The organism is Sphingomonas sp. EU05-FHT14C10, from assembly GCF_058790595.1.
Genome location: NZ_JBYTEN010000011.1, coordinates 1 through 53,706 on the forward strand (window position 1 = coordinate 1; position 53,706 = coordinate 53,706).

Below are 53,706 nucleotides of genomic sequence, written 5' to 3' on the forward strand. Positions count from 1 at the left end.
TTTGGGCAGTGCTGGAGGCAGCCGATGGTTTTCTTCCTCGAACCCCGGATTGGGGCTGGACTGTCAGGATATGTCGCCGAGATCGGCAGCGGTCTCATCTGCGCACAGCTCGGATTGCCCAATGAGCTCCACGACAATCACGCGAGCTATGTCGCCCACTGGCTCGGAATCCTGCGCGCGGACAAGACCGCGATCATCCACGCCGCGGCCAAGGCCGAACAGGCTTTCAACTATCTCCTCGCCTTCTGCAGCGATCATCGGGACGAGGGCGCGCCAGTGTCCGCTCCCGGCGATCCGCTGGCTGAGGCCGCCTGATCCCTCCCGCTTGCGAAAGGACCCCCTCATGGGTTGGCTCACCATGCCCTTCACGTCGATGGGCGGTCACGCCTCGGCAAAGGCCTATCTCGACGACCAGTTCACCTACAGCCGCGAGGTCGATGGGGGCACCTCGGGTCTCAGGGTGCTCGCCTCGTCCTGCCCACAGAACCGCACCTACTATGCCGCGGCGCAGGTGATGACCAACGGTGCCGGCGGCGAGGTGTTCGCGATCATCTGCAAGGTTCTCTGGAACCCAGGCAGCAAGACCCGTGAGCAGTTCGGCTACAAGGACATGACCGAGTCGATGGGGCCTTGCGAGGACGGATGCCCCCAGCACATCCTCGACCTGCTGACGCCGACCGACAAGGAGCACGCGCTCGACTGGCGTCGTCGCTGCGCCGAGAACCTGAAACGCCGCTCGCGCAAGGTCTCGGACGGCGATCGGATCCGGCTGGAGCAGCCGGTCACCTTTTCCGACGGCCATGTCGGCCAGGAATTCATTGTCGAGAAGCAGGGGCGCCGAGTGACCCTTCGCGACCCGGAGACCCGCGGCCGCTACCGGATCAGCCGCCTAATGGAGCGGCAATGGCGGATCGTGCCGACCACGAAGGTCCACAAGACGATCTTCGCCTGAGCCCCGCCGGTATCATGCTTTCCGAAAAGGATCTGACATGCTTGACCTGAGCACCGGCCTGTCCCCCAAGCGTCTGCTCCTGTGCAGTCGCGAAAACGCCCACCGTGTCGCATCCCGGCTGTTCGACGAGCGGCCGGGTCGCGTCAGCATCGTGCGCACCACCAACCCGATCCAGCCTTTCCGGGTCTGCACCTGGCCGACGTTTGGCGAGCGTGTCGAAGTCGAGATGGTGCTTTGAGGCCCAGCGTTCAAAGCGAGGAGGGCGGCGCCATCGTCGGCCCGCGGCAGGTGCCCTTTCTAGGCCCAAGGTATGACTACCGACCTCCGTTCAGACGGACAGGGTCGGATCGGCCCACCATGACGGGCCCTGCTCGAAGGCGGCGTCCAGCTTCACGATCGGACCGTCCGGCGCATCGGCGACATAGGGATTGGCGAGCGGCATCCGCGTCGCCTTCAGGCGACCCTGCTCTCCCGCGACCCGGCCGCGGCGTTCGAGCAGATCCTCGAGCCATTCCAGATCGTCGAGCATCGCCACCACGCCTCGCCCGGCCAGGCAGAAATAGACGCAACGCTGGAAGTCGTCGGCACCGTCGTTGGCGAGAATCTCGGACAGCTTCCCCTTGCCGGCGGGGATGCCCTCATGAACCCAGTTCACAGCCTCGCGCAGTTCACGAACCGAATAATAGGCGTCCTCGACGTGCATCCCGATCGATGCGTTCGCGATCATGCGGCGCGTCGGCCGGTTCTCGGAATCCAGCGCCGCATCGCGCAGCGTGATGTCGAGGTCGAAGCGCTCGCGGAACGGTGTCGTCGTCATGGCAAATCTCCTGCGCCACAGAACGTATCGTGAACGCGCCGGGCCGTCAATATCACCAAGCCCAAGGAGCCCGCTATGCCGATTGAGATCATCGTCGGGCTGCCGCACCTAAGCGAGGGACCGATCCTCGCCCAAGCTCGCGCATTGCAGCAGCCCGCGCTCATTTCCGCGAATGGTTTGTCTCGCTGGACAGAACGGCGGGGGTGGCGGGAATGGGACGGGTGGCGGCTTTCCCAGCTTAGGAATGCCAAGGGACTGACGGCGCTCTGCCTGGACTCTGCCGGATTCGTCGCGGCGGCTCGATACGGCGGCTTCCCTTGGTCGCTCGCCGATTATGTCGCGCTCGCGGCCGCCTTTCCCTTTCGGTGGTGGGCGAGCGCCGATTATTGCGTCGAGGCAGAAATCGCTCGCGACCGCGAAGAGGTCATCGACCGCCTCTCGCGCACGATCCGCGCCAATCTCGACTGTCGCCGTCTCGCCCAGGATCACGGCATCGCCGACACCCTGATGCCGGTCATCCAGGGCCGCCGACCGGAAGACTATGAGCGCTGCATAGAGGCGCTGTGGGGATCGCTGAAGCCCGGGTCGCTGATCGGCGTAGGCAGCATGTGCCGGCGAGACGTCCATGGTCCGGAGGGGGTCATCGCCGTCATCGACCATCTGGATCAGATATTGCCCAGGGGGGTCCGGCTGCACGCATTTGGCGTGAAGGGTTCGGCGCTGCCATACCTGCTTCCGTTCGAGCACCGGGTCGCATCGATCGACAGCCAGGCATACGGCATCAGCGCCCGACAGGCCGCCCGCCAGGCCCGTGTGTCCAAGAGCGACCGCTTCGTGGCCGACCATATGGCGCGGTGGGTGGGCGCACAGCTCGGACGCCTTGCCAGCCACCCTTTGCGCCTGCCGCACCATCGGCCTGCGGAACCCGATTCCGTCCCGACGGCCCCTTGGGAAACGGCGATCGCGCAGGCCCGAGCCGAGATCCGCGAGCTCATCGAGAGCGGGGATCTCGATCACGACGAGGTGACGGCTCCGTGGATCGAGCAATGGGCGACTGACATCTACCGCGAGCGGCTCGCCGGCTGATGAGAGGGGAGGGGGGCAGGAACGGGGTGAGCATGAGGCTCGCCAGAGTGAGGCACCCATCCCCGACGGAGGTGCCCCGCTACCCTGCAAGGAGATCGGCCGTGACCGCACCCCAGCCCACCGGGACCACCATCGTCCCACTCGCCCGGATAGCCATCGGCTACAACCCGCGCCGCTACTTCGACAGCAAGAAGCACGACGAACTTGTCGCGTCGCTCAGGCTGCGCGGCATGCTTCAGCCGATTCTGGTGCGTCCGGCGGACGATGGCGAAGATCGCTACATCATCGTCGCCGGCGGGCGGCGGTATCGCGCCGCGCTCGAAGCGTTCGGTGCGGACGGCGAAGCGCCGGTCATCATCCGGGAGATGACCGACCAGGAAGCGCTCGAGGCGGCCATCGACGAAAACGATATCCGCGATGACGCCTCCGAAACCGAGCAGGCCGATGCCGCGGTCCGGGTCCTCGCCGCCTGCCAGAACGACCGCGGCGAGGCCGGCCGGCGTCTTGGCTGGTCTCGCGCCAAGCTCGACCGCCGCCTCGCGCTGGCCAACCTTTCGGACGCGGTGAAGCTCGCGCTCGACGAGCGCCGCATCAAGGTCGGCCACGCCGAACTGCTCGCCGCCGTGCCGGCGGACAAGCAGGACAAGGCGATCGATACCATCCTGGGAGCCGGCCTCGACATCGGGAAGACCCGCGACCTCCTCATGCGCGTAACCCAGAATCTTGCCGACGCCTGTTTCGACAAGTCCGAATGCACGACCTGTCCGTTCAACTCCGGGACCCAACGCGCGCTCTTCGAGACCCACGTCGACGATGGCCATTGCACCAACGCGGCATGCTTCCAGCTCAAGACGGACGCGGTAGAGCAGGCCCGTCAGGAGGAGCAGGACCGTTCCGCCTCAGCCGACGACGCCGCCGACGAACACGATCTCGACGAGGCTGACGAGGCCGAGGATCAGGAAGATGAGCGAGCGGACGGGGTCGAGGCGACCGCTCGGCGAGCCGCGCTCGCGCCGGGTAGTCCGTCAGGTCGCGCGACCGTGCGATCGAACGCGAACGCCAATGGCCCCAGCGTCACCGCGAAGTCGATCGCGGGCCGCACAAGCGATCTGCGGGAGGCAACCTGGCGCACCGCGCTGGCGCGCGGGCTCGCAGATAACGCTTCTGATGCTCGAACCGCCATCCTCGTCGCCGCGCTGACCGGCACGCTCTCCCAGATCAAGTCGAGCACGCTGACGGCGCGAGCCGGCCTCCTCGTCAACCCGTCGTTCCCTGATCTGGGCTTCGGGGGCAAAATCGATGAGGTTCGCGAGCTTACTGAGGCCCAGGCGGCAACGGCGCTCTCAGCGATCGGCGCCGCCTACGCCCGCGACGTGCAATCGTTCAGCCATGTCGCCGATCTCGCAAGGGCGTTCGACGTCGACATCCGCCAGGTCTGGCAGGTCGATCGCGCCTTTCTCGAGCGATATACCAAGGACGAGCTGAAATTCGTCGCCCGGGAGTGCGGGCTGATTTCGTACATGGGCGAGAAGGCCTTCGCCAAGCTTCTCGGCTCCAAGAAGGCCGATCTGATCACCGGCATGCTGAACGCCGCCGGCTTCGATTGGGCGGGCCGGCTGCCGAGCGCGATGACCCTCGACGGGCAATATGGCGCGGCGCCCGGCGCCGCCCCGGTGTCCAGCCGCCGCGTCGATGCGCTCGCCGCCTGATCCACTTTCCTCGCATCCGAACAAGGACGAACAACCATGCTTATCGCAAACCTGCTCCCGCTGCTCCACCGCTATTCGTTAGGGTTCGACCTTGTCGCCGGGCCGGACGACACCGTGACCCTGACCGTCATCCCTCGGAAGGTCGAGGGCACGACGGCCGCCCTCGAGGTCGGCGAGACACGGCCCATCTCCATCACCGCAAGCGCAGCGGAAATCGACGCGGAACTCGCGCGCGGCGCCGACGGCGCGCTCGGTCAGCTGATCGCGACGCGCAGGACGCTCGCCGATCAGATCGCCGACCAACGTGAAGCCGCTGAAGCCGCCAAGGCCGCGTCCGCCGAGGCCGCCAAGTCAAGGGCGACACCGGCGCCGGCAAGGACGGCGACCACTTCCGCGTCGCCGGCACCAGCTCCGAACGCGCTCCCGGCCGAGGCCAAATCGGACGAGCCGGCAAGCCTCTGGTGACGGCCCCCGCTTCGGCCCGTGTTCAAATTCTCAGGAGAAGCCCCATGCAGATCAATCACCTCGCACGCGCTTATCGATATGATGGAATCGACCTCCCGGTCCCGCCCCACCTTGCCGAAGACCCGCAGGGCCTGCGCGCCTACCATGCCACCCTCTATCCCGCGATTCTGAACGCCGAGCTGGTCGACGCCGGCGTCACCGCGGGTACCCATGTCACCGAGTACCGCCGCGCGGTCGGCACCAAGGGATAGCCGTGGCGCGCAAGGCCGACGCGGTCCTTCCCGCCGCACCCCGCAAGACACTCCTCGAATGGATCGAGTTCGACGATGGCGACGCTACCCGCTCTCCCGGACCACCCTGCGACCCGCAGGCCCAGGCCCTCCACCTCAAGATCCTCATCGACCCGGCATCGCAACACGGCGAACCGGCCGAGCCCCTCCAGTCTCCCAACGGCTTGCGACTGCCCCCGCTCGGCTGACCTGGCCGGGCGGTCGGTCGTCTTGTCCCGGGAGATCCCGGTCAGCTTCGATCAGCCGCTTGCACGTCATCACAAGCTGATTGGCGGTTGGGTTGCATCGCGCGACCAGACGGCACGGCGTTGCACGCGCGCTGAGGCCCGGCGCCGCATCGAGCGCGTTTTCGATAAGGCGGTTCTGGATATTCTCAGGCCGCTCGAACTGGCCGAACTGCGCGTCGCCGTCCTCAACAGCGAGGACATGGACGCGCCGGCCATCGCCATCGTCTGCGACAGTATGGGGCAGCTCGACCTCGGCTGGATCGAGACCAGCGACGCCCAGATCGGCTGGCGCGCCGCTGCCTACACCGCGCTCGCCCGGACTATGGGCTCAGCGCTTCCGATCTTCGGCTACGATGATCTCTTCGACGAAATCTCGATGTATTATTGGGACGGCGAAACCGACGACGAGAGCGCACGCAATGCGCTCGTCGCCTATCACGGCGCCGACCCGGACGATCTCGAAGACACCATCCTGCCCTCGGACATGAACGGCCGACGGCCGGAGTGGATGATCGCGGCAAACGCCGCACCACCACGGTCGCTGCCCAACGGCCTGCGCACCGCGCTTCGCAATCTGCGTTGCAGCCACCGGGCGCTTCGGGCCCTGCCGGATGAGCGAAACGCCTGGCATTTCGACGGCGCGACCATCCACGAATATTTGCCGGACCTGGAGCAGTGCTCGTCATTGCCTCCCCTGACGCTCGTGCCCGTCGAGCAGTTCGCGCGCGAGGTCGACGATGTCGCCCGCCACGGCATGGAATACGGCTTCATGGACATCGCCGGCCTCTGCCCGCTGCCGGACGCCACTCGCGTCACCGATTGGTTCGCATCGCTCGAGGCGGGCGCCCGGTTTCTGCTCGCCGCCCAAGAGCTGATCCAGCTCGATCCCGACACCCTTTGAGGCAGCCATGTCAAAGCATTCGACCCAATTCGAAGCCACCGCCGGCGGGCTGGTGCTGACCAACGCCATCCTGCTTTATCGAACCGAGGCCGCGAGAAGCGGCACGCGCTACAGCGCTCCCGGCCAGGATGGGCGGGCGTTCGCCAGCCTTCATCACATCGAGCATGATGACGACGCCGGGCCGAGGATCGCCGCCGGCACGCCCCTGACGCGGGCGCATCTGCGCCAATGGTCCGAGGCACTGGGTCGCGCCGCCGCGCCCGAGCTACTTCCGAATAACGTGCTCGTTGCGCACCAGGATCTCCTCGCGTGGTGGATCCCGGCGAAGGTTCGGCCGGCCTACTTCAATCTGAGCGCGCCACCCCCCGGCCTGAAGGCCCTTTCCACGAAAGCGGTGGCTTCGGTCCCTTACCCGGCCCACCTCCTCGTGGCCACGAGACGAGCGCTGGGAGTCTACGCGCTTCGAGAGGATGAGCGGCCGACTGCCGACTCCATCGTCTTCCATTCGCCGATCCTCAATGTCTACGCCGACGGCACGCTATGCTGGGGGAATATTCCGAAGCCCGGAACGCTGTCCGTCTCCGCCATCCCGGAGTTCGAACGGGCATTGTTCGAGTCCTGGTCGACCCATCCCAATCACGGGCAGGACCAGACGGTCTCGGGGAAGGGTGGGCTCATCTCCCTTTGGGACGACCTTGCGGCGCGGCGCGCCGCCCGCTTCCCGGTCAGGCGTCTCAAGGCTTTCGCCGTCAAACGTCGGTCAGTTGCGGCACCGTCCCGCAAGGCGATCGAGCCGCTGACGCTTGGCCAACTCATCGAAAGGACGAGACGATGACGGCGCTCGCCGATGACCCCACGGCGGCTGCCCTGCTAGCGGCCGTCCCATGCTTCCCTGCGCCGCCGAGCGGCAGCTCACCCGGCCTGGACGCGGTGCAGGCTTCGCGCGCGGGCCATTGCCTCGCGATCGGCCGAGACGGCGTCTTCCTGATTATCAGGCGCCCTTGGCTCGAGCTGGATGTGCCTGTCACGCCGCCGATTGCCGCCTACCTGCCCTATGGTAGCGTGGGCGAGCCTCGCGCCAACCTTCGATGCGGCCTGATACCACGGGCGTTCCTGGCCCAGATCATCGATCATTTCGGCGCGGCGCTGCCCAACGAGGCGGCGGCCTTCATCGTGTGGGACGAGGACGATCGGCGCTTCCTTCTCGATTTCCCGCAGATCGACGAGGCGACGCCGTCGCGCCTGGTCTATCGGACACCTGTCCTGCCCGGGAACCGCCACATCGTCTGCGACATCCACAGCCACGGCCATGGCCGGGCCTTCTTCAGCGCCACGGACGATACCGATGACGCTCACACCACCAAGATCGCGCTCGTCATCGGCCGGCTCGGTGGGCCCGGCGAGCCCGAGTTTGCCACGCGGCTTTGCGCCGGCGGGATGTTCCTTCCGCTTCCGCGCAGCCCCTTCGAAGGATCCGGCCATGCCGTCTGAGACCCGTGATCGCCACTTCCTGCCGGAAGGGCTCCACCACCGCGTAAGCAATGTCGTTCTGATCGGGTGCGGGGGAAACGGCGCCCAGATGCTGATGGGCCTCGCCTCGCTCGACACGGCGTTGCGCGCAATTTCGTCGCGATCGCTGCATGTGATCGTGGTCGACGATGACGTCGTAACCGAGGCCAACCTCGGCCGTCAGCCCTTCTACCGCTGCGATCTCGGCAACTCCAAAGCCCATACGCTGACGGAGCGGATCAACCTTGCGCACGGTCTTGCGTGGCGAGCTGTTCACGGCCGGGCGCCCGAGGCGATCGATGTATCGGGGGCAGACATTCTGATCAGCTGCGTCGATACCGCCTCAGCTCGCCGCGCCCTCGGCGCCGCGTTCGGTCGAGGGTCCAAGGTACCATTCTATTGGTTGGACCTCGGCAACCGCGCAGGCGATGGCCAATTCATCATCGGCTGCCCCGCCGCTGCCAATCAGCGGCACGAGCGCCGCTTGCCCACCGTCCTCGAATATTTCCCGGAACTCGCCGACGAGAGCCTGCCGGACGACGACGCGCCATCCTGCTCGGTCGCCGAGGCCCTGGAGCGACAATCGCTCTTCGTGAACCGCATCGTGGCAAGCCACGCGCTGTCACTCCTGTTCGACCTGCTCGGTCGCGGATCAATCGGTCACGCGGGTGCTTTCATCAACCTCGGCAGCGGACGCTGCGCACCGATACCTCTGCCGGCGGCTGCCTGATCGTCGACGCCTAGCGGCGTGAAGGAGAAGAGAGGGGAAGGGGCTGGTCGAGCGGATTTGCGCTTGAGACCGGAGTACCCCGTCAATGACCTACGATGTCGCGATGCGCCACCAGCAGGCGCTCGACCCCAGCGCCCTGACTACCATCGGCACGGGCTTGCACGCCATCCACGCCGCGATCACCGATTGCCGCAATGCCGGGAAGGACGCCGAGTGCGACGCTGCCGTCATACTGCTCGTGAGGCATCTCGTATCGGTGACCGAGCGCCGCCCGGACAGCATGGTTCTGCGCCGCACCTGCATGGACCAGATCGCCGAGATCCGCCGACATCCTGTGCTGCGCACGCTCGCCTATCGCGGCGTCGCCTATGACGAGGCCGCGAAGCGCACCTTCCATGCCGAAGGGCGAACCGCGATGCGCCGGCTCGCCGAGGCCCTGGGCCTCGAAGCCGAGAGCTACTCCGTCCGCTCCAACAAGGGCGGCCCTGCGGTCTCCGGCGAGATCACGCTTCACGGTGACCAAGTCTATGTCCAGCTCTCACTGGGCGGGCTCGGCCAGGATCGGGAGGTGCTCTACCGGCGCGTGAGCGGCCGCACGGATTATTGTGGCCAGCGCAACCATTTCGCGTCGATCACCTTGCTGCTTTCGCCCGATCGCTTCGCAGCGCAGCTTCGGCGTGACCTGCAGCTTTCGCTTCCGGTCGCGCAGGCGGTGCGACTCTTCGCCTGACGCTGCGGGCCAATATCATGCAGACAGACCGCAGCCAGCGATGGCGGGAGCGGCGCTCGTTATGGGCGCGCGATCTCGAGCTCATCGATCCAAGCGCCTACCATGTGGATGTCATCGAGCATGGCGAGGCACGCGCGTTCATCGCGCGCCATCACTACCTCCGGTCCTATCCGGCAGCTCAAGTCGCTGTTGGACTGTTCGGTGCCGCTGGCGTCCTCGAAGGCGTGGCGGTGTTCGCAGTCCCGACCACGGGGGCCGTTATCTCGCGTCATACCGGGTTCGACGACCCTGCGCGCGGCTGCGTCCTGGCCCGCTTCATTCTCACCGATGCGGTGCCCCAGAACGGTGAAAGCTATTTCCTGGCGCGCGCCTTGCGGCACCTCCGCCGGGAACGCCCAGTGATCGAGGCCGTCGTATCTTACAGCGATCCCGGCGCGGGTCACATCGGCCGCATCTATTGTGCGCTCTCGGCCGCGCACCGGGCGATCACGAGGCCGCGTTCAGTCCTGCGGGTCGGCGACATCACGGTTTCAGGTAGGACGCTCTCGAAAATCCGTCTCGGCGAGCAAGGCCATGCTGGCGCGATCGACCAGCTCGTTGCCCTCGGGGTCCCGAGGCCGGCCATCGGCGAAGAGCCGCGCCACTGGCTCTGGCGGTTACAACGCGAGCGGCACCTCGTTGCCCACCAACAAGCCGGGCTGTTCGCCTATTGCTTCGAGCTTACCCGCGAGGCCCGCCGCCGCGGCCGCGTACTCCCCCGGCTGCCCTATCCCAAAGCGCTTCCGGTCCAGCATCCGACGCTGCCGCTCTTTGCCGCCGAGGCCGAGAGCATCGGCGTGTGCCGGACAAATCGCGCCAGCCCTATGGAGACAGCATGACCGACCAGATTTCTCGCATTGCCGTTCTCAACGACCGTGTCCGCCAAGGTCTCGATCCAAGGGCGCGCATCGTTATCACCGCAGCGTGCGCGGCGGCGCTTGCCGATGGCGACGACCGCCACGAGACCGTTCGCAGCTACGGCGATTTGCTGATGGCGATCGATCGCTGCGACTTCGCGCCCGACGAGCGCGTCGAGCGCCGCCGCGGTGAGGTCACGTTCCAAGGCCGGCAGATCCGCTTCGCAATCGACTATTATGATGGCTCGATCGAGTGGGGCTCCGAGAACCCGGCCGACCCGGACGTCACGACGCGGGTCATGACGATCATGCTGCCGGAAGACGACTAGCCCTTAGCACGCCCCTGCATCCAAATCGGAGGTTTTATGCGTCGGATCACCCCGGCCACGCCCGAGCACTGCCAGGCCATCGCGATTGCGGTTGAGCGAATGCGCGAAGCCCGTAGTCTGCTCCGTCAGGCTGGCGCCCGTCAGGCCGCGTCGGCGGTGGGAAAGGCGATCAGCAGCGCCGAGGGTGCAGCACGCCACGTTCAGCACCGGCTTCAAAGGAGCAACGCATGAGCCGTCATGATCTTGAGCCGAAGCCGGACAGCATCGACGTGGTGCGGGCCGTGATTGGCTGGGATCGCCCGCTCCAGACATTCTTTGCGCAGGTCTTCTTTACCACGGAAGACGAGCCCGCCGAGGGCGAGCCCCTGATCTGGACCGGCATGGAGCCAGGGGAACTGCTCACCGCCGAGGCCGCGATTGCCATCGTCGCGCCGCATGCGATCGTGCCCGCCGGACTTGCCGAGCAGCTTACCGCCGAGATGCGCGCAACGAACGGCATCAAGGACGGACTTCACCAGGCCACATCCAAGCGCCGCCTGTTCGGATCGATTCACTAGCTGAACCACCTGCCCAGGCAGGTTTCCCAATAGCAGCAGCAACCCGTCGCAGCCGCCTTCGCGGCAGCACGCTCGGCTGCGCAATTTTGAAGAGTTTTCAATGGCCGACCGCGTATCCGCTTCGATCAGCATAGGGGGTGTGCTCAGCGCGGGCGCCTATGCCGAGTTGATCGAGATCATCGCCAGCGAAGGCCTCGCCACCGAATGGGACGGTGAGCCGTTCGAACCGCACCACCATGTCGCCGGTGAGCCGCTTCGTCTTTTCGCTCACGAAGTGGCAGGCGGCAGCTTCGACGAACTGGAAAGCTGGTGCCTTTCGCGGCGCGTCCCCTTCGTGCGGTGGTGCGGCGGCTATTCCGGTCAGTGGGGGCCGGAGCGAGTCGTTGCGACAGGCGACGGCAACGCGGCCTCCTATACGGTCACCGAAAACGACGAAGTCGTCGTCAGCCGCAGCAGGGTCGAATCGCTTGGCTCGCTCGCGGCCGTCATCGCCTTTTTCGACGGTGCCGAGTTCGCCGTGCCCCCGCTGATGGTCAGCACTTCCGCCGCCGACATCCCGGCCATCCATGGAGCCGGCAATGTCCAATAGCTACACCAAAGCCGCGTTCGGCATCGTCGTCACCAGCCCCGAAGCCGATCTGCTGCGTCGCGTTATCGGCGCGATCGAGTTAGTCGGCGATGTAGAAATCGGCCTCGAGGCGCTTAAAGCGCATTTTCATGGCATGGGCGAAGACTTCGCCGCGCTCTTCCCGCGCACGGCGGAGAGCCCGTTCGACGGGCTTCTAGACCTTTTCCCGGACGAGAATTTCCCGATTCTCGATTTCGAGATCGACTTCGGGGAAGCCGACGCAGACGGCCGGGTCGCCTTGTTCTTCTCAGGCGAACAGTTCGGCGTCGAAACCGCCGCCAAGCTGATCCAGCGCTGCGCCCAGTCCGCTTTGCCATTCGGCTTCGAATGGGCATCGGATTGCGACAGGCTGCGCGCCGGCGAGTTCGGCGGCGGCTATGTCGCCATAAGCCACGCCGCGGTCGCAAGGCAGGCGCAGACGCCGCACCCGCAGCGCCCAAGCAGACCGGACGCCGCAAGGCACAGCCCGCCGAAGCGGCACCCAGCGAGAGTTGATCCGCCCACGCTTCCGAAGGACGAAGAAGATCGACCCGACGGCGCCGAAGTGGCGCTCGTCGGAGCGGCGCTGGCGCGCCTTACTCGGCCGAATGGCCGAGGAGAGGAGCGGGTGAGAAAAGGTGTTCGGACAAGGGGTTCGAGCGAACTTTCTCAAGGAGACGACCCGTGAACATCGGCACCATCACCCAGAACAACAGCGGCACCTACACCGGCAAGATCTCGACGCTGACGGTTGCGATCGTGATCGCGCTGCGCACCGTTCACTCTGCCAATCCGCGCGCGCCCAAGTTCGAGATCCTCGCACTCTCGGCCGCTCGCCAGTGGGTGCAGGTCGGCGCGCTGTTCGAGCTCTCGTCCAACTCGACCGGAGAAACCTTCCTCAACGGCAAGATCGAGGATCCGAGCCTCGACAAGCCGCTCTACATCTCGGCCTTCCGCCAGGAGGACGGCTCGTACAACATCGTCTGGTCGCGCCCGACGCGCCGTCGCGATGCGCCCACCGACACGGTGGCGGCTGACGACGGCCTGCCGCCGCTGCCGGGTACGGGCGAGCCTGTGGCGCCGGCGGGCGCCGACGGGCTGGGCGAGTCCTCGGCCGATGGCGCGTTCGGCGGCGCGCACGCGTCCGCCGGCGAGCCCGCATCTGGTGGCCGTCGTCGCCGTCAGCCCGAGATGGCCGACTGATCTTCCCACCGCGCGTCCACCAGGCGTGCGGTGTCTGACAGGGCTCGCTTCGCTCCCCCGGCGAAGCGGGCCCTATTCTTGTTCTCGCCTACCGGCCGATCTTGCGATCTATCCGGAAACTCCGTACATTCCGGATAGGAGAATCATCGTGCCACAGACCGCCAGTTCCGTTGAGGTTTCGAAGTCTTTCGGCCGCTTCAGTCGCCAGGCCCTCGAAAGCCCGCTTACGATTACGCATCATGGACACGAGAGCCTCGTGCTCCTGTCGCATGCCGAGTATCAGCGGCTCAAGAGCCGTGATCGTCAGGTCTACACGCTCGATGACGTTCCGGACGACATCGCGGAGGGCGTGCGCGCCGCGCGGGCGCCGGCCGAGGCCGCCGCCTTCGATAACGAGGTCGGGTCCTGACGCGTGGCGATTCCTGAACCGGTTCCAGGTCTCGTCATCCGCTACGCCTATCTCTGGAGTCACGAAGCCAAGGCCGGCCACGAGGAGGGCAGCAAGGATCGCCCCTGTGCAATTCTGTTGGCAGCAACCACAAAGGCTGGCGCCAAAATGGTCACCGTCCTTCCGGTGACGCACACACCTCCGGCTGACCCGAAACTTGCGGTGGAGATCCCGGCGGCGACGAAGGCGCGCCTTGGACTCGATGACGAGCGATCATGGGTGATCCTCACCGAGCTCAATCATTTCCAATGGCCCGGCCCCGACCTGCGACCGACGCCCGGCGATCCGGCGGGCGACGTCGCCTATGGTATGCTCCCGGCGAGCCTTTACGAGACCATCCGCACGCGCTGGCTTGCCGCCTATGACGCCGGCAAAATCGCCCAGGTGAAACGCACGTCCTGACCTGCTGCGCTCCAAGGCGCAGCGACTCCGTAAGCGGGGCGCCGCAGTTCTGGACGGTCGCGCGATCGACTGGGCATTGCCGTCGCGGGTCGCATTCATCCTATGGGCCAGCGGCTTTCCGTCGCCGGTTCCTGACACCTGCGGCGAGACGGGCGCCCGCCACAACCCCGTCCGCTCGCCCGTGTTGCCGCTTCGCGGCTGCCCGCGCCTGCTCCCTCCAGGGGTTTCCCTGCGCGCTACGCGCACCGGTGTGGCGCGCTCCCGCACGCCGCTCTTCGGTGTCACCGGCGGAAAGGCCGCTGGTCCCAACGAGGAGCAGTCCCATGAACAACGTCAACATCGCCGGCCGAGTCGCCAAGGACCCCGAGACGCGCGGCACCGTCACCACCCTGATCGTTGCGACGGATCGCTTGAAGCTCAAGGACGGCAAGACCTATGTCGACGAGGCGACCGGCTACACCGCCAAGGACACCGAGTTCCACAAGGTGACCTGCTTCAACGGGCTCGCGCGGTCTGGTGCATCGCGCAAGAAAGGCGACGCCGTCGCGATCACCGGGAGTCTCCATTATTCGAGCTGGGACGACCGCGACGGTGTCACTCGCTACGGATGCGAAATCTGGGCCGACAAGATAGACTTCTTCTGACATTCGGCGGGCGGCGCTCCGGCGCCGCTTCGTCACCAGAGCGGACCCGGGACGGCAGACTTCAGCCGTGACGCGGCGGAGCGACGAGCAGGTCCGCGACGCTCTGCGCAAATCCCTGCGCCAGCAGCGCCTCTTCTCGCGTCAAGATGATCTCGTTCGCCATGCTCGCGTCGAGCAGATTCTTGAGCCGCGCTGCTAGTGCCAAGGCCGCTTCCTTGATCAATGCCTCGTCCATCTCGCGCCCCGCGTCGTTGATGCTGGTGCTTGCAGGCAGGCACGGGACTCATGTCGCACCGCTGCCCGTCGTCACGCTATAGCATGGTTCACGCCACAGGCAGACCCATCCTATTCTCCATCTGCGGCGAGCGGAGCTGCGAGCGGCGTCACCGCGGTCGCATAGACCCAAGCCCTTGCAAGCTGGCCGGAGAGCGGGTCTCGGAACAGGATCTTGCGCCATCGGCCCTTGCTCTCTTCCACCGCGATCTCGGTACCCTGCGGCGCCTTCCACACGACGGCTCCACTGCGCGACGGCGCGTCTCGCAATGTCGCAGCCCGCGTCAGATAGGCGCGCTGATGCTGCGCCAGGAGGGCCGCCTCGGACTGGGCTGCGGCTTCGTGGTATCTGTGATGTTCTGCCTGCGTCCGATCGATCTTCTCGTTCAACGAGCTGAAGGCTGCCTTCTCATCGGGGCTCATCGTCTGCTGCTGCGGTATCAGCGCATAGGCGCCCAAGATCGTCAGAATGAAGCTGATGAAACCGACCAGGCCCATGCGTTGCAACTCCGGCAACGTGTTGGGACCAAGACTCTGAAAGAAGCTCAGGACGAGATCGAACAACGAGCCTTGCAGCCGGGCCGTCTCTTCATCCGTTTCCGCAGTGACGATCGCCGCAGCCACCTGCTGCATCTCGATCACGGTGCGCGCTGCGAATGCGGTCGCGGTTTCCCGCTCCTCGTTGCTGGCGCGCAGGGTTAGCGTATCGATCACGAGCATCCGCTCGGCGATCGCGCTGAAGGTCGTGAACCGCGGTAGCGCCTCGGCGATCACGCGCCTGTAGGTCTCGCCAGCACTGGCCGCAGCGATCGCTGATGCAACGAGCGACTTGCTCGTTTCGAACGCACGCACCGTATCGAGCACCGACGAGGCCAGATGCCGCTGCTGGTCGAGCAATGACCTGTCCTGTTGGGCGATTCGGCGCGCCGTGTCGGTGACCGACAGTGCCCACGCATTGCTGGTCAGGTGCTTGAGGCTCTCGCGTTGCTTGCGATCCTGCTCAAGCGTGTCGAGTATCCCGCGATAGGGCGCGTCGAAGTCAAATCCGCGCAGCATCTCACTGGCGGTCTTCGCCTGTCTGATCGCGTCGGCGACTGCGCTGCCGCCGAGCGCGTTGCGGTACAGGGCGGCGCGTTCCCGTTCCTCGCGAAGGAAGCGGTCGGTGGCGCTCTCGGGCAAGCCAAAAGGGTTGGTCCTCATGAAGGCAACTCTGTCAGATCGACACGCCCGGAGCGACCAACATTTCAAGAACCGATCTGCACCGCCACCGGGGTTCGACGCATCCCACCCTGCGGGCGGGACCGGCGCTCTACTCGCCTGCGGCTCCCGGAGCCCCGTCTCCGCCGGGTCTCCGCCCTTACACGGGTAACGATCACCTTGCGGGTGCGTGGGAGAGGTGGGTGACCAAAAATCTCTCTCTCTGAATTCCTAGTTGTGACGTGCGGGGATCCGAGCCCGTCAAGGATGAGCGGTTCCCCCAATTTTCACGATCCCTGCGCTTCGCTCCGGGCCCGAGAAAATCGGCTCCCCCGCTCCCCGCTTCGCGGCGTTAACCGGGGTCCGGCTGGCGCCGGCTTCCCGATTAACGTCCCTGACCGGCACGACCACCGCACGTCGAATGAGAAGCCTCATCGAATGGATGAGATTCCAAGGAGGCTATCATGCAGACCAGTTTCACCAACTTCGCCGACCTCGCCAGCCACATCGCCGCCGCGCGCGAACACGAGGACCTGACCCAGACCTACGAAGGCGCTTTCATCGAGCATAGCGAGATGGCGAAGCTCAGCATTGTCGAGGCGCCGGAAGCGCTGGACATGCCCGATCCCGAGCAGGTCCGGGCCGCCGTCGAGATGATGATGCAGACGATGTTCGATGTGCTGCGCGACACGCGCATGGAGGCCTTCGCGACCGATCTCGCCTGGGGCTTCGCGAACAGCTTCCACGTCGTGGCGAAGCGGATCGAAGGCCGGGAGGATGACGCGGCCAAGAAGCTCGGCGAACTCGCCCGCGCCTACGATCCCTCCGAGATCTACGCGACCGAACTGGAGGATACGCAGCTCCTCTGCCAGACGCTGCAGGGGTGCCGGGAAGCCATGGAGTGCATGCGCGACCATGCCGCCGAGGTCTACCGTGTCGAAACCGGTAAGCCCTTCTCGCCGGTGCGGGGAAGCCGGGTGTCGAGCGCGCTTAACGCCTCGATGATCGATGCCCGCGACTATCTCGCCTCACGCGCCCGGGAACGTCGCGAACAGTTCGCGCCCGAGGGACCCGTGGTGGCCTTCTCCGGCGGTCAGGTCTGGGAAGACGGCGACCTGCTCTGGAAGGGTCTCGACAGCATCAAGGCGCGCATTCCCGAGATGATCCTCGCGACGACCGCGCAGGCCAAGGGGTGCGATGCCGTGGCGCACGCATGGGCCGCATCGCGCGGCGTGAAGGTGATTCAGTTCCGGCTCGATCGCAGCCAGGGCAACCGGGCGGCGTTCGTCCGCAACGACCGCATCCTCAACCTCAAGCCGGTCGAGGCAGTCATCTGCGAGGGCTCGGGCATTCAGCAGAACCTCGCCCAGAAACTGCGGCAGGCAGGTGTCCCGCTGCACATCGTCCGCCTCGCCCAGCAACGCAGCCAGCGCGCCGCGTGAGGCGCTTGTCCGAGAGGCTCCGGCGCAAGCCGGGGCCTCTCTTTCTTCTCTGCGTCGACGTCCGGCGCTCAGGGGCATCGAGCCCCTTCGCGCCGCGAGACCGGGCGCGTGCGCACTTGCTACGCGGCCCCGCCGGTGGCGGCAAAGGGGAGGGGGGAGGGCGGTAGTGGATCAACAGGGGAGGACGAGATGTCCGTCACGTTCCGCATCGCCACTGCCGCCGACGACCGCGACGGCCCGACCGCCGCCATCAGCACCTGCCAGCTCGCCGCGTTTCACGCCCTCCTTCGCGACGAGGGCGAACGCTCCGGCATCGTCCTCGCCGACCCCGATCCGGAGGAAGGCGGCTTCCTCTCCAACCATCTTGAAGCGCGGGTCTGCCCGGTGGCGCTGGCCACGATCGCCAGGCTGTTCGACTATGATGAGGCGGTCATCACCGTCGTCGAGGAAGCCCAGTTCCGCCGCCGCCGCATCAGCGTCTGTCCTGTCAACCAGGCCGGCGTGCTCGCCATGCGCGTTGCCCTTACGTCCGACCTCGGCCACGAACTCGACCTCGCATCGAGCAACGCTTTTGCGCTGCTCGAAAGCCTCGGTCTCCGACCAGACAGCGTTGGTGAAATCCCGGTGGATGCGGTTCGCGCGAGACTCGCGCATCCGGCTGTTCGCCGACGCGCCGCGATGGAAGGCACCAGCGTGTATCTCGATCGACTTGATCGGCTTCTGACCACCGCCGATCCCGATGATGCGCCCCGGCTGGAATGGGCATAGCCTCCGTCCAATCCACTCCACAGCGCAGGGCGCGTCGCTCCGGCGGCGCGCCCATTTTTTTGCTTGGAGGGCCCGAGATCCCGGTCGCAGCCGGCCCTCAGTTCCGCGGCAATGCTCGGTCGTCCTCGCTCACCGGTTGGCGAAGCAAAGAGTCGATCGCGCGCTGCGTATGGCTGGCAGCCGCGACCTCCTCCGCGGTCCCGAGATAGACCAGCGACTGGCGCAGCAGCGCCAGCGCCAGCGCACGCGCGACGACCTGCTCTGACGGGTTCGTATCCATGTCCCGATCCCGAGCGCGAAGGTGATTCCAGCGGCAGTCGGCGGTGCGCCCAGCCAACAACTCCCGCGCGCTAGGCGCGGGAGCCGGGGCTGGTAACACGTCGAGACATGCGCCTACGCTTTTAGTGCCGAGGCACCTGGACATATGCGCAGGCACCCCGGCGTGATCACTCACCCCGAGTTGCCGTTCTCGACGGGATTACCAGTCCCGGCGCCGCCCGTTTTGCAGCGCCCGAGCGGACTAACATGTGGCCGGACATCGAACCATAAATTTGTGGATCGAAGACACAGGCGACGGCCTGCCGAGGCCACCGGCCACGGTGACCTCGGAGAACTAACCGCCGGGCTTCTGACGCGGTTCGGTTAACGCTTTCTCCCCGCAAGGGCGCGCACCTGGCAGCACGCTGGAGCCGGATGGCTCGCCCGCCGCCGAGACCCCGATCAGGCTGCCGGAACGTGGCCGGTCGGCACGCCGCCCCGCATCACGGCAGGGAACCAGTCGCACACATCACGGCCTCCCGCCGGTCCCCAAGCGGGGGGATAAAAATCTCTCACAGACTTCCAAGGATGTCGTTGAGGGAGCCGCCGCGTCAAGGACGGCGGGGCCCCACCATTTTCTTCGGCGAATCGAGGCCGATCCCCACCCTTCGGCGATAGTGGCCGCCGAAAAAAATCGTGACCCCCACCGCCGCTGCGCGGCGCCGGCGTTGCCGGCGTCCCTGACCCGGCGGCTCCCTCAACGACGGCCATTCCCCTGTCATTCAAGACGACAGGAGGCTTCCATGCAGACCATCTCGACCGCCGCCCACGCCGACGCCGCCAACTACCTCGCCGCCCTCGCATTCGCCGAGCGCCGCGCGCTTCACAGCTTCTTCGACCAGCACGTCATCGAGGAGGGTGACGGGCGCTACGTCGCCATCGACGAGGGCGACTATGACGCGCTGCCGATGACGCTCATCGACCGGGTCGTACACACGGTTCCGGGACGCATGTCCGACGAATTCTGAGCATCGGGGAGGGGCTGCGGCCTCTCCCCCTTTTTTGCTTGGAGAGGTGCGGTCATGGGGGGCATCGAACCCCCCATGACCGCGGGGGGGGGGGGGGGGGGGGGGGGGGGGGGTGGGGTGGGCGTACGCCCCCCCCCCCCCCCCCCCCCCCCCCCCCCCCCCCCCCCCCCCCCCCCCCCCCGCCGCGGCGATGCCGCGGCAGGTGCGGATTCAGGCCGCCAATCGTTTCTCGACTTCCTCGATACCAAGTCGCTTGATGCGATCGGCGAGGTCCGCCAGTCGCCTGGCATCGAGCTTGAGCAGGCCCGACTTCTCGACCGTCGCGATCGCCTGCTCGCGCTCGCGTTCCTCCAGCTTTCGCCGCCGCTCATTTAGCCGGCGCTCATCTTCCTCGAGCGCCAAACGCTCCTGTTCCAAGGTCTTTGCCATAGTTGCCTCTTGTGAAGGCTAATCGGGCTATGAACCGGTCCGTTATACCGATGACAGGCGCGGCCCGAAAGGCGTTTCAGGGAGCTTGGGCGGATCGGGCTGGCGCCCGAACACGGCTCTATTCGCTAAGGTCCCGTGCCGACCCTTCAGGCCGACAAGCGACCTAACCTCACGGAGCCGAGGCTGGCGCCTCGTCTCCGCCCATGCGGGTCACGATCCTCGCCTGGTCAATGGCGTCTTCGGCCGCAATTGCATCTGCGACGCCCGGGAACAGCCCGTAGTTTTCGCGCCGGCACGCCACGGTTGGCCGGACATCCCGAGGGCTCGACGCTTTCCCGCCGGCACTTCCGCCTGGCGGCGGCCTCATGCCCCGCCGGAACCGGGAGCGGGCACTTCCCAACATCACTGGATCGGGACCGGGACCAACGATCGGCCCCATAGGAGATGCACACCCTACGCACCTGAAGGTGCAGGGTTTCCGTTGCTGCACAACGGCTTAGCGCGGAAGGGAAGGGGAGTACGCTGTAGTACGGTGGCGGGGGAGCGTAAAAGTCGCAGATTTCCGCCATTCTCTGGTACTACCCGAGACTACGGCGCGGGCGGGTGAGAAGACCGGCTTGTCGCTGCCCTGCCGCCGAGGTATAAGCGTCGCCATTCTTCAGTCCCCACCAGCCTCCCTGCTAGGAGGTTGGTCTTGGCTACCAATTATCGGCACTACAATATTCGCCTGGAGCGCTCCCAATGGGATCGTCTCAGCGCGATCGCAGCCGATCAGAAGCTGACCGTCGCCGACATCATCCGGTCGGCGCTCGACGTCTTCCTCTCCTCCTCCGATCTGCTGACCGCCAGCCAGCGCCGCCTGGCCCGCATCAGCGAGTTTCAGCAGCTCGCGCTCGATGTCATCATCCGCGAACAATACCCCGAATTGCGCGACCGTCTTGTAGCCGAGACCGACAAGCGCCTGGTGCAATATCATGGCGCGTGAGGACATCCGCTCGAATGGGCAGAACATCCCGCTCACTCACCACTCCGCGCGTGGTCGCGTGCAGCGCAACTCCGGCAATTTCACCCGCGGCTCCCAGCTCCTGACCCACGAAATGCTGATGTGGTTTTCGGGCGCCCGGCTGCCCGTCATCGCATGGTTATTTGCCTTCCTTCTTGCCTGGTTCGCGATCCTGTCATTCCGCCTCGACGAGCATGGCTTCCAGCTCGTCTGCATGAAGCTCTACGCGACGCTTTGGAACTGGATCGAGCTCAACCCGAACAAGCGCGTCAACGTCACGCTGCCCAACGGCGAGATCATGCGCACGATCATGCCGGCAGTGCCGTTCATCCCCGAGGTCCAGCAGGCTTGGGCGACGACGATGCGGGCCTTGATCGGATCTCTGCTGGTCTCGCTTTTCGTCGTCGCGCCGCTGGCGATCTGGTTCATCGATCTCTCGCGCCGGAGGGGCAAGACGATCCTTCAGGAGCGGCACGAACGTGGCGCCATGCTCGTCGAAAATGGCGTGCTTCAATCCGAAATCGCCCAGCACAACCTCGCCAGCTTCGAGGACGATGCGCGCAAATTCTTTCCCGCGCTCTCGCCGAAGGCCGTGCTGAGGCTGACGTTTCAGGAGCGAAAGGCGGGCGGCATTCACCACCCCTATTCGCTCGCCGGCGTGCCTTACCCGCACCGCATGGAGCAGTCTCACACGATGCTGATCGGGACGACCGGATCGGGCAAGACCACCGAGCTTCGCAGCCTCGTCGCGCAGATGCGCGACCGCCGGGACAATGCCGTCATCTTCGACCTGACCGGTGCCTATGTCGAAGCCTTTTTCGACCCCACCCGCGACACGATCCTGAATCCTATGGACCAGCGCTGCCCGGCCTGGTCGATCTTCAATGACTGCCGCACGCACAGCGAATTCACCGCCGCTGCGGCCGCGCTGATTCCCTCTGACGGCGGGTCCTCCGAACCCTTCTGGGCGCTGGCCGCACGCACACTGTTCATCGAGATGTGCATCCGGCTTCAGGAGCGGGGTCAGACCACCAATCTGGCGCTGTCCGAGAACCTGATGACCGCGGATCTCAAGCGGGTCCACCGCTTCCTCGCCAACACCATCGCCGATCCACTGACCGCCCCGGAAGCCGCTCGCATGGCAGAGTCGATCCGCGCCGTGTTCAACACCAACGCGCAGGTCCTGCGCTTCCTCCCCGACGAGGGCGAGCAGTTCTCGATCCGCGACTGGATCACGGGCGAAAAGCAGCCCGGCGCGATCCTCTTCATCACCTCCAATTACGTCGATCTGCCCATGAACCGGGCGCTGCTGACGCTTTGGATGGACCTGTGCATCAATCGCCTGATGACCATGCCGCGCACCCGCTCGCTGGGGATGTGGTTCATGTTCGACGAGCTCGGCGCGCTCCACAAACTGCCCGCCATCGAGAACGGCCTGCAGACCGCCCGCGCGTTCGGCGGCGCCATGATCCTGGGCATCCACAGCTTCGAGAAACTGGTCGAGGTCTATGGCGAACAGGGCGCCCGCAATCTCGCGTCGCTCGCCCGCTCGAAGCTCATTCTCGCGACCGCGGACCTCGACACAGCCGAGCAGTGCGCGCGCTACATCGGCAACCGTGAAGTCCGCCAGATGGATGAGGCCTACAGCTACGGCTACAACAACAATCGCGACGCCTCGACGCTGACACCCAGGAAGCAGGTCGAACCGCTCGTCATCGCCGACGACATCACCAACCTGCCTTCGATGCACGGCTTCGTGAAGTTCCCGGACGGCTTCCCGGCCGCGCGCATTCTGCTCGAGTGGAAGGACTATCCCCAGGTCGCACCGGGGTTTGTCGCCAGACCCTCCATGCAGCCCGTCCGCTCGCGCCGCGGCGAGGAGGCATTCGCGGACGAGGGGGGTGAGGCGGGCGGTCGCGACGGCGCCGTTCAGATCGTCGATGAGGTGGTCGATACGACCAATCTCGCCAAGGAGATGGCGGCGCGGATCCTGCAGATGCCTGCCGCCGAGCAAATCACGGAAGCCGATCGGGCGGCGCAGCGTGCCGACGACAAGAACGAACAGTCGACCCCCGCCAGCCACGCTGCCGACAAGGCCCAGGCGGCACGCGAGAAGGCGGAGGGACACGAGCCAGCAAACCGCTCGTCGGACGAGCGCCGCGACGGTCGCGCCGCGCCGCCACAGATCAGCCAGGTCGAGAACCAGACGCTAGTTGAACTCCGCCACGGCATCGCCGTCGGCCGCGACGACAGCGATCTCGACATGGGGATTTGATCGATGCACTCGATCGCCTCGGTCCGCTCCGCATCCGGTGCCGCGAACTATTTCGCGAAGGACGATTTCAAGGACAATTACTACACCGCCGACGGCGCCTCGGAGGTCAACAGCTGGAGCGGGGCAGGGGCCGAGGCGCTCGGCCTGGAAGGCGAGGTTTCGCGGGAATCATTCGAGGCGGTCCTGAGCGGGATATTGCCAAGCGGCGAGGGCGTGGCACAGGTCGAAAACCGCCGTCACGGCCTCGATCTCACCTTCTCGGCGCCGAAGTCCGTTTCGGTCATGGCCTATGTCGCCGGCGACAAGCGCGTGCTCGCCGCCAACATGGCAGCCGTCCAGAAAACCATGGCGTGGGTCGAAAAGAATCTCGCCGAGGGGCGCAAGGATGTCGAGGGGCGCAAGGTGCCGGTCCAGACCGGCAATCTCGTCTATGCACTCTTCCAGCACGACACCAGCCGCGCGCTCGATCCGCAGGCCCACGTCCATGCCGTAGTCGCCAACCTGACGCAGATGCCGGACGGCAAATGGCAGGCGCTTCATGCCGACAAGATCTGGAGCCACAATGCGACGATCGGCGCCATCTACCACGCCTATCTGCGAGCTGGATTGGAGAAGCTGGGTTACCAGGTCGAGTTGAAGGGCAAGCACGGCACCTTCGAGATATCGGGCGTGCCGAAAGCGGTGATCGATGCCTTCAGCCAGCGGCGCGAGGCGATCCTGGAAAAAGCTGCCGCGCTCGGGATCGTCTCGGCCAAGGGTCGCGACGGCGTCACCACCACGACCCGCGATCCCAAGCTCAACGTCGAGGACCGCGACGGGCTCGTTAAAGGCTGGATCGACAAGGCGGCGGGGCTCGGCTTCGACGGCAAGAGCCTCCTCGCCGCAGCCGAAGCCCGCGCCGGCCAGCGTCTCGGGGCGGGGCCGATCGAGCGCGGATATCGCGCGGTGAGCGATGCGATCGCGAGCGCTCGCACGTCGCTCGGCGGGCTCCTGCGCCCACGCGATCCTCTCGTCGACAGCGGGCTCGCCCGCGCTACCCAGTCGCCGGCGGTTGCGCGCTCGCAGCTCGCGGTCGCGTCGGCGGTCCGGATCCTGGCGGAGCGCGAGGCGGCGTTCAACGTCCATCTGCTCGCGAAGACTGCGTTGGACCTCGGCTTGAAGGGCGTCACGATCGACACGGTCGAGCACCGGATCGGCGAGCTCATCGAGACCCGCCAGCTTCTTCCCGGGGTAGCGCGACCCGGCGACAAGGGCGTCCAGATGGTGACCACGCAGGAAGCGCTGCGCACCGAAGAAGCGATCCTGAAAAGCGTCGAGGCAGGGGCCGGCAAGGCAGACCCGGTCGTCTCGGCGAGTGCTGCACCCGAGCGTCTGCAGAGCGTCGCCGATCGGCCGCTCAATGCCGGCCAGCTCGCCGCCGCGACGCTGATCCTGTCGTCGCCCGACCGCACCGTCACGATCCAGGGCGTCGCCGGCGCCGGCAAGTCGACGATGCTGCAAGCAGTGGCCCGGATCGCTGAAGCCGAGGGCCGAACTGTGCTCGGCCTCGCGTTCCAGAACAAGATGGTCGCGGACCTGGCCGAGGGTGCCGGCATCAAGAGCCAGACGATCGCGTCCTTCGTCCTCGCCAACGAACGGTTCGTCACCGAGCGCGATACGCCCCGATACGAGGAAGCGCGGGCCCGACTGGCAGGCGCCTCGCTGGTGGTCGACGAGACCTCGATGGTTTCGAGCAGCGACATGCTGACGTTGCACCGGATCACCGAGGCGCTCGGCGTCGACAAGCTGGTGCTGGTCGGCGATCGTCAGCAGCTCTCCTCGATCGACGCCGGCAAATCATTCGCGATGATCCAGGCGGCCGGAGGGACGATGGCGCGGATGGATGAGAACATCCGCCAGCGTACCGACACGCTGCGGACGGTCGCCGCGCTCGCCAATGTCGGCCGCGCGGGCGAGGCGATGAAGGTGCTGGGCGACAATGTTCATGAGAGCGCCAGCGCGCCCGAGACGGCGGCCGGCATGTGGCTCGCATTATCGGCCGAAGACCGCGATGCCACCGCCGTGTTCGCGTCGGGCCGCGCGTCGCGCGCGATCATCAATCAACGCATCCAGGATGGGCTTGCGGCCGAAGGAACGGTGCGCGGGCAGGGTATCCACCTCACGGTCTACGAGCGCGTCAATCTCACACGCGAGGAGTTGCGCTATGCCTCGACCTATCAGGTCGGCCAGACGCTCGACGTCGGCCGCGGCGGCGCGCAGGACATCGGTCTCAAGCAGGGGCGCTACGACGTCACCCGCATGCTGCCGGGCGGCAAGGTCGAGCTCAGCGACGGGCGGCGGCATATCCGCTTCGATCCCCAGAGCCTGTCGCCCACCGAGAAGCGGGATCGTCTCGAACTTACCCAGAAGAAGGACCTCCACGTCCGCGAGGGCGACCGCATCCGCTGGACCGCGAACGACAAGCCGCGCGACCTTCATAACGCCGCTCTCGCGCGCGTGCTGTCGGTGGACGCCGCGGGGGTGACGGTCGAAACAGCGGGCAAGCAGACTCTCACGCTGGATCTCGGCGATCCGATGCTGTCGCGGCTCGATCTCGCCTACGTGCTCAACATGCACATGGCGCAAGGCATCACGACCGACAAAGCCATCACGGTCATGGACAGCCACGAGCGCAACCTGTCCAACCAGCGGCTCTTCAATGTCGGCGTCACCCGTGTGCGCGACGAGCTCGTCATGGTGGTCGACGACAAGGGGAAGCTGGAGCGCCAGCTCGACCTCAATCCCGGCAACAAGACCTCGGCACTCGAGACGCTGGGCCGCATCGACATCGACGGGAAGAAGGGGTCAGCCGCGCCGGCAAAGTTCGATCCCGGTCCGATCGACGGCATCAATCTGGCCGACGCGGCCGACCTTCTCGCCGACTTGCCGCCCCTTCCGGACGGAGCCCTCACGCCGGCCGCCGCGCCCGCAGCCGCATCGAAGAGCGGCGACCTCACGGCCCCGGCAGACCTCAAGCCCGACAAGGGCGACCTGCTGCCGCCGCTGCCGGAGCGCAGCCTCGGACTCGATTTGTGAAGGTAACAGCCGGCGCGGTGCCGGCAGACGAAGGAGACGACCGATGGGATGGGAGTTCGATGAAGGCGGCAAGTTCGGCAGCGAGAAGGCGGCCGAGGACTACGCACGGCGTAACGGTTTGAGCAATGCCGACTTTCGGACCCGGCGGAAGGGTGACGGTGTCGAACTCGAGATCCGCCGCTCCGCCGTCGACGGCCGAAGCCTGCGCGATAGCAATGAGGGGCGCAAGGACGGCTGGTTCTGACGCGCGATTCTGAAAGGGAGATCAAGCTATGCCACGTCTGATCGATCAGCTCGGCAGCGCGCCGTTTGCCGCCATAATCTTTCTGGCCTGCATCGCGGTGCTCTTCGCGCTCGTCAAAGGTGTCGGTGGATCGCCGGCGCCGATTGCGAAGCCGTTCCTCACCGCGCGCGAGCAGGCGATGCTCAAGGCACTCGAGCATGTGCTGCCGATGTATCGAATCCATGCTCAGGTCGCCATGGGCGCATTGCTGGCTGCTCCGCGCCGGCCGGGCAAAACTTTCAATCCAGCCGATCGCAACGCGTTCTCTCAGAAGATTGTCGATTTTGTGATCGTCGATCCAACGGTTGGAACGGTCGTTGCCTTGGTCGAACTGGATGATCGCTCGCACGATGCCGCGAAGGACCTCCTCCGTGACTCGATGACGGCGGGGGCGGGTTACACAACGATCCGCATTCCTAAGTCAGCTCGTCCGACAGTCGCAGCGGCAGTCACCGCAGTCGGTCATCTGCGGGGCGGGGAGTGAGCTGCACGACCTCCTCGTCCGTTACCCGCGCAATCATCGCTCGGCATCGATCCGGTCCAGACTTGCCATTGAGGGGAAGTGAGCGGCGACACACGCTTTGAGCGCGACGATCCTGATCGCCTCGAACGTGCTGGAGGTAGCCGGGTCAAACAGTCAGATGGTCTCGCCGCGTCGAACCCTAGCAGCCAAGATTTGCAGTGCTGAGAGGACCCCGGGCATCGTGCTCGCGGCGGCATAATCGTAAGCGCCTCGCAGCCGATCATATTCCAGCCGGCCGATAACCACGGGCCCTCGAAGCGGTGGTCGAGCAGACTCATGATACTTCTGCGTCGCTCCACCAAGCGTCATCAATATGCGGCGGATCGTATGATATCACGCGACGTCAGGCTTCTTGCGAACCCTTCCGTTGAAATCCCTTTTTCCGATCGTCAGCCCTTTCCAGCGCAGGATATCGTACGCCGTCGTAGCGTGAAAATAGAAGTTCGGCTGCGAGAACGAGAGCAGAAAGCTCTCGGCCGTGAACTCCATCCGGTTATCTCCGAACTCGAAACACATGTCCTGACCTATGAATGCCTCGACCTCTTCCGGACGGATGGCTTCAAGTGCGGCGATGGTGGCCAAGATGCGCTCGTTGAGGCCGCTGAAGCTGTCCGGCGGCAAGGTTTGGTCGGGCGAAAAGCGCCCCTGCCGAACGCCCTCGATAGCGCCAAGGGAATGCACAGCCACGGATTTGATCTGGTAAGCGAAAGGATTCATGTCAGCCGCTAGGCGAGCGTCAATGATCTCGTCATCCGCCCAGTTTCGCTCAGCGCAGAACGTCTCGGCCTTGCCCAGGAGACGATGCACCGATCCGAGGATCTGGAGCTGAGATGGTATGATTGCTTCATAGAGCGTGATGGACACGTAACTCTCCTTGATGCGGACTATGCGCTCTGCGCGCGGCGGCATGTTCGAAACATCCTGCCAGGCTCGGCGATGCTTTGCGCCGAGAATTACAGGAACATCCCAATGACGATAGCGCGGGGCAGCGGTTTGTCATCCGTGACACTTTACCCGGAAGCGAGAGGTAAAGTGTCATTGATGACAGCCTTGAAGAGCTGAGAGTTGGCGTGGTTCCGGCAGGGTCAATGAAAGTCATGGCTTCGGATGCGCATCAGCTCTTCCTCGTCCGGAACGGCATTAAACGGCGGATAGGCGAGCGTTCGCCCTCGCGGTGGCCAGCTCGGATCGCGCGGATCGGGACCAGCTCCATTCTTGGCGCCATCGCCGCGTCCCGGCGCAACGGTGAAATCCATCTTTCCGATGGATCTTAGCATGTCGTCATGGTCGGTGATGCGGTCGCAGATGATGTGGATGACCTCGCCCTCCTTCTGCACCCTGCCGCGCATCGCGATCATCGAGGCGGACATGACCTGGCGGCGGTAAATCTCGAACCGGTCGGGCCACAGGATGCCGTTGGCGATACCGGTCTCGTCTTCGATAGTGATGAACAGGACTCCTTTGGCGGAACCTGGACGCTGGCGGACGAGGATCACACCGGCGACCTCTACGTTGCGGCCGTCGCGCACCGCCGGGAGATCGGCGCAGCGCATCACGCGCATCGTATCAAGCTGACCGCGAAGGAAGCTTATCGGGTGGCCGCGCAGCGATAGCTGAAGCGATCGGTAATCCTCGACCACCTCGCGGCCATCGGTCATCGCGCGGAGCGCCACCGACGGCTCCAGACCCTCGGGCGAGAACCTGTCCTCACGCGCGTCAGCGGCAGCGAACAGCGGCAACGGCGCTTCGCCGAGACCCTTCACCTTCCATAGCCCCTGGCGGCGGTTTTCAGCGAGGCACTGGAATGCGTCGGCTTCGGCCAGACGCTCGATAGCGGCTCGGGGTACGCCGGCGCGCCGCCAGACTTCTTCGACACTCTCGTAAGGCGCTGGCCCGCGGGCCGCAGCAATCGTGGCACCGTGAACGTTGGCGAGCCCACGGACTTGCCCGAACCCGAGCCGGACTGCCATATAGCGCCTGCCGGTTGGCTCCAACGTACAGTCCCAGTGACTGTGGTTGATCGACACTGGCCGCACCTCGACGTCATGCCTGCGGGCGTCGTCGACGATCTGGGCGGGAGCGTAGAATCCCATCGGCTGCGCGTTGAGCAGCGCCGCGCAAAACACGTCGGGATGATGGTGCTTCATCCAACACGACGCATAGGCGATCTTGGCGAAGCTGGCGGCATGGCTTTCGGGAAAGCCGTACGAACCGAAACCCTCGATCTGCTTGAACGTCCTTTCCGCAAAGTCCTTCGGATAGCCGCGAGCCACCATCCCGCTGACCAACTTGTCATAGAAGTGGCTGACGCCGCCCGTGAGTTTGAAGGTGGCCATCGCGCGGCGGAGCTGGTCGGCCTCTTGCGGAGTGAAACCGGCGCCGACGATGGCGACCTTCATCGCCTGCTCTTGAAAGAGCGGCACGCCGAGAGTCTTCTCGAGGACGGCGCGCAGCTCGGGCTTTGGATATTCGGGCTTCTCCTTGCCCTCGCGGCGCCGAAGATAAGGATGGACCATGTCGCCCTGAATCGGTCCCGGCCGCACGATCGCGACTTCGATGGTGAGATCGTAGAACTCCTTGGGCTTCATGCGGGGCAGCATGTTCATTTGGGCGCGGGACTCGATCTGGAAGACGCCGAGCGTGTCGGCCTTCTGGATCATCGCGTAGACGTTAGGGTCATCGTCCTGCAGGTCGGCCATGCCGACGCTGATGCCCTTCTCCTGCTCCAAGAGGTCGAACGCGCGGTTGAGGCAGCCGAGCATGCCCAGGCCCAGCACGTCGACTTTCATGAATTTGAGGGCGTCGATATCGTCCTTGTCCCACTCGATGATCTGACGATCCTCCATCCTAGCCGGCTCGATTGGCACGAGATCGTCGAGCCGGTCCTGGGTCAGCACGAAACCGCCGGGGTGCTGAGACAGGTGTCGCGGATGACCGATCAGCTGGCGGGCGAGCTGAAGCGTCAGTTTGAGCCGGTGATCTCCGGCGTTGAGGTTGAGGCTGGCAATCTGCTCATCGGTGATCCCGTCGACCGACCAGCCCCACACGAGCCCGGTCAGCATCTTCGTGAGGTCGCGCGGCAGGCCCAGCGCCTTACCGACCTCGGCGACCGCGCCGCGGGTACGGTAGCGGGTCACCACGGCGGTGAGGGCGGAGTGGTGACGTCCGTAGGTGTCGTAAATCCACTGGATGATCTCTTCGCGTCGCTCATGTTCGAAATCGACGTCGATATCGGGCGGCTCCTTGCGCTCGCCGCTGACGAAGCGCTCGAACAGCAATTCGTGCTTGATCGGATCGATCGACGTGATGCCGAGCAGGAAGCAGACACAGCTGTTCGCCGCGCTTCCGCGACCCTGGCACAAAATACCGCGGCGGCGGCTCTCGCCGACGATCGAGTTTACCGTGAGGAAGTAGGGCGCGTAACCTAGCTGGGCGATCAATCTCAGCTCGTGATCGATTTGGGACCGATAGGCCTGCGGCACGCCGCCGGGAAACATGCGAGCGGCCGCCTCTTCGGTTAGTGCCGCTAGCGCCTCCTGCGCCGTTCGCCCGGCTATGATCTGCTCATACGGGTACTGATACTGGATCTCGCCAAGGTCGAACCGGCATTGCGCCGCGATGTCGGCGCTGGCCCGAACAGCGTCCGGGAATCGGGCGAACCGCCGCTCCATCTCGGCGGGGGACTTCAGGTCACGGTCCATGTAGCGCTCGCGCCGGAACCCGAGCGCATCGATCGTCGTCCGTTCGCGGATGGCGGTCATCACGTCCTGCAACGGCCGCGCCTCGCCGGTGTGATAGAGCACATCCCCGGTAGCGACGCTCCGCACGCCCGCAGCACGCGCCATCGCATCCAGCTCGTAAAGTCGCTGGGCATCATCGGGCCGGCGGCGAAGCGACAGTGCGAGATAGCCGCGCGATCCGAACACCGCGCGCAGCTCATCAAGGCGAGCGGCGGTGGCGTCGTCTGGCATATCCGGCACGAGGATCGCCACCAGCCCGTCGGCATGCGCTGCGACGTCGTTCCAGTCGAGGACGCAACGGCCCTTGCCGCCGCGCGCCTTGCCGATCGACAGGAGGCGCGTCAGCCGCGACCAGGCGGTGCGGTCGGTCGGATAAAGCAGCGCCGCGCGGCCGTCGGTCAGGTCGACCCGGGCGCCGGGCATCATGCGCACACCGGTAGCTTTCTGCCCATCCCAGCCGCGGACGACGCCCGCGACGCTACCCCGATCGACCAACCCCAGCGTATGATGACCGAGCAGCGCGGCTGCGGAGAACAGTTCCTCGGGCGAGCTGCTGCCGCGCAGGAACGAGAAGTGGCTCGTCACCTGAAGCTCGACATAAGTCGCCGCGGGCCTCTCCATCACCCGAACAGCCCATGCATGTACCAGCTGAGGTCGCCGGTCGTTGTCTCGACGCCGTCGCCGCGGCGGAACAGCCAGAAGCGCTCACCGCCCTCAGCTTCCACCCGGAAATAGTCCCGCACCGCCCACATCTCGCGCTCGTTGCGCCACCACTCGCCATGGATGCGTTCCGGGCCATCGCCGGCGACGACGCGATAGCCGCTGCCGCGCCACGCAAACCGCCGCGGCGGCTGATCCGGCAACAGCGCGACGACGTCGCCGAGCAGCTCTGGTCGACGTAGCAACCGCACGGGCCGCTTCCACGTCGGCCAGCCAACCGGTGTCGCGAGCACGTCTGTCCGCCGGGTCGCGCGTTCGGGTACGTCGCTCTCCTCTGCGCCAACCCGGAACAATGCGGCCTCACCGACGCGTCCGGCAAGCTGGTCGACCAGCGGCGCGATGTCGGCGGGACGATCGTCGCCAACCAGCGCCGCACCGAGCGACACCGGTGCGAGATCTTCGATCCTCGGGGCGGCAAGCGCCACCGCCTCGATACCCAGCCCCGGATCGATCCGTTCGACCCGCATCGCTAGCATCCGCGTGAGATGCTTCGCGTCGCGCGTTGCCCGCGCGGTACCAAGACCGATACGCTGCTCGTCGCCGTCGACGCGCAAGCAGGTCAGCACCGCGGCGCGAAGACCGAGCCCCCGTGCCTGCAGCACCGCCACCATGTCGTCGACGAGATCGCCAATCACCTGGGTGATCGCCTCAGCTGTACCGATCGGTTCCAGCAGCCGGCGCATCACGCGCGGCTCTTCGAAGGGTACCACCGGGACGATCGGCTCGGCGACCATGCCGCGGGCCTGGTCGAGGCGAGTGACCGTCGCCATGCCGAGCCGCCGCGCGAGCGGACCGCGCGGCATCGGATAGAGGTCGGAAATCCGCTCCAGCCCGAACCTGGCGGCCGCATGCAACGCCTCCGGCGTCAGTCGCAGCGCGGCAAGCGGCAGGTCGGCGAGGGTCTCGGCTTCGGTGCCAGGTGGCAGGATGGTGGCCGGCTTGTCGCCGTAGCGCGCCAGCGCATGCGCTGCGCCCGGGGTGCCGGCGATCGCGATGCTGGCGGTGAAGCCGATGCGCTGGAGGAAGCGCAGTAACCGGCGGCAGAAGTGCGGCTCGCCACCGAACAGATGGGTGGTACCGGTGAGATCGAGCCACAAGCCATCCGGTCCGGCGACGCTGGCGGAAGGCGTCCAATGGCCGACCGCATGAAGCGCCAGCCGGTCGAGCCAAGCGCGATCCTCATCGGGCTCGGCGTCGCGCACGTCGAGATCGGCGACGAGCGCGCGCGCATAGGCCGCAGCCATGCCGGGGCGCAGGCCCAGCTCGAGTGCGGCCGGGCACGTGGCGGTCAACACGTCCTTCTGGCCGATCCGCTCGATCAGGACGGTCGGGCGACCCCATGTCTGAGCGATCGGGGCCGGCATGGCAGGCCTGCGCGCCGGGGCACCTTCGTCGGGCGGCATTGCCTTGAACGGATGATCGGCAGGTTCGCTGCGCCGGCCGAGCATGCGCTTGGGCGGTTGTTGATGCGCGGGCAGCGAGGCGATCGCGTCCTCGACCGACGCGCGCGGCGGAGCGCCGTCGCGTGGCCAGGCCGCGGCGCCATGATCAACGAGCGCCCAGCGGGCGCCCGGCCGCCAGCCGCCGCCGCGCGGCACCGAGCAGGCGCCAGGATCGTCATCGATCGGCGGTGCGAACCTCGAGCGTGTGGGGGCCGGCAGCGCCTCAGGCAGCTTGGCTGGCCGCTCCGACCGCCGCAACCGCTCGATGGCGAGCTGGGGCAGGTAGAGCGAGGCGACCCTGGTCATCACACGCATCGAGTTCGAGGGAGAAGGGATTACCGTTGCGCTGCCGGACCAGCTCGACCGACCAGCGCGGACGACCGACGCCGGGGTAGGGCAGCCTGGCTGACGACACGCAGCCGATCCGCCAGCGGGTCATCGCCGACGAGGGCTGACCGAGCGGACAGCGATCGAGCGAGCGATGCCGGCGGTAGAGCAGGATCGGCGTCCCGCCATCCGATGCGGCGAGCTGGAGCCGGCGGGTCGCGGTCTGGTCGGCCGACTTCACCTCGGCGACCACGCAGGCAAGCGAGCCGAACCGCAACGCATCCTCGGCCAATGCCAGCACCTCGGCATCCTTGCCCGCCTCGGCGTGGAAAATACGCTCAGGGCCGAGCCCGACCTGTTCCAGCCCCGGCGCATAAAGGTCATAGCGGCTCAGCGCCCACAGCACTGTGAATCCTGGCTGTGCTGCGAATCGGGCGGCGATACCGGCTGCGAACAGCGTGGCGGCCGCGTCGTCGTTCAGCGAGGCGGTGGCAGCGGCTATCTCGTGGAGCCCGGCGCCGTCGAGCCCGCCGCCGGCAATCTGGCTATCGACCGCTTCCAGTCCGAACGCCAGCACCGGCCCGCGCTGGCTCTGGGCCTGCGCAAGCTGCGCGCGAAGCGCGGCTATTTGATCGGCACCGGGCCGATCGGGGGACGACGAAGGTACGGGCATCGGTCAGCATCGACTCACTTGTTCCTTTTATGTTCCGCTTACTCTTGGGATTCGTCAAGCCGGATGATTGATTACCAAGCCGCATGACTTCGATACGCAACTCGCGGGTTCGATCGCCCAAGCTATCCGTCTCTCGGGCGTTAACATGTAGCGGCTTAGCCTGTGGGCGCCTCGTCCCCGATCAGCCGCAGCGTCAACGGGTCGCGCTCGCCGCCAAACCAACGGTCGAGCGCCGCGGCGATGAGCGCGTTGGGACGGGCTGCCTCGAACAGAGTGAGCGATGAGCGCAGCTTCGTGGCATCGATGTCGCCGAACACAGCCTCGGCATTGCTTGTCGCGAGATCCTGCAGCGCAGCGACGCATTCGAGATAGCGCGGACCCAATACGGCGTGGTCGAGATAAGCGCGGGCCTCCTCGAGCGACCGGACGGCGAAATGCTGCGCGGTCGAACTGCGCCCGAGCCCGGCGAACTGTGGAAAAACATACCACATCCAGTGCGAGCGCTTGGCCCCGCGCCGGATCTCGGCGAGCGCGGTCTTGTAGCTGAGGGTCTGAGCCTCGACGAAGCGGTCGAGCGAGTTGGTCCCCGGCATGTCAGAGCAGCGCCGGTTCTGCGGCCGGGAACACGCGCGTGACCGGCAAGCTGCCTTTCGGCAACGCTCGCAGCACATCCTTCGCCGGCACCGACGGATCGAGCCAGTCGGCCCACTGGTCTCGTGTCAGTGGGATTATCTGACGATGATGATATGGCGCGACATCCTCACCCGGCTCCATGGTCAGCATGGTCCAGGCTTCGCCGGATGGCGCTGTGCGCCAGATGCCGGCGATGCAGAACCAGTCGTGTCCCTTCAACGTGAACAGCCACTTCGTTTTGCGCTTCTGACCTGGCTGCGGTTCGGTGAACTCATAGAAGCCATCGGCGAGGATCAGGCAGCGGCCGGAGGAAAATTCGCGACCTTCGCTGCGGAAGTTATAGACGGGCCTGCCGCCTTGCCCTGGCCAGCTCCATCTACGACTGACCAGCTCGCCCACGCCACGTTCGCCATCGACACCGCGTACTATCGGGGCTGAATCGCTGATCTTGATATCCTCACGAGCTGCCACGTTTGGCGTGCCTTCGGGGGTCTTGATCTTGATCTTGAGGTCTTCGAAGTCCTCCATGATCGAGGCGACGTCCACCTCAAGCCGATAGTCATTGCACACGCGCCCCAGCCTTTCTTGCGACCTGTCGTCGTTCCCAGTATGTTCCGGCGCGATGGAGTCGCCCACACCATTTGATATCGATGCCCCGCCGGGGGGCAGACGTCCCATCATCAGGCGAAATCCGGATGACGCCAGCGAAATCGAGATGGTCGAGGCGGCATGGGGGTCGAACCCCCGGTTCAGCGATGGTGCCTCGTTGCGGTTCGTTCGCTCGGAGGGCCGCACTTTCCCGCGCCATCGCTGCCTGGTTCCAGCCAGCGAGTTTCACATGCGCGTGGGGGACAAGCGCTACCGCGCGACCCTCGAAAGCGGCAACTTCTTCTATCTTGCCGCCATCTGGGAGCCGGCGATGGGCGAGTGGCCGCTCAGCTTCCGTATCATCACGTTCGCGGCGAACGCGGAGGTTGCACGCTACCAGGAACGGCATGGCGCGATCATCGAACGACGGCACCGGATGCAATGGCTCGACGCTACCGTTCCGGAGATCGACCTGCTGCAGACGCCGCCAGAGCGGACATTCCTCGTCGAGCGGCTCCTAGGCGGCGGGACCAGCCAATCGGAACTCGCGCTGTGACCACCGAAAAGAAAGGAGGATGAGCATGGACGCGCTAGCGGACGTAGAAGATTGGCTGACCCAAGAGGCCGATGAGATCCTGCTCGAATATCCTCAAACATCCCCCGCCGACCTCGCCGCGTCATTCGAGCGAACGATAGCGAACTACGACGGCGATCGGGACATGGCTGTGGCTATCATAGCCGAGCTGAGGCGCCGTGCCGACGCGGGCGTACGCCTTTGGCCTAGCCAACCCTCCGCGCCGGAGGCGACCGATGCGATTACGGACGACGACATACCGTGGTGATGTATCCGAGACGGTTCAAGCCGAACTTTCCTAATCTGCGTCGGGCATTGGTCCTCGGCGTGGTCGTTGCCTCATTTTCCTGGGCGACACCCGCATTGGCCGATCCGTGCGAGGGTGTTCTGCCCGCTCGCGGCGCCGCCTTCTCCGGTGTCGTTCGTTATGTCGGCGATGGCGACGGGCTTTGCATCGGACCTGCGGGACGGCCCGACCGATGGATCGAGGTGCGCCTCGCCGACTTCGACGCCCCGGAGCTGAACGAGCCAGGTGGCCAGCGTGCGAAGCGATTGCTCGCTAGCATCGTCATGGGGCGGTCTCTCACCTGCCACGCCGGCCGACGGAGCTATGACCGCGTTGTGGCGCATTGCAGCTTGGACGGGCGTCCGCTCGGCAATCTATTGCGCGGCCGCGGTGGTCTTGAGGGCGGCCGATGAGCAGGGCGATGCAGACCGACCTGTTCACCCCGCCGCTGCTGCCTGGTCTGGCTTTAGCAGCCGACTTCCTCGCGCAAGCCGAAGAACAGGCGTTGATCGCCCACATCGATGGCGCCGAGCTATCCCCGTTTCGCTTCCAGCAATGGACCGGCAAGCGGCTGACCTGCTCTTATGGATGGTCCTACGACTTCGAAACCGGCCGCTTCGGGACGGCCGAACCGATCCCGGAATGGCTGGAACCCCTCAAGATACGCGCAGCCGCCTTCGCCGGCCTCGAGCCCACTGACATCGCCCAGGCCCTGCTCATCCGCTACGACCCGGGTGCCGGCATCGGGTGGCACAGAGATCGTCCGGTGTTCGAGCACATCATCGGCATTTCGCTTGGCGCGACGGCTCAGATGCGGTTTCGGCAGCGCGGTGCTGCCGGCTTTACGCGCGCAATCGCGCCGCTCTTGCCGCGCTCGATCTACCATCTGACCGGTGAGGCCCGCCATTTGTGGGAACACAGCATCGCTGCGCTCGAAGAAGCGCGTTGGTCGATCACATTTCGTACTTTGGTGAAGCCGGGTTGAAGCCATCCGGCAGTGCTGGTCGTTAGGAGGGGAGCACCAGCGGAGCACGGCTTTGACCCCTTTCGACTTCTGGACCGGCATGTGGCGTAGCGGGCAGGCGATGGCCGACGCCGGCATGAAGATGGCGCAGATGGCCGATGCATCGCGCACCGTCATCGAGACCCGATCACAGGCGATGTTGGCGGCGTCGCGCGATCCCCTGAACGGCGACTATGCCGAGCTCAGCCGGATGGTGCCGGAAAAGGTCGCGGCATTCGCAAGGGCCGGGGCTTCCGCGGTCGACGATCTTCAGGCGGTCCAAGCGCAGGCGATCGCTAACTGGCAGATGATGATGGGCATAGCGCTCAAAGGCCGTGCAGCTACGCCGGCCGAGGTCGGGACCATGACGTCTCGCACGGCGACGATAATCGAGCGGAGCGCCAAGGCAGCGGGGAGGGCGCTCGCCCCTGTCCACCGCAACGCTCGCCGGCTCACCCGTGCGAAGGCGCGCAAGAAAGTCTGAGCAAGGCGACAAAGGGGATTCACACGCGACTCGGCGTCGCGTAGATTCCTGCTATGTTCCATCAGGCAGACCTTTTCGACCAGCTGCGGCCTTCAAGGCGCGCCATGGATACGCCGATGCTGCTGGCGACGATCGCCGGCGCCTCGCAGCGACCCAAGTTCGCCTACATGCTTCTTCAGCTGATCGCTGAGATTGCCGACGAAAAAGGCCAGGCAGGTCCGAGCGTTGCTGTCAACGGCGCGGCGATGCCGGTGCGGGATTGGCTTTGCGACGGTCTAGTCCCGATGGCGCAGCGCGACGCACGCCGACGCTCAACGGTCCAAGCGGTGCGCGAGGACCTCGAGAAGTCGAACGCGCTTCCTGTTGATGCCACCAAAGCCGATCTTCTCATCGAGCAGAAGGTGCGTGAGCGCGTCCGCCGCTCGGGTCGTTGCAACGTCAGCCGGGCAGTCTCGGACCTTGTTCGGGCCGGGCTGCTACGGCGCCATTATCAAGGCTACCGCGTCGATCATGAAAACCGTGGGGCGCAGCGCGAGGCGGTCTATACGATCGTACCTGACGCGCTCGCAGCCCTACGCCGATAATCGACCCACCATCCAGCGCTAGTAGACCGGCCACGGACCAGCGCCTTCTTTGGGCGGACAGAGCCAGCGTGACCGCCGGCTCAAGGAGAAGGTAGCTCCCGCTGACTTTCGAGAAGCGCTAGCTGGTTCTGAATGGTCTGCAGCGCAGGGCGAACGACGTCGAGCAGCGCCTCTCCGGCAGGAGTTAGAGACAGACGTCGGGTAGTCCGTTCAAGCAGCAGAATCTGGTGCCGACCCTCCAGTTGCTGCACTGCCCGGGTCAATGCCGACTGCGATACGCCAAGCCGCGATGCGGCTTTCGTGAAGCTGCCCATTTCAGCCACCGCTGCAAATGCTACCAGATCGGCTAGGTCGTCCCTGGACATGCGCTAGCACCGGGTGCCGGGAATGCTGCTTGCCGCGCTGTTTGCTGTGCCTAGGATTTCATTAGGAAAAGGCCTGCCGCTGCTTGTACGCAGCGTCACGCGCCTTTCGAGCGCGACGACGGCCCATCGGCCTAGCGCCCGGCCTCCACTACGCTGGCTGACCAGCATATCGGGAGGAGCGCGCCGCTTTCGTTCAGCAGGACGAGGGAACGTCCCGCTCGGCAAGATAGCCATGTTGCAAATCTCGATTTATATGCGTCACGCATACACTGATTGGCGGGCAATGTCTATGCGTCACGCATATAGTTTCGTCCATATGAGGCGCGGCATCGCTGCACCCTGGCTCGCAAGGCTCTTCCGCGCGCTTAAGGAGATTGCGTTGATCGGCGTCCCATGGTCGAAAATGCGCCGCCTGAATTGCGGGGCCTAGCATGATGCTGTCGTGGCTCGATGTCGCTCTGTGTGCGCTATCCTTCGGCTTCGGTTTCTCCGCCAACCAGGGGGGCACGTGCCTGGTCGCGGCTGCTGACGAGTTGGTCCGACGACGCCCCCCAAGAGTTTTCATCGGACTTATCGCAGCATCTGCGGCTGCCGGCCTCACTGCCGTGCCGCTCGCTTGGACCGCCGCGACCGACGGACCATCGATCACCGCAGCCGGCATCCATATTCCGCTCGTGGTGGGTGCCGTTGCTTTCGGCATCGGAGCCCTCGTCAACGACGCGTGCCTGTTGGGATCGCTCGCTCGTTTGGGGGACGGGGAAATACGGCTCTTGGCACTGCCCTTCGGATTGTCGGCCGGCATCCTGCTCATTGACCAAGCGCGACTTGCTCCCTTCGCGACGTGGCCGAGCCCGCTTTCGACGCCGAGCCTGCTGGGTACGGTCTGCCTGCTGAGCTTTCTGATCGTCCTGACGCTAGCATCGATCAAGCTAACGGCCACCGAGCCTCTGCTACCTAGGACACGATGGCCACTGGCATTATCGATGCTGGTCCTTGGAACGACCGGCGGCGCGCTTTTTGCGCTGTCGCCAGCCTGGACCCTCGCGCACTTGTTGCAGCACAGCCTTCTGCTCGGAGATATGCGCACCGGAATTTTCGCATTTCCGGCCGTTGCTGCGTCGGTCTTGGGCGCACTGGCCGCCTCGGTGGGTCAAGGCACCGTGCGCCTGCAGACGCCTTCGGCTCGTGACCTCGTCCGCACCTTCGGCGGCGGCCTTCTCATGGGAATTGGGATCGCACTCATCCCCGGCGGAAACGACGGCTTGATCCTGTCGGCGATACCTGCGCTGTCGCCAGCCGGATTCGCGGCTGTCCTCACGATGACCGCTACCATATTGCTTGGCTTGATCGGACGCCGCAGACTGACCCGCGGCGGGCGCATCGATCCTCACCGAACATAGCTGCTGATCAGACGATAGGCCTTGGCTGGTCCTGTCACGTCGATGACGGTCTCGAATGCACTCGGCAGCGCAAGAACGTAACGAACCTCGTAAATGTCGTCACCGCAGTGATGGACGTCGTCAGCTACCAGGCGTTCGCCGTCCAAGGCATCGAAGATCAGGCGCACGAAGTCGCTGCCTATCGCCGGCCCATCGGCAAAGGCGACCGTGAAGCCTCTTTCGGAGGGCCGATAGGTGTAGCGCCGGTGAGACGACAACTCCCGGCCGTCTCGCAATCGAAGCGTTCCACACTCCCGGTATCCGAAGGCGCCATCAGGTTCGGGCTCGAAGATCGCCTCGCCCCGTAGCTGCGCGCCGGCAGCTTTGATGTCGCGATCAAGCTGCCAGGCGCCGCTCAGACTTTGAAGGAGGCCAGGCCCTTCAATCACGACGAACCGTCTCCCAGCGTCTTGTACACGCGCTGACGCGCTTCAGGCCTATGACCTGAAGCGCGAGCAGGCGTCCGTCACGCCAACTGCGCCGGTCGCCGCTCGACCGAGTTGAAGAACAGAACGAGCGACGCTGCGAGGAGGACGGCGTCCTTTAGCAGGAACTGGCCCGGCGCGGCTGAAATGGCAGGGAAGCCTCCCGCGCTGGCTTCGGCGACGCCCGGCGTCGTCACGAAGAATGTCAGCGTGATCAGATAGGTGGCAACGGACATCAGCGCACCCAGCGCCGAGAAGATCGGCCGAAACGCGCCGATAGCAAGAACCGCAGCCGTCGAGAGCTCGATGACCCCGATGAAGTAGCTCTGCCCCTGCGTTCCGAACATGCCGAGCCAGCTCATCAGCGGGCTATGCCCGATGAACGGAGCGATCCCGTCAGCCTCGTACATAGTGAACTTCATGCCACCGAACCATAGAAAGACCAGGACGAGCGCCCATCTCAGCAGCGCCAGGTCCTTTCGGCCTTCCTCAGCAACATGAAAGCGATATCGGTTCAGAAACGGCATCTGAAACTCCTCATTGAAGATAATGTCGGTTGTGGAGGGACGAGTGGCTCAATGGCGCCGCGTGCCCATCGGGCAGCCAAGACATCGTGCCTGATCGCAGAAGCGGCACGTCGACAGCGCGCTCTGCGGATCGTCGAGCAGAGATGTGAGAATGGTGTCTGCGATCCGTTCCAATACCGCGCGATCGTTGTCAGGAACCCGAACCAACAAGCCGGCGACCGCTGCATTTCGCAGACCGAGAAGTTTGGTTCGTTCGGCCTGTCCCCGCCGCGTCAGCGTGATATGGGCGACGCGGCGATCGGACGGCGATTGTGATTTTCCAACAAAGCCTTGATCATCAAGTCGCTCGACCACGCGAACCGTTCCGGCGTGTGAGAGGCGAAGGATTCGGCTGATCTGATCAATCGACATCCCCGGCTCGTGACCGATCGCGATCAGCGCGGCTGCGGTTTCCCCGCCCGCGGTAAACGCTTCGGCGATCGCGATCCGCACCCGATCGGACACGGCCTGAGAGAGCGCGCCGAAGACATTGATCAGTCGATCTGAGGGCTCGTCCATCATCAGCATGACTCAACGGGATATATGCGTCACGCATACACCTTCAATCAGCCCATGTCGAGTTTGAACCGGAAATAGTTGCGCCGATTGTCCGGAACACCTCTCGTCGGATGAGGTGTTTGAGGATCGCGAGCCGGGCGCAGAGATGACGGCCGGACCGCGTGTGTCCAGCGTCGGCGTCTCGTCGTCCGGTCAGCCCTCCAATTTGCCCATCTCGAGCGCTGTATCGGCCATGCGGGTCGCAAAGCTCCACTCGTTGTCATACCAAGCGAGCACACGAACCAATCGCCGGTCGACAACGTCGGTCTGGGGGAGTGCGACGATCGACGATTCGGTCCGATGGCTCAAATCAATCGAGACCAGCGGCTCGGTCGTGACGGCCAGCACGCCCTGCATCGATCCACTGGCCGCATGCCGGATGGCTTCGTTCACTTCCTCAACGGTGACGTCGCGCATGGCGGACACAGCCAGGTCGATGACCGACACATTGGGGGTCGGAACCCGTATCGACGATCCGTGCAACTTGCCCTTCAACTCCGGCAGTACGCGGCCAATGGCGTTCGCCGCACCCGTCGACGTCGGGATCATCGAGAGAGCGGCAGCGCGGCCTCGATATGGATCCGAGTGGACGGCATCCAGCGTAGGTTGGTCACCGGTGTAGGCGTGAACCGTCGTCATGTAACCGCGCTCGATACCGAACAGGTCGCTCAGAACCTTCGCCACGGGTGCTAGCACGTTCGTCGTGCAGGACCCGTTCGAGACGATCACATCCTCGGGGGTCAACGTATCGTGATTGACTTTGAAGACGATCGTCTTGTCGGCACCCTCGCTGGGCGCGGAGACGAGAACGCGCTTCGCGCCGGCGCGCAGATGTGCGCTCGCCTTGTCCTTCGAAGTGAAGAACCCAGAGCACTCCAGCGCTATGTCGACCCCGCACCGCTGATGAGGCAAGTCCGCAGGGTCGCGCTTCATGGTAACTTCGATCTTTCCAGAGCCGACGTCGATCCAGTCGGCGCCGATCTCGATTTCGCCCGGGAAGGGACCATGAATGGAATCGTACTTGAGAAGGTGCGCCAGGGTGCCGACCGATGCGAGGTCGTTGATGGCCACCACCTCGATGCCCTGACGGCGAAGCTCGACCATCGAGCGCAATGTCAGGCGACCGATGCGCCCGAAACCGTTGATCGCGACCCTGACCGTCATGCGCATTTCCTTCAGTTGCCGAGAAATGGTCGCTGGCAGCGGGCATCGCCTCGCCACCGTTCGGAAGAGATTTGAGACTTGAGCCGACGCAGTATATATATGCGTGACGCATAGACCTAATCGTCAGCGCCTAGCAGGTCAATATCGCAAGGCGGACGAACGACCGAGGCGAACGCCCGACAGCACATTCGCTACCGTTGCGCTGGCAGGCATCACGCGAAGTGATGGCCCGAGGACAGAACAGGAGACGTGAGTGGTGTCTGACCTTGAAGCAGAAAAGGTTCTCGCGGCCAGACGAGCGGTTGATGAAGTCCAGGACGGCATGCTTGTCGGCTTAGGGACAGGCAGCACGGCAAACTATGCGGTAAGATGCCTGGCCGAACGGATTGCCAGCGGGCTCCGCATCACGGCGGTGGCAACCTCCCGAATGACCGAAGTCTTGGCCCACGAACTGGCCATACCGCTGACCTCCATGGAGGGTCTCAGCTCAATCGACCTCACGATCGACGGCGCCGACGAGATCGATCAGCGTTTGCAGGCGATCAAGGGAGGCGGGGGCGCCCTGCTGCAGGAAAAAGTCATCGCTGCCGCGTCGGCCCGCGTCATAGCCGTGGTTGATTCCAGCAAGTTTGTGACGCGGCTGGGCCGCTTTCCGCTACCGGTCGAGGCCTTTCCATTTGCTACCGAATTCGTCGGAGCGCGCCTTGCTGATCTCGGAGGCCAAGTCTCTCTCCGAATGAAGGACGGCCACCCATTCCTGACCGATCAGGGCAACCACATCCTGGACGTTGCGCTTGGGTCGATTGCGGATAGTCAGCAGACCGCGCTCGCTATTTCATGCATTCCGGGCGTCGCCGGACACGGCCTCTTCCTCTCTGAGATCGACACCGTCGTTATTGCCCGCGGCGGCACGGTCGAGCTCCGGCACGCGGAGCGGTCGTGAAGCCAACCCGACGGCTTGCATCGATCGATCGCACCGCCACATCGTCGACGAAGCGGAGGAAAACCGCACGAGACCAGGCGTTCACTTCGCTGTCATAGCCGCCGCGTATCATGCCGCTCGACAGCCCGTCGCAAATTCTGGAGAGCCAGACGGCTGCCAAATCGACGTAAAATCTTGATATTATTGCACTTACCCGCATTCGGGCCGCGTGTGTCAAGCCGCGCCGAAGCTTGCTGTCTATGCGCCACGCACATATAACGGTGCGGATGGATGAACCTCGAGACCGTAACGTGTTCGGGGCGTTCGCACTCATGATCAGCGAGGACATCGTTCGCGCTAGTTCATCGCGGGCGCCCGAAGAAGGACCTGCCGCTTCGGCGCTGGCGCTGATTGCGCACAAGCCCGGGCTTTCGGTTAGAATGCTCGCGATTGGCGTAGGCCTGTCGCACGCGGCGGCGGTCCGACTTGCAGATCGCCTTACCAACCAGGGACTGATCGAGAGCCGGGCGACTTCGACCGACGGGAGGGTCCGCTCCCTGTATCTGACCTCGGCCGGTCAAGAGGCCAGCGCCGCGGTCCTGGCCGCAAGAGATGAGGTAATCGCCGAGGGGTTGTCGATCCTCAACAAGGGCGAAATGAAGTTTCTGGCTGACATCGCCGAGCGCGTGCTGCGCGCCCGCCTGGAGAACCTCGAGCACTCGTATCGCATCTGCCGCCTGTGCTGCTACGAAGGCTGTACCGATTGCCCTATCGACGCCGAGCTGCACGAGCGGGGGCTGGACCGCGCGTAAGGGCCGCGTCCATCCGGATACGTGCCGGTTTAGTGCTGCGCAATCAGGTAGGCAGCCAGGAAGCCAAGAACGGTGATCAGGCCTATGAAAGGAGGCGCATTCTCGAATGCTTCGGGGATCATGGCTTCGGCCAGCATGGCTAGTACGGCTCCCGCCGCGAACAAGAGGATCGCCGGCTCCTGCGCGGACGCCGAACCGAGCAGGAAATTCCCGACGGCGGCGGCGACCCCGATGAGCAGCGGTATCCCGATCCAAATCGTGTAGACGTACCGACGCGAGCGGCCCGCCTGCTTCATGCCCGAGGTACTCGACAGCCCCTGGGGCACGTTCGCCAGAAAGAAACCCGCGATCACCGCCAGGCTGATCGCGCCGCCGCCGGCGACTGACATCCCGATCACCAGCGCCTCGGGGATGCCGTCAAGCACGCTGCCTACCGCGATCGCCGATCCACTGCCGTGATGCTCTGCCTCGTTCGGCTGCTCCACGCATTCGCCGCAGCGCTTCCGGTTCTTCGCGCCGCGGCTGGCGAGATACCAGTTTATGCTGCTGAAAACCGCCGCACCTGCCGGCAAGGCGACGGTCGGCCACAAATCCGCCCCAGCCGCATCCGGCCGGACGACGAGTTCAGTGGCTATCACGGCAAACAAGACCCCGCCGCCAAAGCCCATGACGGCCGCAACCATCCGATGGCTGAGCTTGCCGAAGAAGGCGTCCGCAACGATCGCGCCCAAAAGCAGCCCGCTGCCGGACACCAGGCCCCACAGACCGGCCACAACGTACTCGGGGATCGGGGAAACAGGAGAGCCCATTTACGCTCAGCCTCCTTCAGATGATGGCGAGGCGCAGAATCGCTCGCTTGTGCATCCACTGGCGATCGGACGGGCGCGTGACTGGCGGCGTTGCCACATCCTCACCGTTATCAATCCAGGCGCCAATTGGGCCGCGCGAAGTGGCAGCTATACCCCCTTGGGTGTTGGACGAGGTATTTCTGATGCTCCGGCTCGGCTTCCCAAAAAGGCTCCTCTGGATTGATCTCGGACAAGACCGGACCTGGCCATCGTCCTGACGCCTCGATCTCGTCGATGGTGGCCAGGGCGACGTCCATCTGACACTTGTCAGTATAGAAAATTGCGGAGCGATAGCTCGGACCGACGTCGCTGCCTTGCTGCTCGTACGTCGTGGGATCGTGGATCTGAAAGAAGAGCTCCAGCAGGGAGCGATAGCTCAGGACGGCCGGGTCGAAGACCACTTCCACCGCCTCCGCGTGACCATGATGATCATCGTAGGTCGGGTCCGCCGTCTCCCCGCCGATGTATCCGACGCGTGTCGAAATGACCCCCCGTTCTCGGCGCAGCAGATCCTCCATGCCCCAAAAGCAGCCGCCGGCGAGTATCGCTCGCTCCGTACGGCTCGCCCCGCCTCGGGCAACACCGTCGCTCACAGACCGCTCGCTTCCTGATCGATCATGGTCGTCCTCGCCGGATGCCATGGTCATGCGGCCGACTGGGAGCTGGAATCGGGGCTGGGCGCATCGACGAGCTCGGTTTGCACATCGGATCCGCGAATGAGCGTCAGATCGACGGGGCAGCGATCGGCGATCTCGAGTATCCTAGCGCGCTGTTCGTCATCGAGAGGGCCGTCGAGGACGATCGTGCGCGTGAACCTGTCCGGCGGCATCATGTCCGCCACCTTCTTGTGCTCCACCCTCGTGCTCGCCCGTTCGAGCGGGAATCCCTTCCGGTTCGCATAGAGGCGCATCGTCATCACGGTGCAGGCAGCAAGTCCTGCCGAGACCAGCTCATATGGCGACAGACCGCTCCCTAGACCGCCGACCGAGGCTGGCTCGTCCGAGTAAATCGTATGCTCGCCGCTGCGGACCTTGAGCTGGAACTTGCCTGCCAGCGTTTCGATGGCCTCGACCCCGCCCGCGGCCTCAACCTGCGGAAGATCGGCTACGAGGGGCGGTAGGTAGCGGTTCGCCCAGCTCGCCACCATTGCTGAAGCGAAGTTCGCGTCGGCCGCATCGGCGAGTAGATGATCGGCCATATCGAGCGACACGAAGCTCTTCGGATGGCGAGCGGCGACGAAGATGCGCGACGCATGCTCGATCCCGACCACCTGATCGACGGGGGAGTGCAAGACGAGCAGGGGGCGACGCAGGGCAGCGACCGTCTTCTCCACGTCCACCTCCTCGACGGCGTCGATGAAGCTGCGACGAATGAGAAAGGGCCGGCCGGCTATTTCGACTGATGCTTCTCCATCGCGCCTGACCGTGTCGAGATCGCTGGCATTGAAGACCTTCAGGATATGCTGGAGCTCCGCCGGAGCGCCGATGGTCGCCACGGCGACGATATCCGGCAGATCAGCCGCAGCCACCAATGCGGCAGTTCCACCGAGGCTATGCCCAATGAGGAGGGAAGGGGTCATTCCCGCGGCCGTCATCGCTTTCGCTGCGGATTTGAGATCCGTGACGTCCGAGGCAAAACTGACTGCCTCGCCTTGGCCGCCACCTATCCCGGTGCCAGCAAAGTCGAATCGCAGGACGCCGATGCCCGCCCGCGAAAGCGCACGGGATATATGGACAGCCGCTCGGCTGTCTTTCCCACACGTGAAGCAATGGGCGAAGATTGCCCATCCACGGGGCGTCCCTTCCGGCGACTCCAGGAGCCCGGAGAGAAGCCTGCCCTCTTCGTTTTCGAACGTGAACGATCTGCCCGGCACGTCGATACCTCCCGTCATATCAGGGCGCTGATCGACGATCTCTGCCAGCCCGCGAGAGGGGCATCGCCACCGCCTCGCGTTTCATTGGGCCGCACAGCATCGGGCATCGGCACCTATCACCACAGGACATGCTTTTTATATGCGTCACGCATATAGACAAGCCCAAACCCAAAAACTATATGCGTCACGCATACTTTTCCAAAGCGGCCGGTCCAGGTCGGCGCTGCGGGAAAGCGTGTTGCAGACACATGGGCCGAAGGGTGATGGAACTCAATCAGGTCAGCTATTTCATTAATTTGGCTGAGACGCTGAATTTCACCGAGGCAGCTCGGCTGAGCGGCGTGTCTCAGCCAAGCCTGACCCGCGCCATCCGTCGCCTGGAAGAGGAACTCGGCGGTGCGCTGATCCATCGTGACGGAAAGAACAGCCGTCTCACGGGGCTGGGCCAGGATGTCGAGGCAGAATTCCGGCGGATGCTCCTGGCGTTGAGGAGCGTGCGCGATCATTCCGAGAACTGGACGATGGGGCGGCACCGCGTCCTGGACATCGCCGTGGCGCCTACCGTCGGACCCAAGGCGTTCGCAGCTTTCTTCGAAGTTGCCTTGGACAAGGTGCCGTCGATCGAGATCAGGCTGCATTCGCTTCAATCGAGCGAAGACACGTCGGAGGTCTTGTCCGGCAAGTACCACGCTTGCATTCTGCCGCGTGAAACTCGCCCGGATCGCAAGCTCGATGTCCGCACCCTCTTTCGAGAGCGGTTCGTGCTCGCCTGCGCGGTCGAGCATCCGTTGGCCACGGTGGACGTCGTTCGTGGAGAGGACTTGTCGAGATATCCCTTGGTCGATCGTCTGAAGTGTGAGTTTCGTGATCAGATACTGGAGCATTTTGCACGACGCGACGTGGTGATGCGTCCGCGCTTCCGTGCAGAACGGGAAGACTGGGTTCACCGCATCGTCGCCGAAGGTCGCGCGATATGCATCGTGCCGGAACGATCGGCCGCAGAAACCGGTCTGGTCACGCGACCGATCGAAGGGTTCACCCTGGAAAGAGAGGTGGTGATCGCAACGGTTTCCGGTTCGACGGCTCCGGTCGAAATCCGGAAGGTCGCGCAGCTCGCGGCCCGACATGTGTGGCAGTGAGCCACGCGGAGCGAAGCGTCAAAGCTATGGAAACTATGCTTACAGCGTATTGGATAAGTGATGTCGTCACTGCGATAGTTGATATGACGACAGATCAGTCAAGCTGAACATAGTGCGCCTGGCCCTCTAGACTTAGCATTGGAGATCGGATCATGAAGTTTGAGAAGACACAGGCGGCAATTGACCGCCTCACTCCCGAGCAGCGTCGCATTACCCAAGAGCACGGCACCGAGCGGGCCTTCACTGGCGAGTATAACGACAACAAGGAGCCGGGCATCTACGTTGACATCGTTTCGGGCGAGCCGCTTTTTGCTTCGACCGATAAGTTCGACTCGCGCTCCGGCTGGCCGAGCTTCACCAAGCCGATCGTTCCGGCGCACGTCAACGAAGTGCGAGACAGCTCGCATGGAATGGTGCGGACGGAAGTTCGGTCGGTGCATGGCGACAGCCATCTTGGCCACGTCTTCCCGGATGGCCCCGCCGACCGGGGCGGCCTGCGCTATTGCATCAACTCGGCAGCGCTCCGCTTCATCCCGCGCGATGAGATGGAGGCGGAAGGCTACGGCGAATATCTCGACCAGGTAGAGGAGGCTTAACATGCAACAGCGCGCTGTTCTCGCCGGCGGATGCTTTTGGGGCATGCAGGATCTGATCCGCAAGAAACCCGGCATCATCTCGACCCGCGTGGGCTATACCGGCGGCGACGTCCCCAACGCCACCTATCGCAACCATGGCACGCATGCCGAGGGGATCGAGATCGTCTTCGACCCAGAGGTGACGAGCTATCGAAACATCCTGGAATACTTCTTCCAGATCCACGATCCGACCACGAAGGACCGTCAGGGCAACGATCGCGGGCTCTCCTACCGTTCAGGCATCTACTACGTCGACGAGGAGCAAAAGCGCGTCGCCGAAGATACGATCGCCGACGTGGATGCATCGGGCTTGTGGAACGGCAAGGTCGTCACCGAGGTCAAGCCCGTTGGCGATTTCTGGGAAGCCGAGCCGGAGCATCAGGACTATCTCGAGAAGCGTCCGGGTGGCTACACCTGTCACTTCGAGCGAAAAGACTGGGTGCTTCCGAAGCGCCAGAATGACGGCGATGCGCAAGCCGCGGTCGCTGCCCGAGCGGAATAGGCCGCCGCCCTCACGCGCCATCGCCGACTGAGGCCGCATACTTCGTGACCGCATCGCCGTGCGATGCGGTCCTCGAATTGAAGCCTGACCGGCACCTATTCGGACCAAGCCTGCCCCGAGGATCGCAGCCGTATGCCAGAACTCTCCTCGTTCCCCATCGCGCGGCGATGGCCAGCGGCACATCCAGACCGGGTGCAGCTTTACGCGGCACCGACGCCGAACGGCGTGAAGGTCTCGATCATGCTCGAGGAGACCGGGCTCGCCTACGAGCCGCATTTCGTTGATATCTCCAAGAACGAGTCAAAGGACCCGGCCTTCGTATCGCTCAATCCGAACGGCCGAATACCGGCGATCATCGACCCCCACGGCCCGGGCGGCACGCCGATCGGCGTTTGGGAGTCCGGAGCCATTCTGGTCTATCTGGCGGAGAAGACCGGCCAGTTCATCCCGATCGCTCCGGCTGCGCGCTACGAGACGCTGAGTTGGGTATTCTTCCAGATGTCGGCGATCGGGCCCATGTTCGGGCAGTTGGGCTTCTTCCTGCGATGGGGCGGCAAGGACTTCGAGGACAAGCGCCCTCAGCAGCGCTTCGCGGATGAGTCCGAGCGGCTGCTCGAGATCCTCGATCGCCAGCTGGATGACCGCGACTGGATCGTCGGCGAATACTCGATCGCCGACATTGCGACGCTCGGCTGGGTGAACGCGCTCGTCACAACATATGACGCGGGCGACCTTCTCGGACTTAGCGATTTCTCGAACATAGCGGCTTGGCTCGAGCGCGGTCTCGCGCGGCCGGCGGTGAAGCGCGGGCTGCTCGTTCCGGCCAGAACCGCATGAGCGTCATCGCCAGCTATTACTACAACGAAGGAAAGCGCGTACGAGAAGTCGCGATCGACGAATGTGTCGCGCTGGACAAGAGCCGTTCGGGCTTTTGCTGGATAGGATTGAGTGAACCGACGACGGGCGAACTCCGCTCGCTTCAGGAAACCTACGGCCTGCATCCATTGGCCATCGACAACGCGATGCACCCGCAATGTCCTCCAAAACTCGAGGTCTACAACGACGAGCTATACGTGGTCGCCAAAACGGCCGAACTGGACGGCGACCGCATCCGTTACGGCAAGACGGCCATCTTCATGGGCCACAATCATCTCATCACCGTGCGACACGGCACGCCTGGCGCCTTGGGGAATCTCCGGGAGCAGCTTGAAGCCTCGCCGACGCTGTTCGGCAAAGGCGTCGATTACGTCCTGCACGCGATCCTGCACCGCATCGTCGACCAGTACCTCCCGATCTTCGAGATGATCGAGGACGACGTTCTGGCCATGGAGCGCAAATCGCTGGACGACTTCCTCGGCCGCAAGGAAGTCGCTCGCATCTTCGGGCTGAGGTGCGAGCTGACAAGATTCCAGCGGACCCTGGGAGCGATGGCGGAGCTCGTGCGCAAGCTCGTCCGCGGGCACTTCCCCTGCATCAGCACCGAGGTCCGGCCGTACTTCAACGATGTCGCGGATCATGTCTCGCGAGTGCAGACCATGGTCGACGGCCTCCTGCAGGTCCTGTCGTCCGTTTTCGAGTTCAGCAGCCTGCTGGAAGCGCAGCGGACCGGGGTTATCACCCGTCAACTCGCAGCCTGGGCGGCGATCCTCGCCGTACCGACGGCGATAGCCGGAATCTATGGCATGAACTTCAAGCACATGCCCGAACTGGACACCGCCTATGGCTATTTCGTCGTGCTTGGGGTGATGACGTTGTTCTGCGTCTTCCTGTTCCTGCGCTTCAAAAAGGTGAAATGGCTGTGAGCGCCGCTCAAGCGCATTCCTTCACCTGCGCTCGCTGCCAAGGTGCGGCGCACGCTCAAGCGATCCTGATCATAAAAGAGGCAAAGGTGCACTCATGAATTCTCAGGTCTCCGACGTTTTGGAAGCGGTGCAGTCATTCGTCGCGAAGGGCTACGATCGGGAGTATCGCGTGAAGGAAGGGCGCCTGGTCGATCTCGAGCTCGGATCGACTTTGGATGCCTGCGCGATTCAAGTAGATGCCGCACTGCGTCTGGAAAGTGGCGACGATGCCGAAGACGCCTCCAACATTTACGCGATCACCGATCCCGCAACCCAGCACAAGGGGTTGCTGATCGATGCCTTCGATGTCTTCGACGAAATCTGCCACCGCGATTTGGCCGAACGTCTTTCAGAGCAGCGCGAAACGACGCCGGCAGGCGATGAAGATGTGCCGAGCAAGCACGGTCTACGCAAGGTCTACAAGGCCGAGTTCGACAGCGATCCCGAGCGATACGTCTTGCGCGAAGGCTTTCCGGATTTCCCTGCCTGCCCCTTCGGCGGCGCCTTCAGCATCCTAGGTTTCGACACCGCAGAGCAAACCTACGTATGGCTGGTCACGAGCATCATTCGTGACCCGCGCCTCATCCGCATCCCGTACCAGGGCGAAGATGTCGTCACAGACGAGTAGCGGACTTGGTGCGGCGAGCAGCTCGCTGCTCTCTTCGGTCTACGCAAGCGAAATCAAACGAGGTTGTCATGCATTGGAACAAGGATCACGTTCGAGACACGATGCTCTCGCTTGAAACGGCTGCCTTGCAAAGCGCCCGCGAGAAGTATCTGGATTATGTTTCCACCGCCAGGCTCGATCGAAGCGAGCCGATCGAGAACGACGAACAGGCCCAGGCCGAGGTCGCGAGCGACTTTGCGGAAGCGCTCGATGACACGCTCGACGATTACGCCGATAAGCTCGACAAGCTCAGGACGATCGACTTCGGACCGAAGTCCGCAGTCGCGGAAGGCGCGCTCGTAAAGCTGTCGGGCCGCTACTTCGTGATCGCTGTCTCAACGAGCAAGTTCATGTGCCACGGGCAAGAGCTCATGGGGATCTCGACGATGGCACCGATCTACGAGGCGATCGAGGGCGCGCAACCCGGGGAGACCGTGCAGTTCAATGGCCGCGATCTTCTGGTGGAAGAGGTCGCGTAGGGCCTGACGTGGTCGTTCCTTAGCGCGTGGCGCTTCGACGCCGGTCCTGCTTTTGTATCATCGCGTCGAGCGCCCCCGTGATCATCGGTGCGCTCGGGCATCGGGTGGCCTTCACAGCCAATGAGTGCTCTGGGCACCGGTAGACGATGGCCACCGCTGAAAGGACCGTCAGCAGCGCAGCAGCGCACAAGAAGAGGCCGCCGGGACCAGCGAGGTTCATTGCCACTCCGCCGACCAGCGGTCCCACGGCGGTCCCGATGCCGTTGAGCAGCAGAAGACCGCGCGCGGTTCCCAGAAGACGAGCAGCTGGGAGATCGTCGTTCGCGACCGCGACGCACAGAGAGTAGATCGGAATCCCGAACCCTCCGAAGAGCGCTCCCGCGGCGAGCAGGAAGGGCAGGGGTGCCTCGGCCGTCAGGGCTACGCCTACGGCGGCCGCCGCAGATGCCAAGGCGGCGCCGGCGATGATCAGATTTCGAGGCACCCGGTCGGACAGCCAGCCGAGCGGCCATTGCAATGCGAGCGTGCCTCCAAGGACCGCAGCCATGAAGGCGGAGATTCCGGAAACATCGAGACCGATTTTCTGCGCAAAGCTCGGACCCATGCCCCAGAACCCGCCGATGGCTAGACCCGTCAGCAAGGCTCCGACTGTCGCGAGAGGGGACAGCGATAGGAGATCCCGGAGGGCGACCGGTTCCTGTTCGACTTCGGCCGGCGGGTGACTGGGCAGCAGGGTGATCGGCACCACCGCCGCTGATATCAGCACGGACACGATCAGGAACAGCGTCACCCCGGCAGGTGGCGCGATGTTCAAGAGCGCTTGGCCAACGGCCCACGACCCCATCGAGACGACGCCGAAGATCGACAGAAGCTGCCCGCGCGTCGAAGGCAATGCGTGCGCGTTGAGCCAGCTTTCCGTCGCCAGGATCATGCCGGCGTAGGCCACCCCGGTCATCATGCGCAACGGCATCCAGGCCAAAGGCTCCACTAGTGCGGCATGCAGAATCGCGGTGATCGATGCGATGGCCGCAAAGCCGGCGAACGTCCTCACATGACCAACGGACACAATGACGCGCGGCAGCAAAAGCGCGCCGATGGTAAAGCCCGAAAAATAGGCCGACATCATCGCTCCGATGCTGCCGCTGGAGAACTCCTCCTGTCCGGCCCGGACGATCAGCAGGGTTCCCAGCAATCCGTTGCCGAGCAGGAGAAAGGCGACGCTCAGCAGCAGCGCCGCCACGGGCGCAAGCGCGAGACCGCGCGTGGCAGCCGCCTTGACCGACTCCATCGGAGGGGTCATCTTCTGTCCCGCCAAACCACCCAGCGCCCGCATGATCGCCGTGCGATCGGCCGACGCGAGC

The 53,706-nt window shown here is 64.7% G+C and carries 64 protein-coding genes and 1 pseudogene; 45 read left to right on the plus strand and 20 right to left on the minus strand.

Annotation, left to right across the window (positions count from 1 at the left end; translation table 11 throughout):
• Nucleotides 1-72 precede the first annotated feature (72 nt).
• The 3 genes and pseudogenes from AC3WT0_RS11930 to AC3WT0_RS11940 form a co-directional block, all read left to right on the plus strand.
• Nucleotides 73-315: pseudogene (locus tag AC3WT0_RS11930) on the plus strand (zincin-like metallopeptidase domain-containing protein); the annotation flags it as partial.
• A gap of 28 nt (nt 316-343) precedes the next feature.
• Nucleotides 344-952: a DUF6927 domain-containing protein gene (locus tag AC3WT0_RS11935; protein ID WP_126001475.1), complete on the plus strand. Its 609-nt coding sequence runs from the start codon at nt 344-346 to the stop codon at nt 950-952.
• 37 nt (nt 953-989) lie between these two features.
• A complete protein-coding gene (locus tag AC3WT0_RS11940; RefSeq protein ID WP_126001476.1) occupies nt 990-1,190 on the plus strand; it encodes a hypothetical protein in 201 nt (66 codons plus the stop codon).
• Nucleotides 1,191-1,280: 90 nt separating this feature from the next.
• On the opposite strand, the gene AC3WT0_RS11945 is transcribed toward AC3WT0_RS11940, so the two are convergent.
• The gene (locus AC3WT0_RS11945) at nt 1,281-1,769 is read right to left on the minus strand and encodes a hypothetical protein (RefSeq protein ID WP_126001477.1); all 489 of its coding nucleotides are present in this window, start codon (nt 1,767-1,769) and stop codon (nt 1,281-1,283) included.
• Between the two features lie 75 nt (nt 1,770-1,844).
• Here AC3WT0_RS11945 and AC3WT0_RS11950 point away from each other — a divergent pair, with 75 nt between their 5' ends.
• The 19 genes from AC3WT0_RS11950 (at nt 1,845) to AC3WT0_RS12040 (ending at nt 14,502) form a co-directional block, all read left to right on the plus strand.
• Nucleotides 1,845-2,855 (plus strand): deazapurine DNA modification protein DpdA family protein, encoded by a 1,011-nt coding sequence (locus AC3WT0_RS11950; RefSeq protein ID WP_126001478.1) that lies wholly within the window; start codon nt 1,845-1,847, stop codon nt 2,853-2,855.
• 101 nt (nt 2,856-2,956) lie between these two features.
• Nucleotides 2,957-4,564, plus strand: a complete 1,608-nt coding sequence (locus AC3WT0_RS11955; protein WP_126001479.1) for a PRTRC system ParB family protein — start codon at nt 2,957-2,959, stop codon at nt 4,562-4,564.
• Between the two features lie 36 nt (nt 4,565-4,600).
• A complete protein-coding gene (locus AC3WT0_RS11960) occupies nt 4,601-5,029 on the plus strand; it encodes a PRTRC system protein E (protein ID WP_126001480.1) in 429 nt (142 codons plus the stop codon).
• A gap of 44 nt (nt 5,030-5,073) precedes the next feature.
• Nucleotides 5,074-5,280: a PRTRC system protein C gene (locus tag AC3WT0_RS11965; protein WP_126001481.1), complete on the plus strand. Its 207-nt coding sequence runs from the start codon at nt 5,074-5,076 to the stop codon at nt 5,278-5,280.
• Between the two features lie 2 nt (nt 5,281-5,282).
• Nucleotides 5,283-5,507 carry a hypothetical protein gene (locus AC3WT0_RS11970; RefSeq protein WP_206431151.1) on the plus strand — a complete coding sequence of 75 codons (225 nt, stop codon included), beginning with the start codon at nt 5,283-5,285 and terminating at the stop codon, nt 5,505-5,507.
• A 22-nt stretch (nt 5,508-5,529) separates the two neighbouring features.
• Nucleotides 5,530-6,447: a hypothetical protein gene (locus tag AC3WT0_RS11975; protein WP_241213376.1), complete on the plus strand. Its 918-nt coding sequence runs from the start codon at nt 5,530-5,532 to the stop codon at nt 6,445-6,447.
• Nucleotides 6,448-6,454: 7 nt separating this feature from the next.
• Nucleotides 6,455-7,282, plus strand: a complete 828-nt coding sequence (locus AC3WT0_RS11980; protein WP_126001367.1) for a PRTRC system protein B — start codon at nt 6,455-6,457, stop codon at nt 7,280-7,282.
• The gene (locus AC3WT0_RS11985) at nt 7,279-7,938 is read left to right on the plus strand and encodes a PRTRC system protein A (RefSeq protein WP_126001368.1); all 660 of its coding nucleotides are present in this window, start codon (nt 7,279-7,281) and stop codon (nt 7,936-7,938) included. Before AC3WT0_RS11980 ends, AC3WT0_RS11985 begins: the two co-directional genes overlap by 4 nt.
• Nucleotides 7,928-8,686, plus strand: coding sequence for a PRTRC system ThiF family protein (locus tag AC3WT0_RS11990; RefSeq protein WP_126001369.1), 759 nt, complete (start codon nt 7,928-7,930; stop codon nt 8,684-8,686). Before AC3WT0_RS11985 ends, AC3WT0_RS11990 begins: the two co-directional genes overlap by 11 nt.
• A gap of 85 nt (nt 8,687-8,771) precedes the next feature.
• Nucleotides 8,772-9,416 carry a hypothetical protein gene (locus AC3WT0_RS11995; protein ID WP_126001370.1) on the plus strand — a complete coding sequence of 215 codons (645 nt, stop codon included), beginning with the start codon at nt 8,772-8,774 and terminating at the stop codon, nt 9,414-9,416.
• A gap of 17 nt (nt 9,417-9,433) precedes the next feature.
• Nucleotides 9,434-10,294, plus strand: coding sequence for a Mom family adenine methylcarbamoylation protein (locus tag AC3WT0_RS12000; protein ID WP_126001371.1), 861 nt, complete (start codon nt 9,434-9,436; stop codon nt 10,292-10,294).
• On the plus strand, nt 10,291-10,641 hold the full coding sequence (locus AC3WT0_RS12005) for a DUF3768 domain-containing protein (RefSeq protein WP_126001372.1): 351 nt from the start codon (nt 10,291-10,293) through the stop codon (nt 10,639-10,641). The genes AC3WT0_RS12000 and AC3WT0_RS12005 overlap by 4 nt, the downstream gene beginning before the upstream one ends.
• A gap of 227 nt (nt 10,642-10,868) precedes the next feature.
• A complete protein-coding gene (locus tag AC3WT0_RS12010; protein WP_126001374.1) occupies nt 10,869-11,198 on the plus strand; it encodes a hypothetical protein in 330 nt (109 codons plus the stop codon).
• Between the two features lie 100 nt (nt 11,199-11,298).
• Complete coding sequence (locus tag AC3WT0_RS12015; protein WP_126001375.1) at nt 11,299-11,787, plus strand: hypothetical protein; 489 nt, start codon at nt 11,299-11,301, stop codon at nt 11,785-11,787.
• On the plus strand, nt 11,777-12,493 hold the full coding sequence (locus tag AC3WT0_RS12020) for a hypothetical protein (RefSeq protein WP_126001376.1): 717 nt from the start codon (nt 11,777-11,779) through the stop codon (nt 12,491-12,493). The genes AC3WT0_RS12015 and AC3WT0_RS12020 overlap by 11 nt, the downstream gene beginning before the upstream one ends.
• The gene (locus tag AC3WT0_RS12025) at nt 12,490-13,008 is read left to right on the plus strand and encodes a DUF736 domain-containing protein (RefSeq protein ID WP_126001377.1); all 519 of its coding nucleotides are present in this window, start codon (nt 12,490-12,492) and stop codon (nt 13,006-13,008) included. Before AC3WT0_RS12020 ends, AC3WT0_RS12025 begins: the two co-directional genes overlap by 4 nt.
• Nucleotides 13,009-13,156: 148 nt before the next feature.
• Complete coding sequence (locus tag AC3WT0_RS12030) at nt 13,157-13,417, plus strand: type II toxin-antitoxin system Phd/YefM family antitoxin (protein ID WP_164521750.1); 261 nt, start codon at nt 13,157-13,159, stop codon at nt 13,415-13,417.
• A gap of 3 nt (nt 13,418-13,420) precedes the next feature.
• On the plus strand, nt 13,421-13,858 hold the full coding sequence (locus tag AC3WT0_RS12035) for a hypothetical protein (protein ID WP_126001379.1): 438 nt from the start codon (nt 13,421-13,423) through the stop codon (nt 13,856-13,858).
• Nucleotides 13,859-14,181: 323 nt separating this feature from the next.
• Nucleotides 14,182-14,502: a single-stranded DNA-binding protein gene (locus tag AC3WT0_RS12040; RefSeq protein ID WP_126001380.1), complete on the plus strand. Its 321-nt coding sequence runs from the start codon at nt 14,182-14,184 to the stop codon at nt 14,500-14,502.
• Nucleotides 14,503-14,563: 61 nt separating this feature from the next.
• Here the strand turns inward: AC3WT0_RS12040 and AC3WT0_RS12045 are convergent, their stop codons facing one another.
• Both AC3WT0_RS12045 and AC3WT0_RS12050 read right to left on the minus strand, forming a co-directional pair.
• The gene (locus AC3WT0_RS12045; protein ID WP_164521751.1) at nt 14,564-14,737 is read right to left on the minus strand and encodes a hypothetical protein; all 174 of its coding nucleotides are present in this window, start codon (nt 14,735-14,737) and stop codon (nt 14,564-14,566) included.
• Between the two features lie 110 nt (nt 14,738-14,847).
• Nucleotides 14,848-15,975 carry an SH3 domain-containing protein gene (locus AC3WT0_RS12050; protein ID WP_492753735.1) on the minus strand — a complete coding sequence of 376 codons (1,128 nt, stop codon included), beginning with the start codon at nt 15,973-15,975 and terminating at the stop codon, nt 14,848-14,850.
• 461 nt (nt 15,976-16,436) lie between these two features.
• On the opposite strand from AC3WT0_RS12050, the gene AC3WT0_RS12055 reads away from it, so the two are divergent.
• A complete protein-coding gene (locus AC3WT0_RS12055; protein ID WP_126001382.1) occupies nt 16,437-17,414 on the plus strand; it encodes a DUF2493 domain-containing protein in 978 nt (325 codons plus the stop codon).
• Nucleotides 17,415-17,603: 189 nt separating this feature from the next.
• Complete coding sequence (locus AC3WT0_RS12060) at nt 17,604-18,182, plus strand: hypothetical protein (protein ID WP_126001383.1); 579 nt, start codon at nt 17,604-17,606, stop codon at nt 18,180-18,182.
• A gap of 97 nt (nt 18,183-18,279) precedes the next feature.
• On the opposite strand, the gene AC3WT0_RS12065 is transcribed toward AC3WT0_RS12060, so the two are convergent.
• Complete coding sequence (locus tag AC3WT0_RS12065; RefSeq protein WP_126001384.1) at nt 18,280-18,462, minus strand: hypothetical protein; 183 nt, start codon at nt 18,460-18,462, stop codon at nt 18,280-18,282.
• Nucleotides 18,463-19,243: 781 nt separating this feature from the next.
• On the opposite strand from AC3WT0_RS12065, the gene AC3WT0_RS12070 reads away from it, so the two are divergent.
• A complete protein-coding gene (locus AC3WT0_RS12070) occupies nt 19,244-19,468 on the plus strand; it encodes a hypothetical protein (RefSeq protein ID WP_126001385.1) in 225 nt (74 codons plus the stop codon).
• 210 nt (nt 19,469-19,678) lie between these two features.
• Here AC3WT0_RS12070 and AC3WT0_RS12075 read toward each other — a convergent pair whose 3' ends face one another.
• Complete coding sequence (locus AC3WT0_RS12075) at nt 19,679-19,897, minus strand: hypothetical protein (protein WP_126001386.1); 219 nt, start codon at nt 19,895-19,897, stop codon at nt 19,679-19,681.
• Nucleotides 19,898-20,591: 694 nt separating this feature from the next.
• Here AC3WT0_RS12075 and AC3WT0_RS12080 point away from each other — a divergent pair.
• The 5 genes from AC3WT0_RS12080 to AC3WT0_RS12100 are packed head-to-tail and all read left to right on the plus strand — an operon-like array spanning nt 20,592 to nt 27,017.
• On the plus strand, nt 20,592-20,882 hold the full coding sequence (locus tag AC3WT0_RS12080) for a hypothetical protein (protein ID WP_126001387.1): 291 nt from the start codon (nt 20,592-20,594) through the stop codon (nt 20,880-20,882).
• The gene (locus tag AC3WT0_RS12085; RefSeq protein ID WP_492753736.1) at nt 20,872-23,175 is read left to right on the plus strand and encodes a type IV secretion system DNA-binding domain-containing protein; all 2,304 of its coding nucleotides are present in this window, start codon (nt 20,872-20,874) and stop codon (nt 23,173-23,175) included. The genes AC3WT0_RS12080 and AC3WT0_RS12085 overlap by 11 nt, the downstream gene beginning before the upstream one ends.
• A gap of 3 nt (nt 23,176-23,178) precedes the next feature.
• Nucleotides 23,179-26,250, plus strand: coding sequence for a MobF family relaxase (gene mobF / locus AC3WT0_RS12090; protein ID WP_126001389.1), 3,072 nt, complete (start codon nt 23,179-23,181; stop codon nt 26,248-26,250).
• Between the two features lie 43 nt (nt 26,251-26,293).
• Nucleotides 26,294-26,494 carry a hypothetical protein gene (locus tag AC3WT0_RS12095; protein ID WP_126001390.1) on the plus strand — a complete coding sequence of 67 codons (201 nt, stop codon included), beginning with the start codon at nt 26,294-26,296 and terminating at the stop codon, nt 26,492-26,494.
• Between the two features lie 28 nt (nt 26,495-26,522).
• Nucleotides 26,523-27,017 (plus strand): DUF2726 domain-containing protein, encoded by a 495-nt coding sequence (locus tag AC3WT0_RS12100; RefSeq protein ID WP_126001391.1) that lies wholly within the window; start codon nt 26,523-26,525, stop codon nt 27,015-27,017.
• Between the two features lie 372 nt (nt 27,018-27,389).
• On the opposite strand, the gene AC3WT0_RS12105 is transcribed toward AC3WT0_RS12100, so the two are convergent.
• The 6 genes from AC3WT0_RS12105 to AC3WT0_RS12130 all read right to left on the minus strand — a co-directional run bounded on the left by AC3WT0_RS12105 (nt 27,390) and on the right by AC3WT0_RS12130 (nt 35,386).
• Nucleotides 27,390-27,920 (minus strand): DUF1993 domain-containing protein, encoded by a 531-nt coding sequence (locus tag AC3WT0_RS12105; protein ID WP_206431135.1) that lies wholly within the window; start codon nt 27,918-27,920, stop codon nt 27,390-27,392.
• Nucleotides 27,921-28,141: 221 nt separating this feature from the next.
• Nucleotides 28,142-31,417, minus strand: coding sequence for an error-prone DNA polymerase (locus tag AC3WT0_RS12110; protein ID WP_126001393.1), 3,276 nt, complete (start codon nt 31,415-31,417; stop codon nt 28,142-28,144).
• The gene (locus tag AC3WT0_RS12115) at nt 31,417-33,264 is read right to left on the minus strand and encodes a DUF6504 family protein (RefSeq protein WP_126001394.1); all 1,848 of its coding nucleotides are present in this window, start codon (nt 33,262-33,264) and stop codon (nt 31,417-31,419) included. The genes AC3WT0_RS12110 and AC3WT0_RS12115 overlap by 1 nt, the downstream gene beginning before the upstream one ends.
• Complete coding sequence (locus AC3WT0_RS12120; protein WP_206431137.1) at nt 33,182-33,958, minus strand: ImuA family protein; 777 nt, start codon at nt 33,956-33,958, stop codon at nt 33,182-33,184. The genes AC3WT0_RS12115 and AC3WT0_RS12120 overlap by 83 nt, the downstream gene beginning before the upstream one ends.
• A 155-nt stretch (nt 33,959-34,113) precedes the next feature.
• Nucleotides 34,114-34,551 carry a DUF1810 domain-containing protein gene (locus tag AC3WT0_RS12125; protein WP_126001395.1) on the minus strand — a complete coding sequence of 146 codons (438 nt, stop codon included), beginning with the start codon at nt 34,549-34,551 and terminating at the stop codon, nt 34,114-34,116.
• 1 nt (nt 34,552) lies between these two features.
• Nucleotides 34,553-35,386, minus strand: a complete 834-nt coding sequence (locus AC3WT0_RS12130) for an SOS response-associated peptidase (RefSeq protein ID WP_492753737.1) — start codon at nt 35,384-35,386, stop codon at nt 34,553-34,555.
• Here AC3WT0_RS12130 and AC3WT0_RS12135 point away from each other — a divergent pair.
• The 5 genes from AC3WT0_RS12135 to AC3WT0_RS12155 all read left to right on the plus strand — a co-directional run bounded on the left by AC3WT0_RS12135 (nt 35,307) and on the right by AC3WT0_RS12155 (nt 38,110).
• Entirely contained in the window at nt 35,307-35,735 is a 429-nt protein-coding gene (locus AC3WT0_RS12135) for an SOS response-associated peptidase family protein (protein ID WP_126001483.1), read from the plus strand. The genes AC3WT0_RS12130 and AC3WT0_RS12135 overlap by 80 nt on opposite strands.
• 25 nt (nt 35,736-35,760) lie before the next feature.
• Complete coding sequence (locus AC3WT0_RS12140) at nt 35,761-36,021, plus strand: hypothetical protein (protein WP_126001397.1); 261 nt, start codon at nt 35,761-35,763, stop codon at nt 36,019-36,021.
• A gap of 439 nt (nt 36,022-36,460) precedes the next feature.
• Nucleotides 36,461-37,024 (plus strand): alpha-ketoglutarate-dependent dioxygenase AlkB, encoded by a 564-nt coding sequence (locus tag AC3WT0_RS12145; protein ID WP_126001398.1) that lies wholly within the window; start codon nt 36,461-36,463, stop codon nt 37,022-37,024.
• A gap of 100 nt (nt 37,025-37,124) precedes the next feature.
• A complete protein-coding gene (locus tag AC3WT0_RS12150; protein ID WP_126001399.1) occupies nt 37,125-37,526 on the plus strand; it encodes a hypothetical protein in 402 nt (133 codons plus the stop codon).
• A 53-nt stretch (nt 37,527-37,579) separates the two neighbouring features.
• Nucleotides 37,580-38,110: a hypothetical protein gene (locus AC3WT0_RS12155; protein ID WP_126001400.1), complete on the plus strand. Its 531-nt coding sequence runs from the start codon at nt 37,580-37,582 to the stop codon at nt 38,108-38,110.
• Between the two features lie 80 nt (nt 38,111-38,190).
• On the opposite strand, the gene AC3WT0_RS12160 is transcribed toward AC3WT0_RS12155, so the two are convergent.
• A complete protein-coding gene (locus AC3WT0_RS12160; RefSeq protein WP_126001401.1) occupies nt 38,191-38,475 on the minus strand; it encodes a LysR family transcriptional regulator in 285 nt (94 codons plus the stop codon).
• Between the two features lie 431 nt (nt 38,476-38,906).
• Here AC3WT0_RS12160 and AC3WT0_RS12165 point away from each other — a divergent pair, with 431 nt between their 5' ends.
• Nucleotides 38,907-39,875 (plus strand): YeeE/YedE thiosulfate transporter family protein, encoded by a 969-nt coding sequence (locus tag AC3WT0_RS12165; protein WP_126001402.1) that lies wholly within the window; start codon nt 38,907-38,909, stop codon nt 39,873-39,875.
• Here AC3WT0_RS12165 and AC3WT0_RS12170 read toward each other — a convergent pair.
• The 4 genes from AC3WT0_RS12170 to gap all read right to left on the minus strand — a co-directional run bounded on the left by AC3WT0_RS12170 (nt 39,863) and on the right by gap (nt 42,627).
• The gene (locus AC3WT0_RS12170) at nt 39,863-40,303 is read right to left on the minus strand and encodes a DUF6314 family protein (protein ID WP_241213384.1); all 441 of its coding nucleotides are present in this window, start codon (nt 40,301-40,303) and stop codon (nt 39,863-39,865) included. The genes AC3WT0_RS12165 and AC3WT0_RS12170 overlap by 13 nt on opposite strands.
• A 77-nt stretch (nt 40,304-40,380) precedes the next feature.
• A complete protein-coding gene (locus AC3WT0_RS12175) occupies nt 40,381-40,866 on the minus strand; it encodes a YkgB family protein (RefSeq protein WP_126001403.1) in 486 nt (161 codons plus the stop codon).
• A gap of 48 nt (nt 40,867-40,914) precedes the next feature.
• Nucleotides 40,915-41,427 carry a MarR family winged helix-turn-helix transcriptional regulator gene (locus AC3WT0_RS12180; RefSeq protein ID WP_126001486.1) on the minus strand — a complete coding sequence of 171 codons (513 nt, stop codon included), beginning with the start codon at nt 41,425-41,427 and terminating at the stop codon, nt 40,915-40,917.
• Between the two features lie 189 nt (nt 41,428-41,616).
• A complete protein-coding gene (gap, locus tag AC3WT0_RS12185) occupies nt 41,617-42,627 on the minus strand; it encodes a type I glyceraldehyde-3-phosphate dehydrogenase (protein ID WP_126001404.1) in 1,011 nt (336 codons plus the stop codon).
• A gap of 256 nt (nt 42,628-42,883) precedes the next feature.
• Between gap and rpiA the strand changes: the two genes are divergently transcribed.
• Both rpiA and AC3WT0_RS12195 read left to right on the plus strand, forming a co-directional pair.
• Complete coding sequence (gene rpiA / locus AC3WT0_RS12190; protein ID WP_126001405.1) at nt 42,884-43,570, plus strand: ribose-5-phosphate isomerase RpiA; 687 nt, start codon at nt 42,884-42,886, stop codon at nt 43,568-43,570.
• Between the two features lie 311 nt (nt 43,571-43,881).
• A complete protein-coding gene (locus AC3WT0_RS12195) occupies nt 43,882-44,361 on the plus strand; it encodes a MarR family winged helix-turn-helix transcriptional regulator (protein ID WP_241213387.1) in 480 nt (159 codons plus the stop codon).
• Between the two features lie 29 nt (nt 44,362-44,390).
• Here AC3WT0_RS12195 and AC3WT0_RS12200 read toward each other — a convergent pair whose 3' ends face one another.
• The 3 genes from AC3WT0_RS12200 to AC3WT0_RS12210 all read right to left on the minus strand — a co-directional run bounded on the left by AC3WT0_RS12200 (nt 44,391) and on the right by AC3WT0_RS12210 (nt 47,100).
• Nucleotides 44,391-45,170, minus strand: a complete 780-nt coding sequence (locus AC3WT0_RS12200; protein ID WP_126001407.1) for a ZIP family metal transporter — start codon at nt 45,168-45,170, stop codon at nt 44,391-44,393.
• Nucleotides 45,171-45,280: 110 nt separating this feature from the next.
• Complete coding sequence (gene msrA / locus AC3WT0_RS12205; RefSeq protein ID WP_492753738.1) at nt 45,281-45,802, minus strand: peptide-methionine (S)-S-oxide reductase MsrA; 522 nt, start codon at nt 45,800-45,802, stop codon at nt 45,281-45,283.
• A 50-nt stretch (nt 45,803-45,852) separates the two neighbouring features.
• Nucleotides 45,853-47,100, minus strand: coding sequence for a bifunctional alpha/beta hydrolase/OsmC family protein (locus AC3WT0_RS12210; protein WP_241213388.1), 1,248 nt, complete (start codon nt 47,098-47,100; stop codon nt 45,853-45,855).
• Between the two features lie 245 nt (nt 47,101-47,345).
• Between AC3WT0_RS12210 and AC3WT0_RS12215 the strand changes: the two genes are divergently transcribed.
• The 7 genes from AC3WT0_RS12215 to AC3WT0_RS12245 all read left to right on the plus strand — a co-directional run bounded on the left by AC3WT0_RS12215 (nt 47,346) and on the right by AC3WT0_RS12245 (nt 52,345).
• The gene (locus AC3WT0_RS12215; RefSeq protein WP_126001408.1) at nt 47,346-48,221 is read left to right on the plus strand and encodes a LysR family transcriptional regulator; all 876 of its coding nucleotides are present in this window, start codon (nt 47,346-47,348) and stop codon (nt 48,219-48,221) included.
• Between the two features lie 152 nt (nt 48,222-48,373).
• A complete protein-coding gene (gene msrB, locus AC3WT0_RS12220) occupies nt 48,374-48,817 on the plus strand; it encodes a peptide-methionine (R)-S-oxide reductase MsrB (protein ID WP_126001409.1) in 444 nt (147 codons plus the stop codon).
• A gap of 1 nt (nt 48,818) precedes the next feature.
• Nucleotides 48,819-49,358 carry a peptide-methionine (S)-S-oxide reductase MsrA gene (gene msrA, locus AC3WT0_RS12225; RefSeq protein WP_126001410.1) on the plus strand — a complete coding sequence of 180 codons (540 nt, stop codon included), beginning with the start codon at nt 48,819-48,821 and terminating at the stop codon, nt 49,356-49,358.
• Between the two features lie 132 nt (nt 49,359-49,490).
• Nucleotides 49,491-50,195 (plus strand): glutathione S-transferase N-terminal domain-containing protein, encoded by a 705-nt coding sequence (locus AC3WT0_RS12230; RefSeq protein WP_126001411.1) that lies wholly within the window; start codon nt 49,491-49,493, stop codon nt 50,193-50,195.
• The gene (locus AC3WT0_RS12235) at nt 50,192-51,160 is read left to right on the plus strand and encodes a magnesium and cobalt transport protein CorA (protein ID WP_126001412.1); all 969 of its coding nucleotides are present in this window, start codon (nt 50,192-50,194) and stop codon (nt 51,158-51,160) included. Before AC3WT0_RS12230 ends, AC3WT0_RS12235 begins: the two co-directional genes overlap by 4 nt.
• A 94-nt stretch (nt 51,161-51,254) precedes the next feature.
• The gene (locus AC3WT0_RS12240; RefSeq protein WP_126001413.1) at nt 51,255-51,827 is read left to right on the plus strand and encodes a hypothetical protein; all 573 of its coding nucleotides are present in this window, start codon (nt 51,255-51,257) and stop codon (nt 51,825-51,827) included.
• A gap of 68 nt (nt 51,828-51,895) precedes the next feature.
• Nucleotides 51,896-52,345, plus strand: coding sequence for a hypothetical protein (locus AC3WT0_RS12245; protein WP_126001414.1), 450 nt, complete (start codon nt 51,896-51,898; stop codon nt 52,343-52,345).
• Between the two features lie 19 nt (nt 52,346-52,364).
• Here the strand turns inward: AC3WT0_RS12245 and AC3WT0_RS12250 are convergent, their stop codons facing one another.
• On the minus strand, nt 52,365-53,633 hold the full coding sequence (locus AC3WT0_RS12250; RefSeq protein WP_126001489.1) for an MFS transporter: 1,269 nt from the start codon (nt 53,631-53,633) through the stop codon (nt 52,365-52,367).
• Between the last annotated feature and the right edge of the window lie 73 nt (nt 53,634-53,706).

Bases quoted from the DNA above. Each gene is read 5' to 3' on its own strand.
- AC3WT0_RS11935 (WP_126001475.1), top strand. From the start codon at position 344: ATGGGTTGGCTCACCATGCCCTTCACGTCGATGGGCGGTCACGCCTCG.
- AC3WT0_RS11940 (WP_126001476.1), top strand. From the start codon at position 990: ATGCTTGACCTGAGCACCGGCCTGTCCCCCAAGCGTCTGCTCCTGTGC.
- AC3WT0_RS11945 (WP_126001477.1), bottom strand. From the start codon at position 1,769: ATGACGACGACACCGTTCCGCGAGCGCTTCGACCTCGACATCACGCTG.
- AC3WT0_RS11950 (WP_126001478.1), top strand. From the start codon at position 1,845: ATGCCGATTGAGATCATCGTCGGGCTGCCGCACCTAAGCGAGGGACCG.
- AC3WT0_RS11960 (WP_126001480.1), top strand. From the start codon at position 4,601: ATGCTTATCGCAAACCTGCTCCCGCTGCTCCACCGCTATTCGTTAGGG.
- AC3WT0_RS11965 (WP_126001481.1), top strand. From the start codon at position 5,074: ATGCAGATCAATCACCTCGCACGCGCTTATCGATATGATGGAATCGAC.
- AC3WT0_RS11980 (WP_126001367.1), top strand. From the start codon at position 6,455: ATGTCAAAGCATTCGACCCAATTCGAAGCCACCGCCGGCGGGCTGGTG.
- AC3WT0_RS11985 (WP_126001368.1), top strand. From the start codon at position 7,279: ATGACGGCGCTCGCCGATGACCCCACGGCGGCTGCCCTGCTAGCGGCC.
- AC3WT0_RS11990 (WP_126001369.1), top strand. From the start codon at position 7,928: ATGCCGTCTGAGACCCGTGATCGCCACTTCCTGCCGGAAGGGCTCCAC.
- AC3WT0_RS11995 (WP_126001370.1), top strand. From the start codon at position 8,772: ATGACCTACGATGTCGCGATGCGCCACCAGCAGGCGCTCGACCCCAGC.
- AC3WT0_RS12000 (WP_126001371.1), top strand. From the start codon at position 9,434: ATGCAGACAGACCGCAGCCAGCGATGGCGGGAGCGGCGCTCGTTATGG.
- AC3WT0_RS12005 (WP_126001372.1), top strand. From the start codon at position 10,291: ATGACCGACCAGATTTCTCGCATTGCCGTTCTCAACGACCGTGTCCGC.
- AC3WT0_RS12010 (WP_126001374.1), top strand. From the start codon at position 10,869: ATGAGCCGTCATGATCTTGAGCCGAAGCCGGACAGCATCGACGTGGTG.
- AC3WT0_RS12015 (WP_126001375.1), top strand. From the start codon at position 11,299: ATGGCCGACCGCGTATCCGCTTCGATCAGCATAGGGGGTGTGCTCAGC.
- AC3WT0_RS12020 (WP_126001376.1), top strand. From the start codon at position 11,777: ATGTCCAATAGCTACACCAAAGCCGCGTTCGGCATCGTCGTCACCAGC.
- AC3WT0_RS12040 (WP_126001380.1), top strand. From the start codon at position 14,182: ATGAACAACGTCAACATCGCCGGCCGAGTCGCCAAGGACCCCGAGACG.
- AC3WT0_RS12045 (WP_164521751.1), bottom strand. From the start codon at position 14,737: ATGGACGAGGCATTGATCAAGGAAGCGGCCTTGGCACTAGCAGCGCGG.
- AC3WT0_RS12050 (WP_492753735.1), bottom strand. From the start codon at position 15,975: ATGAGGACCAACCCTTTTGGCTTGCCCGAGAGCGCCACCGACCGCTTC.
- AC3WT0_RS12055 (WP_126001382.1), top strand. From the start codon at position 16,437: ATGCAGACCAGTTTCACCAACTTCGCCGACCTCGCCAGCCACATCGCC.
- AC3WT0_RS12060 (WP_126001383.1), top strand. From the start codon at position 17,604: ATGTCCGTCACGTTCCGCATCGCCACTGCCGCCGACGACCGCGACGGC.
- AC3WT0_RS12065 (WP_126001384.1), bottom strand. From the start codon at position 18,462: ATGGATACGAACCCGTCAGAGCAGGTCGTCGCGCGTGCGCTGGCGCTG.
- AC3WT0_RS12070 (WP_126001385.1), top strand. From the start codon at position 19,244: ATGCAGACCATCTCGACCGCCGCCCACGCCGACGCCGCCAACTACCTC.
- AC3WT0_RS12075 (WP_126001386.1), bottom strand. From the start codon at position 19,897: ATGGCAAAGACCTTGGAACAGGAGCGTTTGGCGCTCGAGGAAGATGAG.
- AC3WT0_RS12085 (WP_492753736.1), top strand. From the start codon at position 20,872: ATGGCGCGTGAGGACATCCGCTCGAATGGGCAGAACATCCCGCTCACT.
- mobF (WP_126001389.1), top strand. From the start codon at position 23,179: ATGCACTCGATCGCCTCGGTCCGCTCCGCATCCGGTGCCGCGAACTAT.
- AC3WT0_RS12095 (WP_126001390.1), top strand. From the start codon at position 26,294: ATGGGATGGGAGTTCGATGAAGGCGGCAAGTTCGGCAGCGAGAAGGCG.
- AC3WT0_RS12100 (WP_126001391.1), top strand. From the start codon at position 26,523: ATGCCACGTCTGATCGATCAGCTCGGCAGCGCGCCGTTTGCCGCCATA.
- AC3WT0_RS12110 (WP_126001393.1), bottom strand. From the start codon at position 31,417: ATGGAGAGGCCCGCGGCGACTTATGTCGAGCTTCAGGTGACGAGCCAC.
- AC3WT0_RS12115 (WP_126001394.1), bottom strand. From the start codon at position 33,264: ATGACCAGGGTCGCCTCGCTCTACCTGCCCCAGCTCGCCATCGAGCGG.
- AC3WT0_RS12120 (WP_206431137.1), bottom strand. From the start codon at position 33,958: ATGCCCGTACCTTCGTCGTCCCCCGATCGGCCCGGTGCCGATCAAATA.
- AC3WT0_RS12125 (WP_126001395.1), bottom strand. From the start codon at position 34,551: ATGCCGGGGACCAACTCGCTCGACCGCTTCGTCGAGGCTCAGACCCTC.
- AC3WT0_RS12135 (WP_126001483.1), top strand. From the start codon at position 35,307: ATGGTCGAGGCGGCATGGGGGTCGAACCCCCGGTTCAGCGATGGTGCC.
- AC3WT0_RS12140 (WP_126001397.1), top strand. From the start codon at position 35,761: ATGGACGCGCTAGCGGACGTAGAAGATTGGCTGACCCAAGAGGCCGAT.
- AC3WT0_RS12145 (WP_126001398.1), top strand. From the start codon at position 36,461: ATGCAGACCGACCTGTTCACCCCGCCGCTGCTGCCTGGTCTGGCTTTA.
- AC3WT0_RS12150 (WP_126001399.1), top strand. From the start codon at position 37,125: ATGGCCGACGCCGGCATGAAGATGGCGCAGATGGCCGATGCATCGCGC.
- AC3WT0_RS12155 (WP_126001400.1), top strand. From the start codon at position 37,580: ATGTTCCATCAGGCAGACCTTTTCGACCAGCTGCGGCCTTCAAGGCGC.
- AC3WT0_RS12160 (WP_126001401.1), bottom strand. From the start codon at position 38,475: ATGTCCAGGGACGACCTAGCCGATCTGGTAGCATTTGCAGCGGTGGCT.
- AC3WT0_RS12165 (WP_126001402.1), top strand. From the start codon at position 38,907: ATGATGCTGTCGTGGCTCGATGTCGCTCTGTGTGCGCTATCCTTCGGC.
- AC3WT0_RS12175 (WP_126001403.1), bottom strand. From the start codon at position 40,866: ATGCCGTTTCTGAACCGATATCGCTTTCATGTTGCTGAGGAAGGCCGA.
- AC3WT0_RS12180 (WP_126001486.1), bottom strand. From the start codon at position 41,427: ATGATGGACGAGCCCTCAGATCGACTGATCAATGTCTTCGGCGCGCTC.
- gap (WP_126001404.1), bottom strand. From the start codon at position 42,627: ATGACGGTCAGGGTCGCGATCAACGGTTTCGGGCGCATCGGTCGCCTG.
- AC3WT0_RS12195 (WP_241213387.1), top strand. From the start codon at position 43,882: ATGATCAGCGAGGACATCGTTCGCGCTAGTTCATCGCGGGCGCCCGAA.
- AC3WT0_RS12200 (WP_126001407.1), bottom strand. From the start codon at position 45,170: ATGGGCTCTCCTGTTTCCCCGATCCCCGAGTACGTTGTGGCCGGTCTG.
- AC3WT0_RS12210 (WP_241213388.1), bottom strand. From the start codon at position 47,100: ATGACGGGAGGTATCGACGTGCCGGGCAGATCGTTCACGTTCGAAAAC.
- AC3WT0_RS12215 (WP_126001408.1), top strand. From the start codon at position 47,346: ATGGAACTCAATCAGGTCAGCTATTTCATTAATTTGGCTGAGACGCTG.
- msrB (WP_126001409.1), top strand. From the start codon at position 48,374: ATGAAGTTTGAGAAGACACAGGCGGCAATTGACCGCCTCACTCCCGAG.
- msrA (WP_126001410.1), top strand. From the start codon at position 48,819: ATGCAACAGCGCGCTGTTCTCGCCGGCGGATGCTTTTGGGGCATGCAG.
- AC3WT0_RS12230 (WP_126001411.1), top strand. From the start codon at position 49,491: ATGCCAGAACTCTCCTCGTTCCCCATCGCGCGGCGATGGCCAGCGGCA.
- AC3WT0_RS12235 (WP_126001412.1), top strand. From the start codon at position 50,192: ATGAGCGTCATCGCCAGCTATTACTACAACGAAGGAAAGCGCGTACGA.
- AC3WT0_RS12240 (WP_126001413.1), top strand. From the start codon at position 51,255: ATGAATTCTCAGGTCTCCGACGTTTTGGAAGCGGTGCAGTCATTCGTC.
- AC3WT0_RS12245 (WP_126001414.1), top strand. From the start codon at position 51,896: ATGCATTGGAACAAGGATCACGTTCGAGACACGATGCTCTCGCTTGAA.
- AC3WT0_RS12250 (WP_126001489.1), bottom strand. From the start codon at position 53,633: ATGGAGTCGGTCAAGGCGGCTGCCACGCGCGGTCTCGCGCTTGCGCCC.